The sequence below is a fragment of the Sphingobium psychrophilum genome (assembly GCF_012927105.1).
GTDB lineage: Bacteria > Pseudomonadota > Alphaproteobacteria > Sphingomonadales > Sphingomonadaceae > Sphingobium > Sphingobium psychrophilum.
This window is the reverse complement of the sequence record NZ_JABBFV010000024.1, coordinates 1-57,017: the sequence shown is the minus strand read 5'-3', so window position 1 is coordinate 57,017 and position 57,017 is coordinate 1. Positions and strand designations below refer to the sequence as shown.

Below are 57,017 nucleotides of genomic sequence, written 5' to 3'. Positions count from 1 at the left end.
TGCACGGCCAAGCTTCGGGTCTGCCGAACATCATGCTCAGCGGCACCGTCAGGCCATGGTCGACATCCATCTCGTTGATGATGGTCATGTCGAATTCATCCAGAATCAGGCTTTGCGCCATGTGCCAGGCCAGGTCGGGATGCCCTTCAACATCGGGCACCGGCCGCGGCCCCCAGCCCTCGTCGGCCGACTTATAGCGTTCGCCGCAGCCGATCGCGAAGGTCGGGATGATCTTCATATCGAACGCGCTGGCATGGTCGTTATAGACCAGCACGATCACGTCAGGCTTTTCGGCCTGTTCCCACGCGCGGGTCCAATCATAGCCGGCAAAGATCGGCCCGAAATAATCGTCCCGGTCCTTGTTGAAGTCCGACGCCACACCCAGCAGCGGCACATGGCTCGACGCCACGCCAGCAGTAATCCGCGCCATTTCAGCGATCCTCTTTCTTGGCGGCGGCGGCCGCTTCATTGGCCTTGATCGACCGCACGCCTTCGGGCGATCGCCCGCCGGCCATCATCATCGCGCGATATTCGGGGAACGCCATGTCGGTCATGGTGCTGACCGCCTCGGCAAAGGGAATGCCGTCGGTGGAAAACAGTTTGGACAGAAAATAGACGTTGCCGCCCAGGTCCAGGCACCGATTATAATCGCGCGCCAGCAACGCCTGCTTCTGGTCCTCGGTCAGCGGCCATTCGTCCATATAGGCCCGCTCGTCCGCCTTGAACTTCGCGCGATTTTCGTCCTTCATCAGGCTCATCGCAAACTGGTTGATATGATAGCCCTGCCGCGCGCGCTTGGCGGTGAAGACGCGGGTGCCGGGAATATCTTCCATCTCGGCCAGATATTCGTGGATATCCTGATGCTTGGGATCTTCTGTTATCATAGTCCCCTCTCCTTCAATTTTGCGTCGAGGCGCGGGAAGACGCGACGGGCATTGCCCGCGAAGATCGCAGCGCGCTCCTCGTCGCTCACGTCCAGCGCATCGACATAGCGTTTGGTGTCGTCGAAATAAAATCCGGTGGTCGGGTCGATGCCGCGCACCGCGCCGACCATTTCCGACCCGAACAGGATATTCTTATTCTCGATCACGTCGGCCAGCAGGTCCACGCCCGGCTGATGATAGACGCAGGTGTCGAAGAAGATATTGTTCATCAGATGCGTCGACAGATCAGGCTTCTTGAGCATGTCGGCCAGACCCCGATAGCGCCCCCAATGATAGGGCACCGCGCCGCCGCCATGCGGGATGATGAAGCGCAGCGTCGGGAAATCCTTGAACAGGTCGCCTTCCAGCAGCTGCATGAACGCGATCGTATCCGCCGCGATATAATAGCCGCCGGTCGCGTGCATCGCCGGATTGCAGCTGCCCGACACATGGATCATCGCCGGCACGCCCAGCTCGACCATCTTTTCGTAGAAGGGATACCAATATTTGTCCGTCAGCGGCGGATGGGTAAAATGCCCGCCGCCCGGATCGGGATTGAGGTTGCAGCCGATAAAGCCCAGTTCGGTGACGCAACGCTCCAGCTCCGCGATCGAATTGCTCATGTCCGCCTTGGGCGACTGCGGCAACATGCATACGCCGACGAACGTATCGGGGAACAGGCCAACGACCCGCGCGATCAGGTCGTTGCAGCGGATCGCCCATTCCTTGGCCACCGCCTCGTCGCCGATATGCGGCGCCATGGTGGACGCGCGCGGCGAAAAGATGGTGAAGTCCGCCCCGCGCTCCTTGATCAGGCGCAACTGGTTCGCCTCGATCGTCTCGCGGATTTCCGCGTCGCTGATCTCAGGATAGGGCGGGCACGCCGTACCGTCCTTGAACGCCGCCTTCTGCGCCTCGCGCCAGGCGTCATGCCCCTTGGGCAGGACGGTGTAATGACCGTGGCAATCGATAATCAGGCTCATCGCGTCTCTTTCCTCAACCCTTATTCCGTCACCCCAGCGCAGGCTGGGATCTCAGGCAACAGCACGCTATGCCCGCCCCAAAAACGCCGTCATCCCGAAGAAATAACCCCGATCTTCTCCGCCAACCGCTCCGGCGGCGCCTTCACCCCCAACGCGCCGATCGCGGCCTGCCGCGCCACCGTGCCGCGCGTCATCGCCGCGCCGGTGCCCAGGCCATCCAGCGTCTTGACCACTTCCTCCATCTCGGCCGCGCGGCGCGTTCCGTGCACCAGCATCCGGTCGAGATTATAATCCGCCCGCACGGGCCAGGGTTTCGCCTTCTCGCTCGCATCGAGCGAGGCCAGCACCTCGTCCAGCACATCCGCTTGCGCCGCGGCCAGCACACATTCGGCGGTCAGCGCCTCGATCCCCTTGACCATCACCGACCGGATCATCTTGATCGAGGAGGCCCGGCCGACATCTGCGCCCACGACCCGCGTCTTGGCAAAGCCCAGCGCATGCAACCGCATTTCCGCCTCTTCCGCCTGCGCCCCGCTCAGCAACAGCGGTACGGCCATGCCCGCCGGATCGACCGGTGCCATCACCGCGACATCGACATAATGGCCACCCGCCGCCTCAATCAGCGCGGCGGCGGCCTGCTTGGTCTGCGGCGCAACGCTGTTCATGTCGCAGAACAGCGTCCCCGGCGCGATCAGCGCCGCGGCGTCGCGCGCCACCGCCAGTGCCTGATCGGCCGTCACCAGCGACAGGATCATCGACACGCCCTGCACCGCATCGTCCAGCCGATCGCGACAGACAACGCCCAGATGCGCCATCACGCTCGCCCGCGCCGGATCGCGATCATGCGCCAATGCGCGCGCGCCCCACGCGCCGGCCGCCGCGAACGTGCTGCCGGCCTCGCCAAATCCGATCAGGAGAATATCGGTCGTCATGGCAGGAAATCTGCCTGCCCATATGCACGGCGACAAATCGGAACAGCCGCGCAGTCATAAGCGGACGCTAAATATGACAGTATGACGCGGGCCGCCCATCTCGCCGATTATCCGCAATCCCTATGGACGATGCCCGCGATGACAGACCACAGGGCAGCGCATATTCTCCGGTCCGTCAACGCTGCGACACCGCCTCCAGATCGGCCATGAACTCCGCCTGCACCGTTGTCGGGCGCCAGGATGCCCGCGTGGTCACGCCGATGGATCGGCTGGCCGGCGATACCGGCGTGTCGATCCGGCACAGCCACCCTGCCTCCAGTTCCACCCTGACCTGGTCGGGCGACAACAGGGTCAGGAAATCATTGTCGATCAACAATTGCCGGATCGTCATGACCGATCCCGATTCGATCGGCACCACCGGCAGGCTGATGCCCTGCTCGCTGAACAACGCTTCCCAGCTCTCGCGCAGCGGTGCCCCCGGCGCGGCGATGATCCAGGGATAGCGCGCCAGATCAGCCATGGCAGGCTGCGTCTCCGCCAAAGGATGCCCCGCCCGCGCAATCACTACCGGCCGGTCCTCGAACAGCGCCGCCTGCTCGAAATCCGCCTCCAGCAATGGCAGGCGCAGCGCCCCCACCATCATGTCGATCGCGCCATTGCGCAACGGCTCGATCAGTTCGGCGCGCGACCCTTCCAATATGGTGATCCGCACCCCCGGTCGCCGCCGCAGGAATCGCGACACGGCTGCGGGCAGCACTCGCGCCCGCGACAGCGGCATCGCCCCGATCGCGATGCTGCGCGTCTCATGCCCCTTGAGCGCGGCCAATTCGGCCAGCCCCGCCATCAACTCGACGCGCGCCAGGCGAAAGGCGCGCGCCATCCGCACGCCCGCGTCGGTCAGCATCACCACCTTGCCCCGCCGCCGCACCAGCGGCCGCCGCAGTGAAAGGCTGAGGTCGTTGACCGCGCGATGCAGCGAGGGGATCGAAAGGCCCGTCAGCGCGCTCGCCGCCGGATAGCTGCCCGCATCCGCCAGCGCGATCAGCGCGCGAAACCGCGCCATCGTCACATGCGGGCTGGCGATATGGTCCAGCGCGCCGCGAAATCGCGGCACCAGCAGCGCGCCCGCATCGGTCACCGTCATCCCGTCATGGCGGCGGTCGAACAGCGGCACGCCCAGCATGGTTTCGAATCGCGCCAGCGCCTGGGTTATCGCCGGCTGGGTCAGGCTGACCGCAACCGCGGCCGCGTTCATGGTCCCGCGATCCGCGATTTCCACGGTCGCGCGCAAATGACGAAGGTTGATGTCGGTCCAGTCCACATCGCCATATTTAGTGAAAACTAATGGCTTGGCCAGATTTCCTTTTTGCCCTTTCCCCCGAACGGGTCCAGCCACCATCCTGTCCCGCGCCGCCTGACCATCCGCTTGGTCCGTGCGCCGCAATCGTCAAGGAGAAGGTCAGCATGTCCGGCATCGTCGTCCAGAATATTGAACGGGCGGACCTTAGCGTCGTCGACGGTCTCGCCAAATGCGGCGTCGCGACCGTGCATGAGGCGCAGGGCCGCACCGGCCTGCTCGCCTCGTACATGCGCCCGATCTACACTGGCGCGCGCATCGCCGGCAACGCCGTCACCATCTCCGCCGCGCCCGGCGACAATTGGATGATCCATGTCGCGATCGAACAATTGAAGGAGGGCGACGTCCTCCTCCTTGCCCCCACCAGCCCCTGCACCGACGGCTATTTCGGCGACCTGCTCGCCACCTCGGCGCAGGCGCGCGGCTGCCGCGGCCTCATCATCGACGCGGGCGTGCGCGATGTGCGCGACCTCACCCAAATGCACTTCCCCGTCTGGTCGAAGGCGGTCCATGCCCAGGGCACGGTCAAGAACACCATCGGATCGGTCAACGTCCCCGTCGTCTGCGCCAATGCGCTGGTCCATCCGGGCGACGTGGTGATCGCCGACGATGACGGCGTGTGCATCGTGCCCCGCGCCGAGGCCGCCGCCGTGCTGGAAAAGGCGAGAGGGCGCGAAGCCGCTGAAGAAGCCAAGCGCGTCCGCCTGGCCGCCGGGGAACTCGGCCTCGACATCTACAATATGCGCCCGCGCCTGGAAGAAATGGGCCTGAAATATATCTGACGGAACCGTGTTCCCGCGCAGGCGGGAATCCAGTCCTGCCGTCGCATGATCGATCGACCGTCTGCACTGGACTCCCGCCTTCGCGGGAGCACAACAAGGGCGGAACCGGAGTTTGCTTATGACCATCACCCAATCCCCCGTCCTATGGATGCGCGGCGGCACCTCCAAGGGCGGTTACTTCCTCGCCGAAGACCTGCCCGCCGACACCGCCGCCCGCGATGCCTTCCTGCTGCGCGTCATGGGTTCGCCCGACCCGCGCCAGATTGACGGCATGGGCGGCGCCGACCCGCTCACCAGCAAGGTCGCGGTGGTGAAGAAATCGGCGCGAGACGGCGTCGATGTCGATTATCTCTTCCTCCAGGTCTTCGTCGACAAGGCGGTGGTCAGCGACGCGCAGAATTGCGGCAACATCCTTGCGGGCATCGGCCCCTTCGCCATCGAACGCGGCCTCGTCACCGCGCAGCCGCACGAAACCCGCGTCGCCATCTTCATGGAAAATACCCGCCAGATCGCCATCGCCACCATCGAAACCCGCGATGGCAAAGTCTGCTATGACGGCGACGCCAGGATCGACGGCGTCCCCGGCAGCGCCGCCCCCATCCCGCTGGAATTTCGCGACACCGCCGGCTCCTCCTGCGGCGCTCTCCTCCCCACGGGCAACGCTTTTGACGAGGTGGAGGGCGTCCGCGTCACCCTGATCGACAATGGCATGCCCTGCGTGGTGATGAAGGCGCAGGATGTCGGCATCACCGGCTATGAGGATCGCGATACGCTGGACAATGATACAGCGCTCAAAGCCCGGATCGAAAAGATCCGCCTGGCCGTCGGCGAGCGCATGAACCTGGGCGATGTCACGGACAAATCGGTGCCCAAGATGATGCTGGTCGCTCCGCCCCGCAATGGCGGCGCGGTCACTGTGCGCAGCTTCATCCCGCATCGCGCTCATGCCTCGATCGGCGTATTGGGCGCAGTCAGCGTCGCCACCGCCTGCCTTGTCGAAGGATCGCCCGCCGCCGAGGTCGCCTCGATCCCCGACGGCAATCGCAAGACGCTCTCGGTCGAACATCCGACCGGTGAAACCACATGCGTCATGGAACTGGACGACAGCGGCAATGTCACCAGCGCCGCCATGCTGCGCACCGCGCGCAAGCTGATGGACGGCGTCGTCTTCGCGTAAACTCACTATTGCCGTTCGCCCTGAGCCTGTCGAAGGGTCTTTCTTTAAACAATTGCAGGGCTTCAAATGGCTCAGCCTGAACGGAGTTGGAAACAATGACCCGCATCACCTCATGGCATAGCGCCCCGTCCAAACCGCTCTACACGCTACCCGCTGGCGCGATCGACGCCCATTGCCATGTCTTCGGCCCGATGGCGGACTTCCCTTTCAGCGCGAAGGCGAAATATCTCCCGCAAGACGCCGGCCCGGACAAATTGTTCGCGCTGCGCGATCATCTGGGCTTTGCCCGCAACGTCATCGTGCAGGCCAGCTGCCACGGCACCGACAATAGCGCGACTTTGGACGCCATAGCCAAGGCGAACGGAAAAGCGCGCGGCGTCGCCGTGGTCAATCCGGCCATCTCCGACGCCGATCTCGCCGCCCTGCATGATGGCGGCATCCGCGGCATCCGCTTCAATTTCCTCAAACGCCTGGTGGACGACGCGCCCAGGGACAAGTTCCTCGACGTCGCCAGGCGACTGCCCGCCGGCTGGCATGTCGTCATCTATTTCGAAGCCGACATTCTGGAGGAATTGCGCCCCTTCATGGACGCGATTCCGGTGCCGCTGGTTATCGACCATATGGGCCGCCCCGACGTGACCCAGGGGCCGGACGGTGCCGACATGAAGGCGTTCCGCGCCTTCCTCGACAGCCGTGACGACATCTGGTTCAAGGCCACCTGCCCCGACCGCCTTGATCCGACAGGCGATCCCTGGAACGCCTTCGCCGACGCGGTCGCGCCGCTGGTCGCCGATTATCAGGACCGCGTGTTGTGGGGCACCGACTGGCCGCATCCCAATATGCAGGACGATATTCCAGACGACGGCCATCTGGTTGATATGATCCCCCGCATCGCGCCCACCGCCGAATTGCAGCGCAAATTGCTGATCGACAATCCGATGCGGCTCTATTGGCCGGAGGAAGCATAACCCATTGATATAAAAACAAAAAGGCGGCATCCGACGATGCCGCCTTTTCCATTTTAATTGTCCAACTCGCCGTCTCAGTCGTCAATATTGCGGCGGAACGTCTCCGGCAGGAACAGCAGCCCGATGACCACCGTCGCCGCCGCGATGACCACCGGATACCACAGGCCATAATAGATGTTCCCGGTCGCCGCCACCATGGCGAAGGCGGTGGTGGGCAGGAACCCGCCGAACCAGCCATTGCCGATATGATAGGGCAGCGACATCGACGTATAGCGGATGCGGCTGGGGAAGAGTTCCACCAGCATCGCCGCGATAGGACCATAGACCATCGTCACCAGCATCGCGAGCGCCCACAGGATCGCCACGACCGCGACCTTGTTGATCTTCGCCGTGTCCGCCTTGGCCGGATAGCCTGCTTGCGCCAGCCCCGCCTTCAACTGATCCTGATAGGTGGCGATCGCCGCCGTCTTGTCTGCCCCCGCCAGCGTCGCGGCATTGGGCGCGGTAAAGCTGGCAGCGCCGATCCTGACCACCGCCGGCGTGCCGGCTGCGGCCTCGACATTGTCATAGCTGACGCCGGTCTTGGCCATGAAGGTCTTGGCGACGTCGCAGCTCGACCGGTCGAACTTGTTCTTGCCGACCGGATCGAACTGGAACGAACATTCCTCGCCATGGGCGACGATCGTCACAGGCGCGGAGGCCTGCGCCGCCGCCAGCGCCGGGTTGGCGGCATTGGTCAGCGCCCCGAACAACGGGAAGTAGGTCATCGCCGCAAGGGCGCAGCCGCCCAGGATGATCGGCTTGCGGCCGATCTTGTCGGACAGCCAGCCGAAGAAGACGAAGAAGGGCGTTGCCAGCGCCAGCGCGATGGCGATCAGGATATTGGCCGTCGCGCCATCCACCCGCAGTGTCTTTTCCAGGAAGAACAGCGCATAGAATTGCCCGGCATACCAGACTACCGCCTGCCCCATGACCGCGCCGAGCAGTGCGATGATGACCCAACGCAGATTGCCCCATTTGCCGAACGCCTCAGTCAGCGGTGCCTTGGACGTCGTGCCCTCATCCTTCATCTTCTGGAAGACAGGGCTTTCGTTGAGCTGCAACCGGATCCACATCGATACGCCCAGCAGCAGGATCGAAATCAGGAACGGCAAACGCCAACCCCATGCGGCAAATGCTTCCTCGCCCAGCCCGTACCGAAATCCGATAACGACCAGCAGCGCCGCGAACAGCCCAAAGGTCGCCGTCGTCTGAATCCAGCTGGTATAAAGGCCGCGTTTGCCCTCCGGCGCATGTTCCGCGACATAGGTCGCCGCCCCGCCATATTCGCCACCCAGCGCCAGGCCTTGCGCCAGGCGCAGGACCAGCAGGATGACCGGCGCAGCCACGCCGATGCTGGCATAGTTGGGCAGCACGCCCACCGCGAAGGTCGACAGGCCCATGATGCCCATGGTCACCAGAAACGTATTCTTGCGCCCCACCATGTCGCCGATCCGCCCGAACACGATCGCGCCGAACGGCCGCACCGCAAAACCGGCGGCAAAGGCGGCGAGGGCAAAGATGAACCCCGTCGTCTCGTTCACGCCCGAAAAAAATTGTGCGGAAATATAGGTCGCCAGCAGGCCGTAAAGATAGAAATCATACCATTCGAACACCGTGCCCAGCGACGACGCGGCAATGACGAGTTTCTCGTTCTGCCCCGTCACGCTATGCTTTGGCCGGCCGTCTTCATATGTTGTCGCCATCTGCCCTCTCCCTTAAAACGTGAATTTAGCGGCCATTTCCAGGCGGTCTATCTCGCCTTTTAAGCCACTGGCGACTTCGCGCTGACCATGGCGATACTCGATCCCCAGATCCAGTTGCTTGACCGGCGACCAGAAAATATTGCCCGCAACGCTGTAGGCCGCGACATTGGCCAGATCCGGCAGGGCTATCGCATCGGGATACCAGGCCTTTTGATAGGCCGCCATGACGGTGGATCGTATCGTATCGGTCCAGCCCAGCTTGATGGCCGCAAACCCGGCGAAATTGTCCACGATATAGAGCCGGTCGCCGATCGCGGGATCATAGATCGCGTCAGGCACGAAACCGACCGTAAAATAGCGCCCCATGCCCTGACCATAGGTCGCGCTGAACCGGATGTCGTGGCGCCCCTGCGGCCCGAACGGCACCTTGCCCGCCGCGCTTATGCCCCATCCGTTCGCCGTGTCGCCAAACCCGTCGCCATGGATGGACAGCTTGCGATACAGGCCGGCGATGTGCATTTCGCCCGCCTCGCCCTTATAGGCCAGCTTGGCGACCAGGTCGGGCATCCGGTCGCTGTCATTATCTTCCAGCGCGGCCGACGTCGTGCCGATCGTCTCGGTCTGCGGATTTTCCGCCGCCAGATACAGGCTCCAGTCGGCCGACAGCGGCTGCCGATATTGCACCATCATCTGCCGAACGAAGATCGCGCCATCCATCGGCCCGACGAAATCCGTGGTTTCGGGGAAATGATTGGGGTTCTGGAACGTGGTCCATTCCTGCCCTACCAGCCAGTTGCCATAGCTGATGAAGCCCCGGCGGAAGGTCGGCGTATAGGGATTGGTCGCGCGCTGTGCGCCGAGCGGCGCGGCGGCCAGTGCGAAGTCGAACTCGACCACGCTCTTGACCTCCTGGCCGCCCAGCGGCGTAGAGGTGCTGAACGCCAGTCGCGTCTGCCGCGCATGGCCGATGATGTCGCGGCTGCTGCCGCCGCCAACCGGTATCTGTTGCGGCAGGTAGAACTCCTTGCCCAACGATCCGCCCGGCACCACGCCATCGTCATAGCGGGTGGCGCTGCCCACTACCTTGACGAATCCGCCCAGCTTGAATGTGGTCGCTCCGACCTTGAAGCCCTCGGCGGCTGGCTTGGCCTCCAGCGCGGCAACGCGGCTGTCGGCCTTTTGGACTATCTGGGTTGACGCCTGCTGTTCGCTGCGCGCCTGCGTCAATTCGCTTTTCAACGCCGATACGGCAGCTTCCAGTTGGTTGAGCCGCGCTTCCAACTCCGCTTCGCGCTGTGTCTGCGCTACAGCGCCGGGCGCGGCGCTCATCGCCACGGCCATCGCGCCGATCGCCACGCTGCGCCGCCAGTATCTGCTATTTGGCGTCTGCGCCGTCAGGGTTCGCATCATCATTCCTCTCCCGCCGATCGACCCGTCTGTGCGGGGTTGGTGGCGATCAAACCATGGCTGCATCATGCGGAGGATACAGGGGCGGGGAGAAGGCGGACCATGGTCGGAAGGGCACCCGACTTTGGTCGAGGATGCCGCCCCCGCCTGCATGCGTTACGCTAAGGTCGAAAGAGCTTGGAGAGGTTCTCACCAAATGAGCGAAGCCCTGTATCCCGTCCCCGCCGCCCTGGCCGCCGACGCCCGCATCACCGCCTCGACCGCCGCAGCCATGCATGCGCTGGCCGCCTCCGATCCCGATACATTCTGGCGGCAACAGGCGCAGCGGCTCGACTGGATCACCCCCTTCACGAAGGTTGATGAAAGCAGCTTCAACGAAGCAGATTTCGGCATAAGCTGGTTCGCCGACGGTCAGCTCAATGTCAGTGCCAACTGTATCGACCGTCATCTGGCGACCCGCGGCGATCAGCCCGCGATCATCTGGGAAGGGGATGATCCCGCCGACAGCCGCGTCATCACCTACGCCCAGCTGCATGAGGAAGTCTGCCGCTTCGCCAATGTCCTCAAAAGCCATGGCGTGCAGCGCGGCGACCGGGTCACCCTCTATCTGCCGATGATTCCCGAAGCCGCCTTCGCCATGCTCGCCTGCACCCGCATCGGTGCGGTCCATTCGATCGTCTTCGCCGGCTTCTCCCCCGACAGCCTCGCCAGCCGCATTCGTGACTGCGACTCCCGCATCGTCGTCACCGCCGACGAAGGGCTGCGCGGTGGCAAACGGGTGCCGCTCAAGGCCAATGTCGATGCCGCGCTCGACCATTGCAGTTCGGTAGAAAAGGTCATCGTCGTCCAGCGCACCGGCGCCGACGTCGCTATGGTGGCCGGCCGCGACCTTTTCTACGGCCCGGCCCGTGACGCCGCCGCCACCGACTATGCGCCGCAAGCCATGGGCGCTGAAGACCCGCTCTTCATCCTCTATACCTCCGGCTCCACCGGCACGCCCAAGGGAGTATTGCACAGCACCGGCGGCTATCTGCTCTGGGCGTCGATGACCCATGAGCATGTGTTCGACTATCGCCCTGGCGAGGTCTATTGGTGCACTGCCGACATCGGCTGGGTAACCGGGCACAGCTACGTCGTCTACGGCCCGCTCGCCAATGGCGCGACGACCTTGATGTTCGAAGGCGTCCCCAACTATCCCGACCACAGCCGCTTCTGGCAGGTGTGCGACAAGTGGAACGTATCGATCTTCTACACCGCGCCCACCGCGCTCCGCGCCCTGATGCGCGAAGGCGACGCCTATGTGCAGGCCGCCAGCCGCGCGTCGCTCCGCATCCTGGGCAGCGTGGGCGAACCGATCAATCCCGAAGCCTGGGAATGGTATCACCGCATCGTGGGCGATGGCCGCTGCCCGATCGTCGATACCTGGTGGCAGACGGAAACCGGTGGTATCCTGATCGCGCCCCTGCCCGGCGCGACCGATCTCAAGCCCGGCTCCGCCACCTTGCCGCTATTTGGCGTCCACCCCCTGCTGGTCGATGCCGAAGGACAGGAACTGGACGGCGCGACAGAAGGCAATCTCTGCATCGCCAAAAGCTGGCCGGGTCAGATGCGCACCGTCTATGGCGACCATGCGCGCTTCTTCCAGACCTATTTCACCACCTATCCCGGCCGCTATTTCACCGGGGACGGCGCCCGCCGCGACGCCGACGGCTATTATTGGATCACCGGCCGGGTCGATGACGTCATCAACGTGTCGGGTCACCGCATGGGCACCGCCGAAGTTGAAAGCGCGCTGGTCGCACATGCCAAGGTCGCCGAAGCCGCGGTCGTCGGCATGCCCCACCCGATCAAGGGCCAGGGCATCTATGCCTATGTAACGCTCAACGCGAACGAGGAGCCGTCGGACGACTTGCGCAAGCAGCTGGTCGCCTGGGTCCGCAACGAAATCGGCCCGATCGCCACGCCAGACATCATCCAGTTCGCGCCGGGCCTGCCCAAGACCCGATCGGGCAAGATCATGCGCCGCATCCTGCGTAAGATCGCGGAAGGCGAAACCGGCGCGCTCGGCGACATTTCGACGCTGGCCGATCCGTCCGTGGTCGAAAAGCTGATCGCCGATAGCCAACTCGCCAGCGCGTGATCGAAAGGACTTGCCCGGCCTACGGGCAAGTCCCTATTCCAAGCTGGCGACAGACCGGCCAGATTGCCGCCCGGAGAGGAGCGCGACGCTGACGACACAGGGCACCATTTTGGTGGCGGACGATCATCCGCTCTTTCGTCACGCCCTGGTCATGGCGGTGGAATCTGTCGCGCCCCACGCCCGCATCATCGAAGCGGCCACGCTGGACCGTGCGGTCCAGGCGGCAGGCGCAACCAGCGACTTGCTGCTCATCCTGCTCGACCTGAAAATGCCGGGATCGGCGGGCTTCTCCGGCGTCGCCCTGCTCCATGCCGAACGCCCGTCCGTTCCCATCCTCGTCATCTCTAGCGCAGAGGCGCAGGTCGCCTCGCCCGAAGCCCGCCGTTATGGCGCGGTCGGCTTCATTGGCAAGGACCAGCCTCTGTCGGTCATGGAGGAAGCGATCGCCGCGGCGCTCGACGGCAACAGCCCCGCCCCCCTGTCCGCAGTCGAAACGGACGACATGGCTGACAAGGTGGCCGCGCTCACCCCTACCCAGTTGCGCGTCCTGCTGGGCGTGCTCGACGGACGGCTGAACAAGCAGATCGCTTTTGATCTAGGCGTGGCGGAATCAACCATCAAATCCCATATGACCACGATCCTCGCCAAGCTGGGCGTGCAGAACCGTACCCAGGCCGCGCTGGCCGCCCGCGCACTGGGCCTCGGCGCGGATCGATAGGGCGAAACCCTCCTCCGTTCGGGCTGAACCTGTCGAAGCCGATTTCTTCTTGAGGGCGTAGAAGAACAAACCGCCCACCCTACCGCGTGCCGTATCGCGCGGCAGGGCTTGGCCAGGATCATTCAGCCTTATGCGCGGCCTTCGCGCGCCAAACCGGCGAGCCAGTCGTCCAGCACCGTACCGCCCAGCGGCTTGGCCAGTATCGCAACGCCGCGCTGCCGCGCTCGCTTGTGCATGGCTTCCCCCTGCTCTGCCGTCACCAGCGCCACCGGTAGGCCCGGCCGTCGCGCCCATAGCGCGTCGATCAGGTCGATCCCGTCACGCACCCCGTCCAGCGCAAAATCCACCAGCGCGCCGTCAAACACCTCCGTCGCGGCCAGGGCTTCCCCCTCCCCCGCCGCCGTCACGCAACTATGGCCCATGGCCTCCAACGCAGCGCGCATGGCCGCACGATTGGCGCTGTCGTCGTCCACCACCAGAAGCCGCAGGATGGCCGCACCACGCGCGACCACCATGTCAGCTATCGCCGCGACAGGCGCGTCTGCCGTAACCCGCGGCAGGCCGATCGCAAAGCAACTCCCCCTGCCCTCCTGCGACCACACATCCACCCTCGCCCCGATCAGCGCGGCGGACCGCTCCACGATCGCCAGCCCCAGGCCGATGCCATTCTCGCTTCCCTGCCCCAGCCGCTCGAACTCGCGGAAGATGATGTCCTGCTTGTCGGCCGCAATGCCGATGCCGCTGTCGCGCACCTCGATCCGCATCTGGTCCCCGCGCTGCCGCGCCGCCACGATAATCCCGCCCCGATCGGTATAGCGGATCGCGTTGCTCAGGAAATTCTGGATGATCGACCGCAGCAACGATCGGTCCGTCTCAACCCAGCCATCCCCCGCCCCGACCCGCAGCGACAGTGCCTTTTCGGCCGCCAGTGGCCGCAGGCTTTCGACAAGATCGACCAGCATCGGCCGCGCCGCAAAGCGCGTCGGCTGCGGCGTGACCCCGCCCGCGTCCAGCTTCGATATGTCGAGCAGCGCGCGCAGCAGGTCGTTTGCACCTTCGATCGAACGGTCGAGCCGCGCCAGCATCGCCCGTTCCGGCTCCTCCAGCCGCCGGCGCAACGCGGACGAAAACAGCATCGCGGCGTGGAGCGGTTGCAACAGGTCGTGGCTCGCCGCCGCCAGGAAGCGCGTCTTGTCCGCCATCGCCGTCGCCAGTTGCGTATTGACGTCGGACAGCTGCGCCGTGCGCTGCGCCACCGCCTGTTCCAGATCACGCCGCGCCGTCTCGGTCGCGGCCCGCGCCTCCGCCTCGATCGTGATGTCGGTGAAGCTCATGACATAGCCGCCATCGGGCATCGCCCCACCCACCGTCTTGATCACGCGACCATCGGTCCGGTGCCGCTCGAAACTATGCGGCTTGCGGCTGCGCATATGGCCCAGCCGCCGGGCGACATGGTCTTCCACTTCTCCCGGCCCGCAATCGCCCCGCTCCGCGTTGAATCGGATCAAATCGGCAACGGGTACGCCGACCCGTATCATTCCATTATCGTAACGAAAAAGATCGAGATAACGGCTGTTCCACGCCACCAGCCGCAGGTCGCGGTCGATCACGCTGATCCCGACATCGATATTCTCCAGCGTCGCGGCGAGAAGCCCTTGCGAGAAATGCAGCGACTGCCCCGACGCATCCAGCATCTGCGCCACATCGGCAAAGCCCATGCCCTGCCCGGAGATGGCCGACGCCATGATCGCGCGCGCCGATGACGCCCCCACCACGCTGCCGATCAACCGTTCTGCTACGCGCGCGCTGGTCCGGTCGATCCTGCCGTCCCCCGAATGCGGGCTGCCAAAGGCGTCGGCGGCCGCCTCGCTGCCTACGAAGCGCGTCACTAGGTCGCTGAGCGCCGCGATCGTCCCGATCGGCGCGATCCCCCGCTGCCGCACCAGCGCCGCCACCCCTACGCCCCGCGCCGACACGAGCAGATAGGCCAAGATGTTGCCGCCCAGGCTGATGACCGTGCCTAGCGTCACCGCGTTTACGCCATCCCAGCGGTCAAGCCAGTCGGGCATCAGATCGATCGCCGGCAGGAATAATGTCCCCATCCAGATCGCAAAGCCGGTCATCAGCCCCGCCCCGCCCGCCATCGCGTCGTTATGCGGCCGATAGACAGCGAAAATCAGAGCAGGCGCGCATTGCGCGATCGCGACGAAAGCGATCAGTCCGACCGACGCCAGCCGGGTCGTCGACGGCGTCGCGATGGCGTAGAGGGTGGCGGCGGCGACCAGCCCGACGATCGCGGTGCGCCGTATCCACAGCAGCCGTTCGCCCATATGGGTGCGACCGGTCGAACGACGCAGCAGGATAGGCGCGAACAGGTCGTTGGAGATCATGCTGGAAATCGCGACGACCTCAGTCACGACCATTGCCATCGCGGCGGACAGACCCCCGAAAAAAACCAGCAAGGCCAACCCCTGAAAGCCGAAATGCTGCGGCAGGCTGAGCACGAACAGGTCCGGCGCGGCCCCATCGTCCAGCAACGCGATACCCGCGGCGGCGATCGGCAACACCGCGAGCACCGTGACGAGCAGATAGGCGATGAACCCCCAGCGCGCCCGCAATATGTCGTCGGGTCCGCGCGCTTCCATGACGCTGACGAAGAAGTGCCGCGGCATGCAAATGATGGTCAGCATCGACAACAGCGTCGTGACGACGAAATCCCCATCCAGCCTTCCGGGCGAAAAGCCGCTGCGAAAGACCGCGATCCCCGTCCCTACCTGCCCCAGCGGTATCGTCCACAGCAGCCAGCCGGCCAGCCCCGCGACCAGCAGCAGGGCAACCAGCTTCAACACGGATTCGGTCGCGACCACGAACAGGATCGCCTCATTTTGCCCCGCCACCTGATAGCGCCGCGCGCCGAACAGGATGGCGAACAGCGCCAGCGCCGCCGATGCGCCGATCAGCGGCACCGTGCTTTCGGGCGTCTGCGACACGAGCGCAAAGCTGAAGGCGACCGATCGCAACTGCAGCGCGACATAGGGAATCGTGCCGAACAGCAGAATGATGGTGACCAGCGCCGCGATCGCCCGGCTCTTGCCGAAGCGCGACCCGATGAAGTCGGAGATCGACGTCGCGCCGTCACGATGCACCTCGACATGCAATCGCCGCAGGAAGCCCCCACCCAACGCCATCACCAGCGCCGGTCCCAGATAGATGGGCAGATAATCCCATCCCCCGGTCGCCGCGCTCCCGACCGCGCCGAAATAGGTCCAGCTGGTGCAATAGACGGCCAACGCCAGGCCATAGGCATGGATACGCCAACGCGATCCACTCAGACGGGCGCGATAGCGATGGGCCAGCGCCGCGCCACCAAACAGCAACGCGGCGTACAGCATGGCCAAGAGGATGGCGATGGACATGCACCCGCCATAGGCGCGTCGCGCGCGCACGCCAATCGGTCCGAAAGATGAAGGATTGGCGGCCAGCAAAATTCGATGTAGAACTAGACTATCTAAAAGGAATATATCGTTTAGTATATCATCATATATAATTGATTTAGCTGTATATTTTATAGGTAATGATATTCATGCATATGCCGCTGCTAGGCGAAAATTTGGACGGTGACGCGATGGGCGATACCAGCATTCTGTCACTCTATGCTGACGCTCAAACCACATTGGCGCGGATCGAGGAGCGCCGGCGACTGAGTCCGGTGCGCCGCCCCTGGAAGATACGAAGCTTCATCGCCGAACGCCAGGCCCTGGCATGGGTCGATGCGACATCGGTCGAGGCGAGTGCGTTTACGGTCGACGGCCGCGGCAGCATCGGCGGCGCGGCCTTCGACCTTACCCATTGGCGGCAGGCCGTCGGCGCGCCGGTAACGCTGGATACGTTACGGACTGACATCAACGGCCTTCTCGACTGGCTCGGCGTGCATGATGTCCCTGCCAATGTTGGTCCGTGGTCACCCCCAGGCCTCCCGCTCGCCGACGTGCGACAGCATGTGGCGCGATGGCAGGAGGAAGCGGCCGCCCTGCCCCCCTCCCCGCCCCTGCTTCATGGCGCGCGCCTGGCGCTGGCGTGGCGACGTTGCGCACCGATCGGGCGGGGCGATGCCGTGGCCAGCTTCCTGATCGGCGATCGCCATGGTCCGGGCCGTTGGGATGCCTCTTTCGGCGGCCTCGTCGCTCTGGGCTTTCAGGTCAGCGCTGCCGCGTGGAAGATCGCTGACCCGGCTCAGTTCGACCGGCTATGGCTTCGCGCCATCGTCCTGGGCGCCAGCGACCATCTCGATCAGGAAGCGCGCTTGCGTGGATATGCGGATCGGGCAGCCAACCATATCGCATCGCGCCGTCGCCCCGGCCGTCTGAAGGACGTGCTAATGATGGCGATGTCGCGTCCCTATATCAGCAGCCGACTTGTCGCCGATCAACTGGGGCTGACCTCAGCTGGCGCAATCAAATTACTAGGCATCGCAACCGTTGCTGGATTGCTGTTGGAGCGATCCGGGCAAAGCAGCTATCGGACCTATGCAATCCCGGTGAGCCATGCGACCCATGCCGCCTCCGCGCCGGACCCGCTTGCCGACCCTGACAGCGCCGACTTTTGGTCCAGAGACTGAAAATTCAGCCTCGCCAGAAGGCCGCTGAACGCGATGCGCCGCCACCGACATAGAACAATGTGCCAGGAGCATGGCAGCGCCCAAAGGCGCTCCTGGGGCCTCTATTCCAATTTTCCGGTTTTGTTCTTCGTGGATGATCTAATTTTATCAGCTGAAGTTTGATTGACTCGCTCTCCCTGCGACCCGCGCCGAAGCTACGATGACTTCGATCTTACAAAGGGATTTGGTCACGCTCTCATCCGTTTGGAAAGGTCCATGTCGATGCAGCTTACCAAATTACGCGACCCCCAAGATGCATATCCAAAAGCACGTCTAAGCACGACCTCTACATCTCACCATGCTAGACGCAGGTCATCAGTCCGCGCGCAGCATTGAAATGTGGGCGATAGCGGAGAAGGGGAGGGGTTAGGTTTGAGCGACTTTTAGGCGATCATCGTGTTTTCAGAATCGCAGTGACCCGGAAGATGTCCATCGCAGCTTACCGCCATCACGACCCAGCGTCCGCTTAGTAAGACGGTCAGACGCACGCTTTTCCTGCGATTATCGATCTCAGCCCGCGGGGCAGGACAATTGATCCAAAGCCAAGTTGGGAGATAGCCCGTCCGAAACACGTGATTCTGAAAACACGTTGATGGGCAGATATCAGGACCGAAGCTGATATTTATTGCGGCGATGATGTTCCTTCACGAAGCCATAAAAGCGCTTCGAATAGTTCCGCGGCAGCTCATGCGGATTGCTGCCTAAGAAGGCATCGAAGCGGCGCATCAACTCATCATAATCCCAGCCCGGAAACTCGCTGCGGATTGCGGCATGGACGTCGGCATCCAGTATCTCGCTGGCGCGGCCGGTGATGACTGGCGCGCGACGCGCCTTGCTCTTGTCCGCACCCGGACTGCGCAATCCACCAGCCGCCTGCGCGATCAGCTTCATCGCTTGGCGCGGATCGATCATCGCGTCATCACCAGCCGCTGGCGGGGCAGGGGAAGGGAGAGGGGCCGCGCGACGACCGGCACGGGCCCGCTCGTCCATATGGCGGCGCATGACCATGCGCATCTTGGGCTTCGGGCTATCGGCATTGACGACTTCCAGACTGATGTCTGGCAACTCATTGGTGCGGGCTAGGTCGAGCAACTTGCGCTTGAACACCGGATAGCTGCTTTCGCTGCCGCTCTTCTGGTGCAGCGTTTCGAACCCGATGACGAAGCCGTCCGCACCATTACCACCCGCATGTTTGCGGGACGCGCGATAGAGCCATTTGCCAAGTCCGCTGGTGATCTCGAAATAGAGCGGCGATATGGCGAGCACGTTACGCTTGTCCATTACGCCGTCGAAGAACCATTTGGACAGGGTTATCTCCATGCCCAGCGATCGCTGCGTGCGCTCGTCCACAAGATGGGTATAGCTGTCGATCCAGGAGAAGGTCGTTTCCCGGCTCTTTGCGCTCGCACGGATGTTGGTCTTGATCGTCGTCGCCTGCAACCGGTCTAACGCGCTCACCAACCGCTCATAGGCCCGGCCGCTGGTGCCCCAACAGATGCGCTTGAGCAGGTCGCCGGGTTGGAGCCGAACGACGGGAGACAGATCGTTCAGCCCGCGCTCGCGCAGTTCATTCAGGTGCGACGCCAGATAGATCATGATGTCCGCGTCCCAGATCGTCGCCATGCCATAAGTCGGATTGGCGGAAACATGGACCGTCACCGACTTGTCGGGACTGACATATTCGATCGGTTTCACCCGCTTGCGTTTCGCCAGGCTGAAGAAGGGACGCTGCATCGTCTCTTGATAGTCACGCAGCGAAATGTCGCTGAAATCGGGCAGGGTGAAGAACATTTCGAACTGGACCTTGCGCTCCTTCAGCGCCGTCTTAAGTTCCCCCTCATTCCCCACTGCACCATCCCGTTCCCGCTGTCCCCCCAAGGGGAATTTCGAATAACAAACTGAAATATAAGGGTTATTCCTCTATTTTCAGCTTTTCACTCCTGCATGATCGTCTGTTAGCGCCGTTTAACGCCGCGAATACGTGCCGCATCGATCACAGGACGCAACGCCTCCAATATTGCATCGGTCGACAGGTCGGACGGCGTCAGTGACAGGGTCAATATCTTCTGTTGATCCTTCACCACCTCGCCGATTGCCTTGCCATTGCCGGCCGCGATCGACGCCTTCTGCACGCGCCCCTTCACGGCCACGGCCTTGAGCAATCGCCCCATCACCTCGACGCCTGCGATCGGCTGCTCATCGCCCGACCGGCGGAAACTCTGCTCCGACGCGATCTGCTCGGCCGCCGCCTCCAGCTTCGTCCGGCTTGCAGGATCACGCAGCAAGGGCAAAAGCCGCTCGCCATATTTCGCCTGCAAATCCATCGGCGAATGGAAAGCGCTGACCAGGAAGGGCGGGATCTCGGTTAAGGCGATATAGCGTGACAATTGCGACTTGGAGATTTTCAGCCGCTCGGCCATCCGCAACTGAACGCCGCCGTAGAAGCGATCGACGGCCGCCTTGTAATTGACGCCCCGCTCCAGGTCGGAAATATCTTCCCGCTCGCGATTTTCGATGTCGGCCAGCCGAAACGCCGCCTCATCGTCCAGATCCTCGATGATGGCGATCAGGTCGATGTCGGGATAATGATTGCTGTTGAGCCAGTTGATCGCCCAGTGCCGCCGCGTCCCCGTCACCAGTTCATAGGGCAGGGGGCCATTAGGCGTGCGCCGCACCACCGCGGGAATACGGTTGCCGCCTTCCGCCAGCACCGAATCGATCAGGCTGCGCAGCCGATGCTCGTCCAGCAACGTATAGTCGCGCGCATTGCCCGGCCAGATCGAACATTCGGCGGGCTTCAACCGGATGGTCGGCCGCTTCACGATCCGCGCCGCCTCGCCAAAGGCTTCCAGACGCTTGTTAGTGAAATTGACGCGCCCGGCCGCTGCTGTCGCTTCCGCCTCTGTGGGCGCAAGCGGCGTCGGCTCGTTGGCAACAGCGGCCAGTGCTTCGCTGATCAGTGACCGCCGGCTCATGCCGCGACACTCACGCTGGCGTCCGTACCGGTCAGGCTGGTCGATGACCATTGCTGCCTGATTTGCTGAACGACTTCGCCGAACACGGCGTCCAGATTGTCGCGGCATCGCGTATAGGTCTGGTGCGAGGCTGACGGCTTGGATTCATAAATGGATCGGAATGCCTGCGTCGCGTTCTTGATTTCCTCGGAAGCCAATATGGGTTGCCCCAGTAACAGCCCGGCATAGGTTGCCTGCATGATCCGCCACATGTCATTCTCGCCGGGCTTGCTGGGCGAAAAGGTAGAACATACGACGCGGATGAAGCCGTAATTGACCGGCGTGCCATTTTGTTCGAGGATCTCGATATTGTCCGCGATGGTGTCCATGAAATGGATGGTCGACAGATAATCGAGCTGGCGCGCCGGCACCGGGATTAGCAATCCGGTCGCCGCCGCCATCACATTGAGGCCCAGAAAGCCCATGGCTGGTGGCGGATCGAGCAGGATGACGTCGAAATCCTTAGTCACGCTGGCAATGCCGATGCGCAGGGCTTGCAAACTCTCTCGCACCGCCTGCCCGCCTTCGCGCAGGGTGGACGTCAAATCCCATTCCGCATCCTGAAGCCCCAGGCTGGACGGCACGATCTTGATCGTTGGCCAGGGCGTATCGCGGATCGTTTCGGCAAAATTGCTGAAGGTGCTGCGCGGCGACAGGAACGCGCCCAGCGTCTGGTCATCGTCGATCAGCGTTTCGGGCTGAATGTCGAACATGGTGGTCGTCGATGCCTGCGGATCGCAATCGATCACCAAAACACGATAGCCATGCAGCGCCAGATAATCCGCCAGATGCTTCGTGATCGTGCTCTTGCCGACGCCGCCCTTGAAATTCTGCACCGCCAGCACGACTGCATCCTCGTCCGGTTGCTTGCCGACATGGATGCCCAGCGCTTCACGAATCTGGGTCAGGTCTTCCAGCGTATAGTAGCGGCGGCCATTGGGCAGTTGTTTGGGCTGGGGCAGGCGTCCCTTGGATTCCGCCTTGGCCAGAGCCTCCGGCGTGCGCCCGATCAATTCAGCGGCGACGGTCGGGCCGAATGTGATGTCGAGCGTTTTATGCGCGTCGGGACGGAACACGATCGTCTTGATATGATCGCGCATTTGCTGGCATGCCGTCGTGACGTTGCGCAGCGTGTTGACGGTAAACGACATGGCGCCCCTCATAACCGAATCATGACGATAAACTGGTTGGCGTTTTATGCGCTCAATCCCCACCGGAAGTCAAACCGCAGGATAAGCAGCTCCATGAAAGCGTTCTTCCTCTGCTGCGGTGCATCAAAAGACAACCATGGGGCAGGGCGCGAGGAGAATGGATTGGAGCCAGCTGATAGCCCTTCAACCTCTAACCACAGCAGGTGCTGTGGGGAGACGGGGCTTTAGGGATTTTACTGAGGGATTAGAGGGGTTAACCGCCTGCCACAGGGTCCAAAACCCGCAAAATGAGGCGATTCGGCACTAAACCCCACAATCCGATCACACGTTCATCACTGTCTGATAACACGCCGAAACGATTCCGAAAGCACGATCGATTGGTGGTGATAGCACGTTGCATAGCGCCCATCTCAGCGATCGGCGACCGCCCTTGCGCTCTCCTCCGCACCGATATCCATCATCTCGGGCGCGGCGGGATCATAGCGTCGCCAGCCTGGTAACCCATCGCCATTGGGATCGCCCGTCTGGACGAAATTGACCAGATAGCGACTGCTGATTCGGCCGATCCCGCGATCCGTGTCCGTGGTCGCGGCGCCATATTTCACCGCGACCGTATCGAAGAAATAGGGGATTTCGCTGGCATGACCCGCGCCCTTCGTCGCCGCGGTCCGCAGCGCCTGTGCGACATAGGAGAAGCGATAATGATAGGTCGGTATGCCTGCCTGCGCAAATAGCTGCGCCATCGTGCGGGCGCCCGTCACCATCGGCCCGGTCCGCCCGCCAATATCGTCGCTGGTCGCGCCGATCATCACCGGCACCTTGGCGAAGCGGCCCGCCTGATAGGCAACCAGGCTGTCGACCGCGACCCGGCCGTCGGCGATCGGGCTGCTATGGGTGCGCGGGCCGGCCGCAAACAGCGCCGCCAGGTTCAGCCCGTCCACCACGGCATCGGCAGGCAACGCTCGCAATTTCGTCAGTGCCTTGGGATCGTCGGGCGCTATACCCTTCTTCTGCCCGAACGCCGCGCCAGTCGCCTCTGCCGCCGCCAGCGTGGAGTCGCCCATCGGCATCGGCCCACCCGACTGGATCACCGCCTTGTGGAACAGGCCCTGCGCCATGGGCGACGTCAGTAGCGCATGGACCGACATGCCGCCCGCGCTCTCGCCGATAATGGTGACATTGCCGGGGTCGCCACCAAACGCGGCGATATTGTCCCGCACCCAGCGCAGCGCCGCGATCTGGTCCATATAGCCATAATTGGCTTGCCGTCCGCCGTCCGCATTTGCCTTGGTCAGCGCAGGGTGGGCAAACGTGCCAAAGCGTCCCAGCCGATAGTTGAAGCTGACCACCATGATGCCCTGCCGGGCCAGCGCCGTCCCCGCATAGGTTGGCGGCGACGACCCGCCATTGACGAAACCGCCACCATAAATCCACACCATCACCGGCAGCTTGGCGGTTCGCCCCTGCGGCTTCCACAGATTCATAGAAAGGCAATCTTCCGCCGGCGGCGTACCGAGCGGCGCGGCGTCGCTGGGAAAGGGAAGCTGCATACAGTCATGGCCATAGAGGCTGGCATCGCGCACCCCCTGCCAGCGGATTACCGGCTGCGGCGCGCGCCAGCGAAGGTCGCCCACCGGCGGCGCGGCAAAGGGAATGCCCTTAAAGGCGACTATTCCCTCTTCGCTTACCCCGCGCAGCGCACCGTCCGCGATCGTCACCACCGGTGCCGCGTCGGCCCGCGCACTGGCGACAGGCGCTGTCAGGGCAGCGACCAACAGCAAAACGCGCAAGGGCAAAGCCATGTCCTATTCTCCATTCCTTCAGGGCAGCGGCAGCGCCACGACCCGGTCCTCGCGCGCCGACACCAACGCCGCCTCGATGACTTCCTGCACCGCCACCGCCTCGTCCAGTGAAATCGGCGCCGCGCTTCCGCTGGCCCATGCATCGGCCAGTTGCCGGTAAAATCGCTCCTGGCATCCCGTCGCCGCCGACCGCAGCGTCATCCCGCCCGCACCGTCATGCACTTCGACCGGATCGGGATCGACGCCCCATCCCGCGTCACCCGGCCGCTTGCCCGCGATCAACTGCGACTCCTGCGGATCGAGCCGCCGCTTGATGAGCGATCCCTTGTCCCCATGCACGGCAAAGCGCGGACTGCCACCGCTGCCATCATCGGGCGCATTCAGGCTGGCGTGCAGGACAGCGCGCATCCCGTCATAGCGCAGCACCACATGCGCCCAATCGTCCGCGCCCGATCCGGGGCGCAGCGCAACGATATCGGCGCTCACCGCCAGCGGCCGCCCGAACAGCGCCAGTGCCTGATCGACCAGATGCGGTCCCAGGTCGAACCATACCCCCGATCCTGCCGACCCATCCTCGCGCCAGCGGTCGCGCACTTCCGGCCGGAACCGGTCGAAATGCGACTCGAAATGGGCGACCCGTCCAACCAGGCCTTCCTCTATCGCCGCCCGGATGCTCAGATAATCGCTGTCGAACCGACGATTGTGAAACACCGCCAATTGCCGCCCGCTGCTTCGGGCCAGCGCCGCCAGCGCGCGTGCCTCGTCCAGCGACAGGGCAAAGGGCTTGTCCACCACCACATGCTTGCCCGCCCGCAGCGCATCCGCCGCAATCGCTGCATGTGTCGCACTCGGTGTCGCAACCGCCACCGCTTGTATCCACGGGTCGGCCAGCAGATCGTTGGCGCTTGCCACGCAACGGATCGCCGGATCGAGCGCCGCGACCTCCTCGGCCCGGCTGGTGACGATCGCCGCCAACTCCAGTCCAGGCGCAGCCTGGATCAACGGCGCATGAAACACGCGCCCCGCCATGCCATAGCCGATTAGACCAACCCTGATCCGGTCCGTCACGATGGCAATGCCCCAGCCACCACCGGCGCCAGCTTGCTCACTATCACGCCCACGCCCTTGTCGTTGGGATGAATGCCGTCGGGCAATTGCAGCACCGGATCGCCAATCACCCCATCCAGCATGAACGGATAGAGCGTCGCATCATATTTACGCGCCATGTCGGCAAATATGGGGTTGAACGCCGCGGCATAGTCCGGCCCCATATTGGGCGACGCCAGCATGCCCGTCAGCAGGATCGGGATGCCACGCTTTTTCAGCTCCGCCAGGATCGCGTCCAAATTGGTCCGCGTCTCCGCTGGAGGTAGCCCGCGCAGCATGTCGTTGCCGCCCAGCCCGACTAGCATCAGGTCGGGCTTGCGTGGCAGTCCGTCCAGCGTGAAGGCCAGCCGGGCCAGCCCCGCCGCGGTCGTATCCCCCGACACGCCGGCATTGACGACCCGCGCCTTCACCCCGCGTGCCTTGAGTGCCGCTTCCAAGACCGGCGCCAGCCCCTTGTCCTGGTCCAGATTATAGCCGGCATAAAGACTGTCCCCGAACGCGACGATCAGCCGCTCGTCCGCCGCGGGTGTCGCCGCGACGGCGGCGTTGGCGACCGGCCTGTCATCCCCGACCGGGGCCGGCGCAGCTGTTTTATCCGAACAAGCCACCGCCAGTTGGACAATCAGCGCCAACGCCCCATATTGCATCCACCTGCCCGCCAAGGAGCGCTCCTTCTTCATGCATTTGCCCATCGATCCCGCCACTATCGCGATCCGCGCGCAGGATGTCACCCTTTCGCTTGGAACGCGCGATGCGCCGGTGGCGATCCTCAAGGGTGTCGATCTTACCATATTGCGCGGCGAAAGCCTGGCGATCCTCGGTGCATCGGGATCCGGCAAAAGCTCGCTGATGGCGGTATTGTCGGGTTTGGAACGGGCCACGGGCGGCAGCGTCAGCGTGGGCGGCGTGGATTTCGGCGCACTGGACGAAGATGCGCTGGCCCGCGCGCGGCGCGGCCGCATCGGCATCATCCTGCAAAGCTTCCACCTGCTCCCCACCATGACCGCACATGAAAATGTCGCCGTGCCGCTCGAACTGGCCGGCCATGCCGATGCCTTTGATCGCGCGGCGGACGAATTGCGCGCCGTGGGCCTTGGCCACCGGCTCGATCATTATCCCGCACAATTGTCCGGCGGCGAGCAGCAGCGCGTCGCCATCGCCCGCGCCGTCGCCCCGCGGCCGACCCTGATCTTCGCCGACGAACCGACCGGCAATCTCGACGTCACGACCGGCGCCACCATCATGGACCTGTTGTTCGAACGGCAGCGGGCGGCGGGCGCGACCCTCGTCATCATCACCCATGATCCGGTCCTTGCCGAACGCTGTGGCCGCATCGTGGAAATGCGCGACGGCCTCATCGTTTCGGATCGCCCCGCATGAACGCTATCGGCTGGGGCGCGAGCTGGCGCATCGCCCGGCGCGACCTGCATCTGGGCTTTCGCGGGCTGCGGCTGCTCTTCCTCTGCCTGTTCCTGGGCGTCGCCACGCTGGCCGCAATCGGCAGCCTGACTGCCGCGATCACGCAGGAATTGAGCGACCGGGGCCGCACGTTGCTGGGCGGCGACATCGAAATCGCCATGACGCAGCGTGAAGCGCGCCTTGGTGACAAGGAAGCCTTCCGCCAGCTCGGCACGCTCAGCGAAACCATCCGCCTGCGCGCCATGGCGCAGCGTGACGGCCAAATTCAGCCAAGCGGGACGGGCAGGGGGGACGCCCCGCCTGCCGTGCTGACCGAATTGAAGGGCGTCGATGTCGCCTATCCGCTTTATGGCACGCTTGCGCTGCGGCAGGGCGCTTATCGCCCGCTCGACCCCGACCATATCCTGATCGGCGATGCCCTGGCCGATCGGCTGAACCTGCGTCCCGGCGATCGGCTACGTTACGGCACCGCCAGCTTCACCGTTGCGGCCATCATCGCTGACGAACCCGATCGCCTGGGCGAAGGCTTCACCCTTGGTCCGGTCGCCATCGCGTCGCTCGACGGCCTGCGCCGAACCGGCCTGATCCAGCCGGGCAGCCTCTATTCCAGCAAATATCGCATCCGCCTCGCGCCCCGCTTCGACGCCGCTACCGTGCGCGCCGATCTTGAAAAGGCGCATGAGGCGGACGGCTGGACCTTGAAGGATCGCGACCGCGCCGCCCCCGGCGCCAACCGCTTCATCGATCGGATGGGGCAGTTCCTGTCGCTTATCGGGCTCGCCGCGCTCGTCATCGCCGGCATCGGCGTCAGCAATGGCGTCGCCTCCTATCTCGCCGCCAAGCGCGGCGGCATCGCGACCTTGAAAGTGCTGGGCGCAACCTCGACCGATATCGGCCGCATCTACCGGATGCAGGTCGGCGCGGTGGCTGTGCTCGGCATCGTTACCGGCCTGATCGTCGGCGCGCTTCTCCCGCCGCTCATCGTCGCGCTGGCGGGCGACGTCCTGCCGGTCAGCCCCGGCTTCCGCCTCCATCCTTTACCTCTGTTGACCAGCGCCGCCTATGGCCTGCTGATCGCCTTCCTCTTCACCTTCCCGCCGCTCGGCCGTGCCCGCACACAGCCGGCCGCCGCCATCTTCCGAGGCGCGGTGGAAAGCGGCAACGGCATCGACCGCCGCAGCCTCGCCGCCATGGGCGGGGCAGGGGCTTTGCTCGTCGCCCTCGCGCTGCTGACCGCGCGCGAACCGCTCTTCTCCGCCGCCGTCCTCGGCGCGACCGCCGCCGTCTTGCTTCTACTGCTGGGCCTCGGCTGGACGGTCCGTCGCCTCGCCCTTATCGCCCCGCGCCCGCGTCGTCCGCTGCTGCGTCTCGCGCTCGCCAATCTCCACCGCCCCGGCGCGCAGACCGCCGCGCTCATCGTGGCGCTGGGCCTTGCCCTCACCCTGTTCGTGACGCTGGCGGGCATCCAGACCAGCCTCGACAGCGAAATCCGCAACGTCGTGCCGGACAAGGCGCCCAACCAGTTCGTCCTCGACATTCCGTCGCGCCAAGTCGACCGCTTCCGCACCATCGCCCTCAAACAAGCGCCCGAAGCGCAACTCAACATCGTCCCATCGCTGCGTGGCACGATCGTCGCCTATGGCGCGCAACGGGTCGCCGATTTACAGGAACTGCCCGAAGGCGCCTGGTTCCTGCGCGGCGAACGTGGCGTCACCTACAGCGCCGTCCTCCCGCAGGGCAGCGATCTGACCGCCGGCCAATGGTGGCCGCGCGACTATACCGGCCCGCCGCTCGTCTCGCTCGATGAAGAAGCGGCGAAGGTCATGAACATCGGCATCGGCGACACGCTGACAGTCAGCGTACTTGGCCGCGAAATCACCGCGCGCATCGCCTCCCTGCGCAAGGTCAACTGGGACACGATGGGCTTCAACTATATCCTGGTCTTCTCGCCCAACGCGCTGGCGGCCGCGCCGCACAGCATGACCGCTACCATCACCATGGACGTGCGCCACGACGGCGCCATGACGCGCGCGCTTCTGTCGGCCTTCCCCGGCATATCGGTGATTGCGGTGGGCGACGTTATCGACCAAGTCGGCACGATCATGACGCAAATGTCGCGCGCCATCGTCGCCGCCGCCTCGGTAGCCGTCCTCGCTGGCATCGCCGTGCTGGTCGGCGCGATCGCCGCCTCGCGCCAGGCGCGCAGCTATGACAGCGTGATATTGAAGACGCTGGGCGCAACCCGCTGGCAGATATTGGGCGGCCAGGCGCTCGAATATGGCCTGCTCGCCTCCATGCTGGCGCTCGTTGCGCTGGCGCTCGGCACGACGGCCGCATGGTTCGTCATCGTGCGCATCTTCGAATTTAGCTGGTCGCCTGACTGGCCCATCGTGCTCGCGACGCTGGCCGGTGGCGCGCTGTTGACGCTGGGCATAGGCCTTGCCGGCGCGATTCCGCTCATGTCGGTCCGCCCTGCGCGCGCGCTGCGGCAGTTGTAGCGGCGCGGGACGCGGCAAACGGCAGGGCGCACGGTCCCGCCCGGCGCTCTTGGCGCATAGTGCCGCGCGCACCGGATATCCTGTCGGACTTCATCCCATCCAAGGAAGGCCGGCATGACCAGCACCGCCACCCAAACCCGCACCCGTTCCTTCATCGACCTGCGCGCCTGGGCGGCCGATGCCGTGGCCGCCGCGCCGTCGGCCGATCCCTTCCTCACCGCGCGCGCAGACCTGCCGCTGGCGGAAGGGCCGATCAGCGTCGGCCTCATCGCGCTGCCGCAGGGCGCAGGCGAAGTCACGGCGCTTGCCGCCGAAGAGTTTATAATCTTGGAATCGGGCGCATTGCGCATCGAACAGGGCGACACAGCCTTCATGCTCAGCGAAGGCGATAGCCTGCTACTGCGCGACGGCGCGGCCTTCACCTGGTCGACCGACACCGATACCCGCCTGCTGTTCATGCGCCGCACCGGCGGCCCGGCCGGCGACGGCGCGATCATCCCGGTCGATACCGACGCCCCGCTCGAACCGTCGGGCGCGCCGCTCGCCGAATTGCTGGTCGGCCCGACCCCGCAATGCCGCAACCATGGCGATTATAAATCAACGGACGGCGAGTTCATGGTCGGCACTTGGGATTCGACCCCCTATTATCGCCGCGCCATGGTCTATCGCCATTATGAGCTGATGTATCTGCTCGACGGCAGCGTGACCTTCATTGACGAAGCCGGCGCGAAAGGCACGTTCGACAAGGGCGATATTTTCCTGGTGGAGCAGGGCGCCGCCTGTAGCTGGGACAGCCAGGTCGACGTGAAGAAAGTCTATTGCATCTACCGCCCGGCCTGACCTGATCCGTCATTGCGCGCGCATGATGATCGCTCACCCCATCGGATCGAGCGTTCCCAGCCACGCCACCAGCCCGATAATGCCGACAGCCGCGCTTGTTTCCGCCAGCAGCGACAGCTGCAGATGCGCGACCGCGCGCTGCGGCGTCCCGCTCTCCAGCAGGGGTGTCAGACGCCAACGGTTCCATCCCGCCAGCCCCAGCATCACCCCGAACAGCGCCAGCTTCGCGCCCAGCAGCCACCCATAAAGGCTCCCCGCCAGATCCGGCAATTGCGCCAGCCCCACGATCATCACGCCATTGATCGCCCCGCTGACCAGCAAAGTCGCCACGATCAGCGTCCCCATCAGCGCAAAACGCGACAGCATCTTGGCGACGCGCCGCATCTCCGCCGTCGTCGGCCGCAGCGTCATCATAGCGTGCACCAGCACCGCCAGTGCCCCGATCCACCCCGCCGCCGCCCAGATATGGGCGACATCGGCGACCCGATGCACAGTCCCGGCCATATCCTCGGTCGCGCCCGCATGACCCGTCCAGGCCAGCGTCGCCGCCGCGACGGCGGCGGGGATCAGGGTCAGGCGAGGGCGGTTCAATTCCGCAAACACCAGCGCCAGCAGCAACGCGCCGCCGCGCACCGCCAGCACCGGGCCGATCGGCGTCATGGTCAGCAAAATCTGCGTGCTGGCCCATTCCGGGGTCGCGATCGGCGTGCCGGTCATCGCCGCCACGCTCGCCATCAGCCATAGCGCAGACAGCGCCATGCCCCCCAGCGCCAGCGCCGCCAGAACGCCCCGCCGCCCCGCCATGCCCATCACCCACCAGAACAGCGGCAGGCCCATGAGCAGGGAGAGGTCGATCATCAACGCAAACCGCGCCCCGATCCAAGCCCCCTCGGTCATTACTTGACCTTGAAGCTGTAACCGCCTTCCATCTTGTGCTGGTCCGCGCCCACGATATGCCATTTCAGGTCATAGCTGCCGGGGGGCAGCGCGCGGGGGAAGGTCAGCGTCATGGTCTTGCCCTCGACCGCGGTCTTGAAACCCTTGATCGGCATGGCGGGATGGTCGCTCATGCCGGGCATCCCGGTCATGACCAGTTCCGCGCCGCTCATCGGTGCCAGGAATGTTTCCGAAAAGGTCAGGGTCAACTTGGTCGGCTTGGCTACCGTCGCATTGGCGGCCGGGGTGGACGCCACCAGCTTGCTGTGCGCGCTCGCGACGCCTGGCAGCGCCAGCGCGCAAGCGGCGACGGTCAGGAAATAACGGTTCATGGCAATGTCTCCAACAATGGGCGTTACGGGGCATTACGCATGGACTTGCCGGACCCCTCGACCCATGCGCATAATTTTTTTGCCTCATCCGATGAGGGATGCACGTCCCCCGCGCGTATGCGGGATGAGGATGGAGACTATGATGACCGATCTGGATGAGTTGCTGGCGACGGCGCGGGCGATGCCAACCGATGCGCGGCTGGCGGACATGGACGCCGCCGTGATGGCCGGGCTTGCCCAAAGGCGCGACCAGATCACGGCGCGGCGCAGTCTGGCGCTCGCTGGCCTGCTGGCGGTCGGCATCGGCTGGGCCGGCAGCATCCTGCCCGCCGCACCCGCGCAAGCCGCGCCCATGCCGATCGGCATGTCCGACTATGCGCCATCACGCCTGCTCGGCCAATGACAGTTCGCCGCTATGCGCTGGTGGCGCTGGTCGCTTTCGCCGCCGCGCTGGCGGCGGTGCTGGTCGCGCGCACCTGGCTCGCGCCCGCGCCGCGGGTGGAAAGCGAAGTCCATGCCCTGCTGCATCAGCGGCTGACCCTCGACGCTACGCAAGAACAGCGCATCCACGCACTGGAGGCCGCTTTCGCCACTCGCCGCGAAGCGCTGGAGGCGGAAATGCGCGCCGACAATGAACGACTCGCCGCCGCGATAGAGGGCGAACATGGCTATGGCCCCAAAGTGGCTGAAGCGGTCGACCGCTCGCATCATGTGATGGGCCAACTGCAAAAGGAAACGCTCCAGCATATCTTTGCGATGCGCGGCGTGCTGCGGCCCGATCAGGCGGCCCAGTTCGACGCCGCCATCGTCAAGGCGCTGACCCAGCCCGCCCAGACAACCCGATAAGGTGAGTCATCCCGAACCCGACGACCGGACGCTTGCCGCCAGTGCGCTGGCGGGCCATCAGGCGGCCTATGGCGCGCTGATGGCGCGGCACCGCGACGCCGTCTATCGCCTCGCCCGCGGCCATGTCGGCGATGGCGACGAAGCGCTCGACATCACGCAGGAAACATTCGTCGCCGCCTTCGCCGCGCTCGCCCGCTATGACGGCGCCCGCCCGTTCCGTATCTGGATCGCCCGCATCGCGCTTAACAAATGTCGCGATTGGGCGCGCCGCCGCGCCGTCCGCCGCTTCTTCGCCTTCGCCAAGCCGCTCGACGACGCGCTCGAAATCGCCGCGTCCGACGCCACGCCGGAGGAAGCCGCCCACTCGCACCGTGAAGTCGCCCGCATAAACGCCGCCATCGCAACGCTGCCCGCCAATCTCAAGGACGTCCTTCTCCTCCGCACCATCGAACAGATGAGCCAGGCGGAGGCGGCGCAGGTGCTGGGCGTCACGCAAAAAGCGGTCGAAACCCGCCTCTATCGCGCCCGCGCGAAATTGACCGAAATTTTGAGGGATTAGCAGCCCACCCGCGTATGACAGGGCATGACGACACCCATCGCCCTCGACCGCCGCACCCTCATCAAAAGCGCCGCGGCGCTCAGCCTTGCGGGCGCCTTCCCCGCCTGGGCGCAAAGCGGCACGCCGGGCCTCCGCCCCGCACCGGGCGTCCTGTCGGGCGATCGTATCGCCCTGACCGTGGGGGAAAGCCATTTCGGCACCGGGGGCCGGTCCGCCCATGCGATCACGATCAACGGCACCGTTCCCGCGCCGCTGATCCGCCTGAAGGAAGGGCAGCGCGTCCAACTCGCCGTCACCAACAGCCTGAAGGAAGACACCTCGATCCACTGGCACGGCCTGATCGTCCCCTTCCAGATGGACGGCGTGCCCGGCGTCAGCTTCCCCGGCATCCGTCCCGGCGAAACCTTCACCTACGACTTCCCCATCCGCCAGTCCGGCACCTACTGGTATCACAGCCATTCGGGCATGCAGGAGGCGATGGGTCATTATGGCCCGATCGTCATCGATCCCGCCGGCGTCGATCCGGTGCAGGCCACCCGCGAACATGTGATCGTGCTGGCCGACTGGTCGCCGGTGCATCCGCATGTCCTGCTCAAACGCCTCAAGCAAATGGGCGGATACCATAATTTTCAGCGCCAAACGCTTGCCGGCCTGCTCGCGGGGAAGGACCAGCCGCTCAGGGACCGGATGGACTGGGGCAAGATGCGCATGGACCCGACCGACATTTCCGATGTCACCGGCTCCACCTACAGCTTCCTCATCAACGGTCATGGCACGCCCGAAAACTGGACCGGCCTGTTCACGCCCGGCGAGCGCGTCCGCCTGCGCATCATCAACGCATCGGCCATGACCAATTTCAACGTCCGCCTGCCCGGCCTTCCCATGACCGTGGTCCAGTGCGACGGCCAGCATGTCCAGCCGGTCGAGACGGACGAGTTTCAGATCGGCATCGCCGAAACCTATGACGTCATCGTCCAGCCGACCGAAGCGAAAGCCTATGGTCTGATCGCCGAAGCCATCGACCGCTCCGGCCAGGTCCGCGCCACGCTCGCGCCGCAGATCGGCATGGTCGCGCCGATCCCCGACCTTCGCCAGCGCCCGCTGCTCACCATGAAGGACATGGGCATGGACATGGCGGGCATGGACATGGGGCAGGGGGGCGTCATCGACCTAAGCCAGCCCGCCAATGACAGCATGTCCGGCCATAGTATGAAGATGCTCGACCCCTCGGCTGCCCCCGAAGTTCCCATGGGACCGGGCGTCGCGACCCTCTCCTCCATGCCCGCCGATCGCACCGCAGACCGACCGACGGGGCTGGAGGATGTCGATCATCGCGTCCTCACCTATGCCGATCTGCGGTCGCTCGAACCCAATCAGGACATCCGCACGCCCACCCGCTCGCTCGACATCCACCTGACCGCGAATATGGAACGCTATATGTGGTCCTTCGACGGGGTGAAGCTGTCCGACGGCGCGGACCCCATCGCCTTCCGCCACAACGAGCGGGTCCGCATCACCCTCATCAACGACACGATGATGCCGCACCCCATCCATATCCACGGTCATTTCTTCCAATTGCTGACCGGCGACGATCCCACCCACAATCCGCGCAAGCATACGGTCAACGTCCTGCCCGGCGGCAAGATCAGCTTCGACCTGACCGCCGATGCCCTGGGCGACTGGGCCTTCCACTGTCATATGCTGATGCATATGCACACCGGGATGATGCGCGTCGTCACGGTCCGCCCCGCGGAGGACGCAGCATGAAGCGCCTGCTCGCCGCCGCCGCCCTGCTCGTCGGCATCGCAACGCCCGCAATCGCCCAAGACCATGGCCAGATGGACCATAGCGTTCACCAAATGCCGCAGGCGGAAGCCGCGCCAACAGCCGCCGAACCTGTCGATCCACATGCGGGTCATAGCGTCCCCGCGCCAGCGGAACCGGTCAATCCCCATGCCGGCCACACCATGCCCGCATCGGACGATGGCGTGCCCAAAGGCGTCGCTCCCCCGGTCCCGACCGACCGCGCCGCCGAAGCCTTTTACGATCCCGCCACCATGGCCCGCGCCCGCGCCGCCATGCTGAAGGAAAGCGGCGGCATGACCTTCTCCAAACTCATGCTCGACCGCCTCGAATATCGCGCGCAAAAGGGCGCGGACGGCTATGCCTGGGAAGGCGAAGGCTGGATCGGCGGCGACATCAACCGCCTCGCCATCAAGTCGGAAGGGGAGGGGGACGTCGACGGTCTGCTCGAAAGCGCCGAACTCCAGGCGCTCTACAGCCGCGCGATCGATCCCTGGTGGAACCTCGTCGCGGGCGTCCGCCAGGATTTCCGTCCCCAGCCCCAGCGCACCTACGCCACGATCGGCATCGAAGGCCTCGCCCCCTATTGGTTCGAACTGGAGGCGCAGGCCTTCCTGTCCGACAAGGGCGACGCCCATGTCCGGGTCGAGGGCAGCTACGACCAGCGCATCACCCAGCGCCTCGTCCTGCAACCCGCGGCCGAAGTGAATATCGCCGCGCAGGACGTGCCGGAACTGGGCATCGGCTCCGGCCTCTCCACCATCGAACTCGGCCTGCGCCTGCGTTACGAATTGGCCCGCGAATTTGCGCCCTATGTCGGCGTCCATTGGGAACGCAGCTTTGGCGATACCGCGCGCTACGCCCGCGCCGCGGGGGAAGGGGCGTCGGCCACCAGCCTGGTGATGGGCATCCGCTTCTGGTTCTAATGCGAGTCATTGCGGCATAAGCTGCTGCCCGCCGCCATGAATTTGTCATCATGGCCGCGTCCGTGCGCGCGCTTCGCGCTATAGCGTTGCGCCGCTTGCCTAGGCTCCTGATCGATACCGAAAAGAACGGATCAGGGTAGATGCCGCGTTCCGCCTGTCTGGGCTTCCTCTACTTATGCGCGCTACTCATTGCAGCGCCCGCCGCCGCGCAGGATACGAACGCCTGGACGCTCAGCGGCGGCTTCGACCTGATCGAACTCCGCGGGGGCCGGGGCAGCGACGTCTTCCTGTGGGACGGCACATTTTCGCTGGGCGACGCCACCGACCAGATCATGCTGGTGACCCAGGGCGGCGGCGCGCTCGGCAACCAGATTGACGAGGTGCAGGCCCGCCTCTTCTATGGCCGCACCGTCGGCAATGCGACGCTGCTGGTCGGCGTGCGCAAGGATGTCACGCCGCACCGGCGCGACACCCACGCGATCGTCGGCGTCCAGGGCAATGTCGGCACGCGGCTGGGCTGGGAAACCTATGTGTTTCTCTCTGACGAGGGCAATCTGACCGGGGAGGGCCAGATCGTCTATCAACTGCCGATCACGCCGCGGCTCTATCTGGAACCGCGCGTCGCGGTCGGCTGGTCGGCGCAATCGAGCGTGGCGGAGGCGACGCGATCAGGCTTTACAGAAGGGGAAGGGACGCTGCGCCTGCGCTATCGCCTGACGCCCAAACTCAACCTCTACACCGCGATCGTCCATGAACGACTGCTCGGCCCCACCTGCCGCCTCGCCCGCGCGTCTGGCGACACGCGACAATCGACCATGGCGGTCATCGGCTTCGGCTTTAGCCTTTAGCAAGCCCTTCTTCAAAGCGCTGCGTGTTCCCGCGCAGGCGGGAACACGCAGTAGCTCAGCCACCCAGCCCCAAATGCCGCTCCGCCAGCGCGACATGCAGCCTGATGCCCAGCCCCAGCACATCGTCGTTGAAATCATAATGCGGATTGTGCAGCGGCATCGACCCCTCCGCCTTGGCCTGCCCCAGCCAGATATAGGCACCCTTGCACGCCTGGAGCATGAAGGCGAAATCCTCCGACGTGAAGGCCGGGTCGGGTGCCAGTTGCGCGATACCCACACTCGCCGCCGCGTCCAAAGCCTCCTGCGCCGCTTCCGCGTCGTTGATCGTCGCAGGATAATAGCGCTGATAATCGACCGTCGCGGTCAATGCGTTCGCCAACGCGACACCCGCCACGATCTCGCGAATGGACGCCTCGATACGGTCCTGCACCTTCGGATTGAACGTCCGCACCGTGCCTGAAACCGTCACCAGTTCGGGGATCACATTATGCGTATGCCCGCCATGGATCTGCGTGATGGAGAGCACGGCAGACGCCGTCGGCGCGATCCGGCGCGACACGATGGCGTTCAATTGCTGCACCAATGCTGCTGCAGCAAAAATCGCGTCGGGCGTATCCTGCGGGATCGCGGCATGGCCGCCGCGCCCCTCCAGCCGGATTTCGAACTTGTCCGCCGCGCCCATGATCGGGCCGGGCCGCGTCGCGATCGTGCCGGCGGGCAGGTCGGGCCAATTATGCAGCCCGAACACCCGGTCACACGGAAAACGCTCGAACAATCCCTCATTGACCATCTCGCGCGCGCCGCCCTGGCCTTCCTCGGCGGGCTGGAAGAAGAAATTCACCGTCCCATCGAAATTCCGGCTGCGGCTCAAATGGTGCGCCGCGCCCAGCAGCATCGCTACATGCCCGTCATGGCCGCAACCATGGAAACTGCCGGGCGTCATACTGGCATAGGGCAGGTTGGTCTGTTCCTGTATCGGCAGCGCGTCCATGTCCGCCCGCAGCCCGATGCTGCGCCCCGACGCCCCGTTGCGCAACACGCCGACCACCCCGGTCCGTCCGATCCCCTCATGCACCTCCAGCCCCAGCGCGCGCAGTTGCTCGGCAATGCGGCCAGCCGTGCGATGCTCGCAGAAACCCAGCTCAGGATGCGCATGAATGTCGCGCCGGAACGCGACAAGCGGTTCGATCAGGTCGGATATGTCGGTCATGGCAAAAAATGAGTTCCTATATCCCATTCCGTTCCCCGGCGAAGGCCGGGGTCCAGATCAAACGGCCGAACTGGACCCCGGCCTTCGCCGGGGAACGCTACTCGAAGGCTCCGCTACGATCCTATCTCTGTTCCCCGAACAGATGCTGGATCGGATAATGATGTTTGATGAAGGGCGACTTGATCACGACATAGCTGAAATATTTCTCGATGCCGTAATCGCTTTCCAGCATCCCCTCGATGATCGACTGATAATGGCCCACGCCGCGCGTCACGAACTTCAGCAGGTAATCATATCCGCCGCTGACCAGATGACATTCGACGATTTCGTCCAGCTTGCGGATGCGCGTTTCGAACCGGGAAAAATCGCCCGCCCGGTGCTCGGTCAGCGTCACCTCGGTAAAGACGGTCAGATATTCACCCAGCTTGTGCAGGTTGATATGCGCGCCATAGCCGGTGATATAGCCCGCTTTCTCCAGCCGCTTCACGCGGGTCAGGCACGGGCTGGGGGACAGGCCGACCGCATCGGCCAGCTCGACATTGGTGATCCGGCCCGACTGCTGAAGCTGCGTCAGGATTTTCAGGTCGATCCTGTCCAGTCTGGGTCCGCCCAACATATGCCTTGCTCCCCGTTTCTTATCCCAGCGCCGCGCGAATATCCGCTTCTTCGAGCATGTCGTCCAGCGTCTTGGCGATGCGGGCGAATATCTCGTCCATCTCCCCGTCCGACGCGCAGAGCGCAGGTGCCAGGCCGATGATATTATCGGCAAAGGCGCGGAAAATGACGCCATTGTCATAGGCTTTGGCGAACAACCGGTCGGCCAGTTTCAGGCCGGGATCGAACCGCGCCTTGCTGCCCTTGTCCGCAACCAGCTCGATCGCGCCCAGCAGGCCGCGGCCGCGCGTGTCGCCCACCATCGGATGATCGACCAACCCCGCCAGCCCCGCGTCGAAGCGCGCGGCGACCCTCTGCCCGTTCGCCAATATCCCGCCATCGGTATAGAGGCGCAGCACCTCCAGCCCCACCGCCGCACTGACGGGATGCCCAGAATAAGTCGCGCCATGGCCGATCGCGACATCGGGTGCCGCGCCGTTGGCGATCCCCTGATACACCTTGTCCGACATCAACAGCGCGCCCATCGGCACATAGCCGGCGGTCAGCCCCTTGGCCAACGTCATCAGGTCCGGCGTCACCCCCTCCGCTTCGCAGGCGAACATGGGACCAGTGCGGCCAAAGCCGGTGATGACCTCATCGGTGACGAACAGGATATCGAGCTGCGTGCACGTCTCGCGCATCGCCTTCAGCCAGCCCACCGGCGGCACGATCACGCCGCCCGATCCCTGGATCGGCTCGCAGAAGAAGGCGGCGACAGTGTCCGCGCCCAGCGTCGCCACCTTGTCCTTCAAATCCTGCACCGACCGCGCGATGATCGCGGCATCGTCCCCTTCCAGATCGCTGCGATAGGGATAGGGCGACGCGATATGATGTTGCCAGCGCAGCGGCAGGTCGAACCCGCGGTGGAAATTTGCCAGCGCCGTCAGCCCCGCGCCCGTGCTGCTCGACCCGTGATAGCCGCGCTCCAATGCAATGAACTGCTTCTTTTCCGGCTTGCCGATCGCGTTGTAATAATGGGTTATATAGCGGATCGCGCTATCCACCGCGTCCGACCCGCCCAGCGTGAAATAGACATGGTCGAGGCCTTCGGGGCTAAGGTCCACGAGCCGCTGCGCCAGCCGTACGGCCGGTTCGCTGCCGAAATGGAAATATCCGGTCGCGTAGGGCAACCGGCGCATCTGCTCGGCCGCCACCTCGGCAATGCTGTCGTGGCCATAGCCGACATTGACGCACCACAGGCCGGCAAAGGCGTCGAGCAGTTCCTTGCCTTCCCTATCCTTCAACCACATGCCCTTGCCACTTTCCAGAAGCAGCGCGCCATGCGCCTCATGCCCGCGGAAGGAGGTGACCGGGTGGATCAGATGGTCGCGGTCGATGTCCAGCAGGGATCGGTTGGATTGATGCATCGTCGAGGTGCTCGCCATTGTGGTTCTGGGGTTCAGCCTATCCTTATGCCGCGGGGCGAAAGCCCGATATGGGGTGAATAGGCACTGTCGCCGACTTTAATTGCGAACCGGGGCAGCATATTCTGCCGCTATCCCGCGGGATGTCCGATTTTTTTAAGCAAGGGTGTTCCCGCGAAGGCGGGAACCCAGTCCTGCCGTTTGAACTGGGTTCCCGCCTTCGCGGGAACACGCGGCTTTCGTTCATCTATGCAGGTTCAGGCCAGCGCGTCGGCGATCGCCTTGCCGCATTGTTCGGTATTCGCCTTGCCCTTCAGGTCGCCGGTGCGCAGGCCCGGTTCCGCCAGCACCGTCTCCACCGCGCGCATGATCGCGGCGGCGGCGTCCGCCTCGCCCAGATGCTCCAGCATCATTGCCGCCGACCAGATCTGGCCGACGGGATTGGCGATGCCCTTTCCGGCGATATCGGGGGCCGAGCCGTGAACCGGCTCGAACAGCGACGGGTGCGTCCCATCCGGGTTGATATTGCCCGACGGCGCAACCCCGATCGTGCCGGTGCAGGCCGGGCCAAGGTCGGACAAGATGTCGCCGAACAGGTTGGATGCGACCACCACGTCGAACCGGTCGGGGTTCAGCACGAACTGCGCCGTCAAAATGTCGATATGATATTTGTCATGCGTGACGGCCGGGTAATTCTTCCCCATCTCCACCACCCGCTCGTCCCACCACGGCATGGTGATGGCGATGCCGTTGGACTTGGTCGCCGACGTGACATGCTTGCGCTCTCGCGTCGCCGCCAGTTCGAAGGCGTAGCGCAACACCCGGTCGGTGCCATGCCGCGTCATCACCGTCTCTTGAATCACGATTTCGCGATCGGTGCCGGGGAACATCTTGCCGCCGACCGAACTATATTCCCCTTCCGTATTCTCGCGCACCACCCAGAAATCAATATCGCCCGGCTCGCGCCCGACCAGCGGGCAGGGGACACCGGGCATCAGCCGCACCGGGCGCAAATTGACATATTGGTCATATTCGCGCCGGAACTGGAGCAGCGACCCCCACAGCGACACATGGTCCGGCACCGTATCTGGCCAACCCACCGCGCCGAAGAAGATCGCATCGGGCTTGCCGATCCGGTCCTTCCAGTCGTCCGGCATCATCTGGCCATGTTTGGCGTAGTAATCGCAGCAGGCGAAATCCTGCCATGTCTGCGTAATGCTGAACCCATAAAGGCTCGCCGCGCGCTCCAGCACGCGAATGCCTTCGGGCATGACCTCCTTGCCGATCCCGTCGCCGGGAATGACGGAAATATTGTAATTACGCACCATAAATCTCCCGTTCGGGCTGAGCCTGTCGAAGCCCTCTACTTCTTGCGAGAAAAGCGCTTCGACAGGCTCAGCGCGAACGGATGAAAAGGGGCAGTTACAGTTTCAGCCCCGCAATATGGAACGCCTTGGTTTCCAGATATTCCTCGATCCCCGCATGGGCGCCCTCGCGGCCCAGGCCCGACATCTTGACCCCACCGAACGGCGCGACCTCCATGGCGATCGCTCCGCTGTTCAGCGCGACCATCCCCGCCTCCAGCCGCTCCGCCACGCGAAAGGCGCGGTGCAGATTTTCGGTATAGAAATAGGCGGCCAGGCCAAAGCTGGTGGCGTTCGCCAGTTCGATGCCTTCCTCTTCATGGGTGAAGCGGAACAGCGGCGCGACCGGGCCGAACGTCTCTTCCTGCGCCAATCGCATGTCCCGCGTGGCCCCGGTCAGGATCACCGGCGTCGCAAACCGATCGCCCGTCGCCCCCTCCGGCGCCTGCGCGAACAAAGTCGCGCCATGCGCCAGCGCATCTTCGACATGCGCCTGCACCTTCTGTGCAGCAGCGACGTTGATCAGCGGCCCGATCGTGCTGCCCGGCATGTCGCCCGGCGCGACCTTCAGCGCGGACACCGCCCTGGCCAGCTTCTCGGCGAACTGGTCATAGACGCTGTCCTGCACCAATATGCGATTGGCGCACACGCAGGTCTGGCCCGCGTTGCGGAACTTGCTGACCATCGCGCTCGCTACGGCAATGTCGACATCGGCGTCGTCGAACACGATCAACGGCGCATTGCCGCCCAGTTCGAAGCTCACCCGCTTGATCGTGTCGGCGCATTGCCGCATCAGCAGCGCGCCCACCCGCGTCGATCCGGTGAAGGAAAGCTTCCGCACCACCGGACTGGCGGTCAGCGCCCCGCCGATCGCGCTCGGCATCCCGGTGACGATATTGAACACGCCCGCCGGGAAACCCGCTTCCTGCGCCAGCTTCGCCAGCGCCAGAGCGGTGAAGGGCGTCAGCTCCGAAGGCTTCACCACCACCGGGCAGCCCGCCGCCAAAGCCGGCGCACATTTACGGGTGATCATCGCGGCGGGAAAATTCCATGGCGTGATCGCCGCCGAAACCCCCACCGGCTCCTTCATCACCAATATGCGGCGATTGGCCTCCGGTGCGGGAACGATCCCGCCATCGACGCGGCGCCCCTCTTCCGCGAACCATTTGATGAAGCTGGCGGCATAGCGAATTTCGCCCTCGGCCTCAGCGATCGGCTTGCCCTGCTCGGCAGTCATGATCCGGCCCAGATCGGCGACATTGTCCAGCACCAGCGCGTGCCAGCGCTCCAGCACCGCAGCGCGATCGGCCGCCGTCCGCGCCTTCCACGCGGGGAACGCCGCCTCGGCCGCCGCGATGGCCGCCAGCGTATCGCCCTCGCCACAATCGGGCACGGTGCCGATGATCGCGCCAGTGGCGGGATTATCGACCGGCAGGGTCGCCCCGGACACCGCGCCAACCCAGTCGCCGCCGATGAAGGCCTGTTGGATGAAAAGGGCGGGGTTGTTGAGGGTAAGGGTCATCCGAGCGCCTGCGTGGTAAGAGAAAAGGTCGTGATCGAAGGATCGATCACCGGCTGCGGCCCGCGCACCATGCGCACCACCCGCCCGACGCAGGGCAGGCCAAGCTCATCGAGCCAGCCGCCAAGTCCGCTTTCTTCGGGTATGTCCAGTCGGCAGAACATGCCGCTATTGGACCCCAGCCAGTGCGAAATCAGCGCCTTCGCCCCGCCCGTATCCGGCGCGATCGTCGGGCCGACGACATAGCCCCTTCCGAACCGGCGGAACAACGCAAAACCAACCGGCTCATTACTACGGGTCAGCACCACGCCCTGCGCGCCTGGCACCAGCGCGTCGAGCAAGGCGTCGCGATCCATGCCCGTCGCGCGGCGCGCCAGATCATGCAATGTGCCCATATCCTTCACGCCCAATGGCCGCACCCGCTCGTCGGGGATCAACTGCGCCATCGGTACAGCAAAGGCCGCGCCCTGATGCTGGAATACCGGACCGATGGTTTCGAACCCCAGTTTGCGATAGAGCGGCGCGCCTTCGTCGGTGGCGTTCAGTAGCACGGTACGGTCGCCCAGATCGCCCAGCACCGCCTCCATCAACCGACGGCCCAGCCCCATGCCCTGCGCCCGCGGCGACACGATCACCATCCCCAGCGTCGCGGCATCCGCGCCATAGAGCCAGGCCATCGCCGTCCCTATGACTGCACCATCGCGCTCAACCACATAGCCAAAGCCCAGCCCGAACAGCATCTCCCAATCCTCGATGCGATGCGGCCATTTCTGTTCGCTCGATAGGGTATGGGCGGCGGCCAGATCCTCGAGCGTCATCCGCCGCAGGTCCACCATCGCCTCTATGCCTGTCGCCATGCGTCTTGCTCCTTGGCGGGAAAGGGACGCCCGCCTGCCTCTATTCGGAATCAGTGGTCGGACATTAAGATGCGGCCCTAAGCATTGGCTGCTGCCTTCGCCCTGATTTTGGAAGATTATCGCGCACATTTTCCCGTGCAACTGCAACAAATGCCGCGACGCGCGCCTATTTTATCAGAATGTCCGTATGAAGGAGATTATGCCGTGACCGGTTTCGACCCCGATCAGATCAGCCTTCCCCAGGCGAATAATTTCATCGGCGGGCGCCGCGTCGCCGGGCGCGGACCCGCGATCATCGTGCGGCGGCCATCCGACGGCCGCATCCAGGCCGAACTCGACAGCGTCGATGCCGACCAACTGGTCGAAGCCGTCGCCGATGCACAGCGCGCCTATAAGCGCAGCGGCTGGGCGCAGACCGACCCCCGCGGCCGGATGAAGGTGATGCGCCGCTGGGCCGACCTGATCGAGGCTGACGCCGCGACACTCGCCCCGCTAGAAGCCCTGGGGTCCACCCGGATGCTCAAGGAAATCAACGCCTGGGATTTGAGCTACACCGCCGAAACCATTCGCTTCTTCGCCGAATGGGCGGACAAGGTCGGCGGCGAAGTCGCGTCCACCACGCCCGACAAGCTCGGCCTCACCATCACCGAACCCTATGGCGTCGTCGCCGCGATCGCGCCGTGGAACCTGCCGCTGGTCATGGCCGCCTGGAAGATCGCGCCCGCCATCGCCGCGGGCAACAGCATCGTCCTCAAACCCTCGGAAATGACGCCCTTCAGCATCGTGCGCCTGGCCGAACTGGCGATCAAGGCCGGCCTCCCGGCAGGCATCTTCAACATCGTGCAGGGCGACGGCCGCTCGGTCGGCGATCCGTTGGTGCGTCGCCCGGAAGTGGCAAAGGTCACCTTCACCGGCTCCACCCGTACCGGCGCTGCGATCATGGCGGCCTGCGCGCAAACCGGGCCGAAGCCGGTGACGCTGGAACTGGGCGGCAAAAGCCCGCAGATTCTCTTTGCCGACGCGGACCTCGACAGGGCATCTGCCCTCGTCGCCCGCGCCATCACCTTGAATGCAGGCCAGGTCTGTGTCGCCGGATCGCGCCTGCTGGTGCAGGACACAGTCGCGGACCAGGTGATCGACCGCCTCGTCACCGCCTTCAATATGCACCGGTCGGGCCCGACCTGGGCGGCTGATACCACGCTCGGTCCGATCATCTCCGAAGGCCAACTCGACCGCATGGCCGGCATCGTCGGCCGCGCGACCGCGGCGGGTGCGCAAATCCTGACCGGCGGCGGTCGGGCGACCGCGCCGCAGGAGGGCAGCTATTTCGCACCGACCCTGCTGACCAACGTCGATCAACAGAGCGAAGTCGTACAGGGCGAAATCTTCGGCCCGGTGCTGACCGTCCAGACTTTCGCCGACGAGGAGGAGGCCTATGCGCTGGCGAACGACAGCGACTATGGTCTTGCCGCGGGCGTCCACACCGGCGACATCGGCCGCGCCCTGCGCGCCACCCGCGCACTGGAAGCCGGCACCATCTGGGTCAACCGCTACGGCCGCAGCAACGACTTCATCCTCCCCACCGGCGGCTACAAGCAATCAGGCATCGGCAAGGATCTCGGCCGCGAAGCCTATATGGCGAACCTCAAGACCAAGGTGGCATTGATTGAATTCTGATATTGGGCATGGGCGCTCCATGTGTTACATTGCACATCACATACAACACATGGAGCGCCCATGCCGTGAATGAGGCAACCTTCACCTTTCGCGTCGATCAGGAACTCAAAGGCCGCTTCGCCCGCGCCGCCAAGGCGCGGGATCGCACCGGCGCACAGTTGCTGCGCGATTTCATGCGCGATGTGGTTCAGCGTGAAGAACAGGCAGAAAGCCATGACGCCTGGTTTCGCCGTCAGGTCGAAATCGGGCAGGCATCGGCGCAGGCGGGCCATATGATCGCGGGCAATGATGTCGAGGCGCATTTCGCCGCACGTCGCGCCGCCACCCTGCGGAAGCTAGACGAGACGCAATGACGCTGCACTGGACGGCGGACGCCGTCGAGGATCGTAACGCCATTTACGATTATGTTGAAGCCCGCAGCCCGCGCGCCGCGATGAGCCTCGACACCCTCTTTTCGCAAATGGCTGCCGATCTTGCCCGGCATCCCGCCATGGGCCGACCCGGCCGCGTACCGGGCACGCGCGAATGGGTGGTCCACCGCAACTATATCCTGATCTATGACCAGACCGATACGGACGTCCGCATCCTGCGCCTACTCCACGCCGCGCGCCAATGGCCGCCGCGCCGTTGATCCACGCCGTTATCCCGCCGCAAACCGCTCGATCTGGTACGGCCCCATCGGAATATCCGTCCCGCCCTTGGCGATGATCTCGGCCATCGTCTCGCCCACGCCCGGCCCGATCTGGAATCCCGACCCCGAAAAGCCGAAAGCATAGTATAGCCCGCTGGTCGTCGCGCTTGGTCCCATTACCGGCTGGCTGTCGGGCATATAGCCTTCGATGCCGGACCAGACCCGGATGATATTCAGCTTCCCCAGCGACGGTGCCAGCCGCCGTATCTGCTTTAACTGGCTCAGCGTATTCTGCGGCTCGACATAGGCGCGATACTGGTCGGGGAAGGACGGGCCGCGCGTACTGCCGCCCAGCACGATGTTGCCGCGCGCGACCTGGCGGAAATAGACCGTCTCCTCCTCGATCGGCGTCATCACGCCGACCGCAGGCAGGATCGCATAGGGCACCGGTTCGGTGACGCTCATGTTCGGCCCGCGCGGCACGATCGGCACCGGCTCGCCGAACTGCGACGACAGCGCATTACCCCATGCCCCCGCCGTAATCAGCAGCGTCGGCGCGCGGAACGTCCGCCCGTCCGCCGCCGTGACGATGAAATCCTCGCCGACCTTCTGCGCGTCGACAATCTTCGTATTCTCATGGATCATCGCCCCCAGCCGCTCTGCCGCCCGCGCAAAGGCGGGCGCGGCAAGGCGCGGATTGGCATGGCCATCGGTCGGCGAATAGGAACCGGCCAGCACGTCCGGCCCGAAAAAGGGAAATTTGTCGCGCAGCGCATTGCCGCTCAACAATTCCAGGTCCAGCCCTTCCGCGCGGGCCTGCGCCGCATACTCCTCCATCGACCCGACCAGTTCGGGCCGCTCGCGATAGCAGACCCGGATATGCCCGGACTGGAGATATTCGACATCCGCGCCCAGCAACTCGCGCGACCGCCGCCAGATGGCGATGGCGCGATTGGCCAGCGGCAGCTGGTGAATCCCGCGCCCCTGTCGCCGGACATTGCCGAAATTGGTGCCGCTCGCCTGCCGCCCGATCAAGTCGGCTTCCAGCAAAGTGACCGAAATCCCATGGCCGCGCAGGAACAGCGCGGCGGATGATCCCATCAACCCGCCGCCCACGATGATGACGTCGCTGGCCGCGCTCATTGCCCCGCTCATGTCTCGTCTCCAATCGCGATAGGCAGCGGCTTGACCGGCGCCTGCCCCCGCAGGCGGCCGACCTGCTCGATCGGCACGCCGCTTTCCGCCGCGATCAGCTCGGCCGCGGCCAGCCCGCAATAGCGCCCCTGGCACCGGCCCATGCCGACCCGGCTGAACGCCTTGGCCCGGTTCGCTTCCTGCGCGCCCGTCTCGCGCATCACGCCGCGCAGGTCGCCCGCCGTTACGCCTTCACAGCGGCACAATATGGCGTCGTCTGGTAGGACCGCGGCCTGGGCCGACGGCCAGGGGAAAGCCCTGGCCAGCCCCCGCGCGAACTTTGCATAATTGGCCACGTCCCCGCGCAGCGACGTCATCTCGCCCTTGTCCACCGGCAGCCCCAAATCGGCCAAAGCCGCCAAAGCCGCCAGCCGTCCGCTCGCCTCGGCCGACCGAGCGCCCAATATCTTCGCGCCATCGCCGGCCAGATAGACGCCCGCCACGCTCGACCGCCCGTCGCCGTCGCGCTCAGGCAACCATTGCCGCGTCCCGGCATCGAAGGTGAAGGCGCAGCGCGCCAGATCGGCCAGTTGCGTCTCCGGCCGCAGATGATGGCCTATCGCCACCGCGTCGCAGCGAACCGTCTCTTCCTTGCCCGAACCGGTGCGAAAACGGATGCCGCTTACCCCGCTCTCGGCATCGCCCATGATCTCGACCGGCGTCACGCCCAGATGCACCGCCACGCCCGCGCGCTTCAACGCTCGCGTCAGCGCCACGCCGTTCCACAGCACCGACGGCATCGCCAGCAGGTCGGGCAGCGCCTTGACCCGCGCGCTGAACGGCGACGTATCCAGCACCGCCGCCACATCCGCACCGGCCTCCACATATTGGCTCGCGACTAGATAGAGCAAAGGCCCCGATCCCATCAACACGACTTTGTGCCCGATCGACACCGCCTGGCTCTTGAGCGCCACCTGCGCCCCGCCCAGACTGTATGCGCCCGCAAACTGCCATCCCTTGACCGGCATCAACCGATCGGTCGCGCCCGTGCAGAGCAGCAGCGCGTCGAACGGCATAGCCTTCTGAACTGTCCCGCTCGCTGTCCACACATGGCCGCCCGCGATATTCCATACCAATGTTTCGGGCCGATAATCGATCGCGCCCTTCAGCCCGTCGAACGTCTCGTGCAGCACCTGCGCCCGTCCGGCCTCGGTGCCATAGAGTTTGGCATAGGGACGGGTGAAATTGTCCGGCTGGCGGCGATAAATCTGCCCGCCGTCGCGCCGTGCCTCGTCGATCACGATCGGCCGCAGCCCCGCCGCGACGCAGGCCTGCGCCGCGCGTGTCCCCGACGGGCCTGCGCCGACGATAATTATACGTGGTTCGGCCATGACGCCCCCGGCTGGCTGGTGACGATGCGCTGGCCCGACGCGGCCAGGGTGGAACAGGCGCGCAGGCGGTCGCCACTCTCGGTCCATACCCAGCAATCCTGGCACGCGCCCATCAGGCAGAATCCGGCCCGCTGCTCCGGCCCGAACTCGCTTTGGCGCAGCGTGCCGCCCGCGCTCAGCAGCGCGACCATCAACGTATCGCCCTCCAGCGCCGCGACGGGCGCGCCATCGACATGCAGGGTGATGGGCGGGCGATCAGTTTCGCCCAGTCGAACGAACCGGCTCATAACGGGATCAAACTTTCATCTCCATGATGGCACAATATGCGGCTGGCCCCCGCCGATCCCTTATCCAGCCCATGGCGGGGCGGCGGGGTGATGTTGCACAGGCCGTCCACCCGCGCGGCGCAGCGCGGCAGGAAGCGGCAAAGATCGGGATGGTCGCCGGCCGCACCGATCGGCGGTGGCGCAGCGCCGGCATGGCTTTCCTCCAGCCACCCCGCGCGCATTTCCGGCACCGATCCGATCAGCAGGTCGGTATAGGGGTGGAAAGGGGCGGTGGCGAAGGCCGAACGCGGCCCGGTCTCCACCATCGTCCCCGAATAGAGGACCAGGATATCGTCGCAAATCGCCCGCACCGTCGAAATATCATGGCTGATGAACATCGTCGCGATGCCTAGCTCCCGGCGTAATTCCGCCATCAGCTCCAATATGGCCGCACCCACCACGGTATCGAGCGCCGATGTCACCTCGTCGCACAGGATGATCTGCGGGTCGGCCGCCAGCGCGCGGGCCAGGTTGACGCGCTGCTTCTGCCCGCCCGACAGCCCGCCGATATTGCGGTCGATCAAACTGGCGGGCAGGCGAATGAGGTCCAGCAGTTCCAGCACCCGCAGATGCGCGGCATTGCCCTTCAACCCGGCATAGAAGGCCAACGGCCGCGCCAATATCTGCCCCACGCTGTGTGCGGGATTGAGCGCCGTATCGGCATTCTGGAACACCAGTTGAATACGGCGAAACTGCTCGCGACTGCGCCCGTCCAGCCCCGGCGGCAATGGCTCGCCGTCCAGCAGCACCTGCCCGCTCGCAGGCGGCAACAGCCCGGCGATGACCCGCGCGATGGTCGATTTGCCCGACCCGCTTTCCCCGATCACGCCCAGCGTACCGCCACGCTCGATCGTCAGGTTGATGTCGCGCAGCACCGGCACGCGCGGCAATCCATCCTTGCCGATCTTGCCATAGCCGGCCGTCACATTGCGGATTTCCAGCAGCGGCGCGGCGGCGGGCAGGTCCGCTTTGGCCGGGATCGGCCGGATCGCCGGGCGCGCCGCGGCCATCAGCGTGCGGGTATAATCATCGGCCGGCGCGTGGAGTATTTGCGCCGCCGCCCCGGCCTCGCGGATGCGCCCGTGATTGAGCACGACGATCTGGTCAGCCATCTGCGCCACCACGGCCAGGTCGTGCGACACATAGATGGCGGTCGCCCCGCGCTCAAGCACCACCGCCTTGAACGCGCGCAGCACCTCGATCTGCGTCGTCACGTCCAGCGCTGTGGTCGGCTCGTCCAATATCACCAGTTCGGGGTCGGTGATCAACGCCATCGCCGCCATCAGCCGCTGCAACTGCCCGCCCGACAATTGATGCGGATAACGCGCGCCGATCGTGTCGGGGAAGGGCAGGGCGAGCGCCCGGAACAGGTCCACCGCCTTCCTCTCGGCGGCGGCGCGCGACATCAGGCGATGGATCATCGCCGGCTCGACCACTTGGTCCATGATCGTGCGAGACGGGTTGAAGGCCGACGCGGCGCTCTGCGCGATATAGGCGATACGGTTGCCGCGCAGCTGCGCCAGCGCGCCGCGATCCAGCTTGGTCAGTTCAGCGTCACCCACGCGGATCGACCCGCCCGCAATCGTCGCCCCCGGCCGCGCATGGCCCAGCAGCGTCAGCGCGATCGTCGTCTTGCCCGACCCGCTTTCCCCGATCAGCGCCAGCACCTCGCCGCGCTTCAGCGCGAAATCGATGCCGCTGACGATCGGAAATGTCTCGCCCGCTGGATTGCGCGCGGTCACGACCAGGCCCTGCACCTCTACATGCGGTCTATCGCTCATCGGCCTTTCCCCCGTCCCGGCAGCGCGTCGATCAGCAGGTTCACGCCCACCGTCAAAGTCGCGATCGCCACCGCCGGTGCCAAAATCGCCAACGCCCCTTCGCCTAGCCCCGAAATATTCTCGCGCACCAGCGACCCCAGATCGGCGTCCGGCGGCTGCACGCCCAGCCCCAGGAAAGACAGGCCCGACAGCAGCAGCACGATGAACACGAAGCGTAAGCCAAAATCGGCCAGCAGCGGGTGGATCATATTGGGCAATATTTCGGTGATCGCGATATGGAACCGCCCTTCGCCCCGCGCCCGCGCCACCTGCACATAATCCATCTGCGCCAGATTGACTGCCAGCGCACGGGCGATCCGGTAATTGCCCGGCACATAGGTAATCGCGGCGATCAGCAGCAACAGCGGAAGCGACGATCCAAACGCGGCGACCAGCACCAACGAAAATATCTTGGATGGAATGGAAATCAGCATGTCCATGAAGCGCGACAGCGGCTCATCCACCTTTGCGCCACCTACGGCCGCCGTCAGCGCCAGCGCGGTGCCGGTCGCGCTCGCCAGCAGCGCGGCGGCGGCGGCCAGCCCCACCGTGTAGCGCGCGCCTGACAGCAACCGGCTCAACACATCGCGGCCCAGATAGTCGCTGCCCAGCCAATGCGCCGCAGATTGGCCGTCGAACACGTCATAGGCGACGAAGGCACCGACCGGATAAGGCGCCAGCATCGGCCCGAACAGCGCGACAGCCAACCAGAAGATGACCAGCACCAACCCGACCTTGCCCGACATAGGCAGGGCTTTTGCCCGCTTGAAAGCAGCACCCATCATTGCGCCCGCAGCCTGGGATTGGCCAATATCGCAGTGACATCCGCAATCAGCATCAGGAGGAGATAGGCCGCGCAGAAGATCATGGCGCAGGCCTGCAACAACGGCATGTCGCGGCTGGTGACGGCATTGACCATCAAACTCGCAAGCCCCGGATAGTTGAAGATCGTCTCTACGATCACCGCCCCGCCCAGCAGGTAGGACAGGCTCAATGCCATCGCGTTGACGATCGGCGCGATCGCATTGGGCATGATATGTTTCAGCACCACCTGCACCGGCGCGACGCCCTTCAGCACTGCCATCTCGACATAGGGCCGGTCCATCTGGTCGATCACCGCGGCCCGCGTCATCCGTGCCATCTGCGCGATGACGACGACGCTCAGCGTCAGGATCGGCATCGCGACGCCGGGCAGATACTCGCCCCATGTCATGTCGTCGGACACCAGAGCGATCGACGGCAACCAGCGCAACTTCACCGAAAAGATCAGCACCGCGATCGTCGCGACCAGAAATTCCGGCACCGCCACCATCGACAGGGTGGCGATATTGAGCGCCCGGTCAATCCGCCCGCCGCGGTTCATCGCAGAGCCAATGCCGATCGCCAGCGCCACCGGCACCGCCACCAGCGCGGTCAGCGCGGCCAGCAGCAGGCTGTTGGGCAGGCGCTCGGCAATCACCTCCGCCACCGGCATGTTGGCGACCATCGACTGCCCCGGATTGCCGCTGACCATGCCGCCCAGCCAGTCGGCGTAACGGACATAAGCGGGCCGATCCAAACCCATCTCATGCCGCAAAGCCGCAATCTGTTCCGCCGTCGCACTCTGACCCAGCGCTTCCTGCGCGGCGTCGCCGGGCAGCAGCTGCGCGATGACGAAGATCGTCACCGACACCAGCAGCAGCGTCAGCAGCGACGATGCAAAGCGCTGGGTCGTCAGCGTCAGCGCGGCCTTCATGCCGCTTTGGGAGGATGCGCCCGCCATCAGCCTTCCCACCACACATGTTCGGCGAATTGATAGCCCATCAGGCCGCCCAGCGAGACAGGATACAGCCCCTTCAATCGCCGGTCATAGCCGTCGATCAGGCTTATGAACACCGGGATGCCGACCCCGCAATGGTCATGGACCAACCCCTGCATCTCGCCATAAAGCTGCTTGCGCCGCGCCTGATCGGCTTCGCCCCGCGCCTCCAGCAACAGCCTGTCGAAGCGCGGGTTCTTCCATCCGCTCTCGTTCCACGCCGCGTCGGACTTGTAGAAGAGGCTGAACAGCAGGTCGGCGGTCGGGCGCGGGTTCGTGTTGCCGAAGCCCAGCGGATGCTTCATCCAGTGGGTCGACCAGTATCCATCGCCCGGCACCCGGTTGACCGCCAGCTTCAACCCCGCGCGCGACCCATATTCCTGCAAGATCGACGCCATGTCGACCGATCCGTCGGCGGCGGGCGACGCATAGACCGGCAGGCGCACGCCCGTCAGGCCTGCGCGTTGCAAATGCCATTTCGCCTTGTCCAGATCGAGCGACCGCTGCGGCAGGTCGGCGCGATAATAGGGGTGGAAGGGCGGAATCGGCTGGTCGTTGGCGATCGTCGCATAGCCGCGATACAGCGCCCGCTTGATCAGCGGCCGGTCGATCAGATATTGCATCGCCGCGACGAAATGCGGGTTGCCGGTCGGCAACTGCCGCTGCTGCATGATGAGGTTGGTGTAGAGGCCCGACTGGGTTTCCAGCAGCGCATGGGCGCGCGACGCCATGATCCGCTTGGTCGATCGCGGATTGACCGCGATCACCAGATGGACGTCGCCCGACAGCAGTGCATTGACCCGGCTGACCTCATCGGGAATCCCGATTAGCTCGATCTCGTCCAGATAGGGCTTGCCCGGCTTCCAATAATTGGGGTTGCGCCGCGCCAGCGTCCGCACGCCGGGCCGAAATTGCGCACACAGATAGGGGCCGGTTCCGTTGGCCGTCCGAAAATCGCGCGTCCCGGCCCGCAGGATCAGGAAATGGGACTGCGCCAATATGGTCGGCAAATCCGCATTGGGTCCGGTCAGGCGGATGGTGAGGTCATGCCGCCCGGTCGCCTTGACCTGCGCGAACTGCTCGGCGATCTGCGCCATTTTGGAGCCCGTCGCCGCATCCTTGTGCCGCAGCAGCGACCACACGACATCGGCGGCGGTCAGGTCCGCGCCGTCATGGAATGTTACGCCCTTGCGCAACCGCACATGCCAGGCGATCTGGTCCGTGCTGTCCATCCGCTCGGCCAGTGCCGGCCGCGCGATCAACTGCCGGTCCAGCACGGTCAGCCCGTTATAGAACATATAATGGCGCACATAGTCGGTCGACAGCGCGCCCTTGGCCGGGTCCAGCGTATCGGCCGTAGAACTGGACAGGCTGGCGACGCGAATGCGTCCACCCCGGCGCGGCTTGGCGGCGGCCAGCGCGCCGTCGGGCAGCAGCAGCCCGGCGCCAATGCCAAGCCCCGCGCCGATCAAATCCCGGCGGGAAAAGGGCGACATGGCATCCATCAATGGATCACATCCTGCCATTTATACCACAGGCCAACCAGCGGCAGGAACCACGGCTTGCCGAAATGGCCCGGCACGCTCGGCCAATCCAGCCCGGCCCACGGGTTCGCGCCCGGCTCGCCGCTGATCACGCGGGCCATCTGTTGTCCCATATAAGTCGCCATCTGCACGCCATGGCCGCTATAGCCCATCGAATAATACAGCCCGTCCGTCTCCCCCGCGCGCGGCAGCCGATCGGCGGTCAGGTCCACCATCCCGCCCCACACATGATCGATGCCCACGCCCTTCAACGCCGGGAACATCTCGGCCATGGCGGCCTCCAGGATCAGCCCGCTTTTCGCATCCGACCGCGGATCGCTGATCGCAAAGCGCGCCCGCCCGCCGAAGATCAGGCGGTTGTCGGGGGTCAGGCGGAAATAATTGCCGATATTCTTGCTGGTCACATAATTGCGCCGCCCTGGCAGCAATCGGTCGATCAGCGCATCGTCCAGCGGCTGCGTCGCGATGATGAAACTGCCGACCGACACGATTCGCCGACGGAAGAAACCAAACGGCCCGACGGCAGGCGCGCCGCCGGTGGCGACCAGCAGCTGCTTCGCCGTCACCGTCCCGCGCGAAGACGTCACGCGCCACCCCTGCGGCTCGCGCTGGAAATCGCTGACGTCGGCCTGTTCGTAAATCAGCGCCCCGGCCCGCGCCGCCGCCTCGGCCAATCCCATGCCAAACCGCGCGGGATGCACCTGCGCGCTCGTCGTCTGGATCAGCCCGCCGTGGAAAGCGTCCGACCCCACTTCGTCGCGGATGCGGTCGGGCGGCACCAGTCGGACATTCTGATCCACTTCGGCGGCCAGCAAATCATGCGCCCGAACCAGCTTGTCATAATGGGCCGGCTTGGCCGCCAGCTTCATCCGGCCGCAGCGATTGAAGTCGCAGTCGATGCCCTCCTCACGCGCCAGCCGCTCGACCGTATCGACGGCATCGCAATGGGCGCGATAATAGGCCTTGGCGATGTCCTTCCCGAACCGGGCCGACAGCGCGCCATAATCCTGGGCCGTGCCATTATTGCACTGGCCCCCGTTGCGACCCGAAGCCTCGCCGACGACGCGCCCCTTCTCCAGCAGCACGACACGCGCCCCGCGCTTGGCGAGCGCCAGCGCGGCGGACAGCCCGGTAAAGCCGCCGCCGATGATGGCGACGTCCGCCGAACCATCGACCCCGCCCTCCGCCCCGCCGGTGAAGGCGGGCGCGCTGGCGAGCCAGTAGGAGAGGGGGGAGGGCGCGGCCATTATTCGATCAAAGACCCACGACCGCCGGCAGGCAACCGATATGGGGGATTTCAACATCGCGATAGAAGGGGTTGGACGGCTCATGCCCCCGGCCCACGAACACGCGGCAGCCGAAATGCAGGTCGGTCGCCGTATTCTGGTCATAACGGAAGCTGGACGATACGTGCATCATATCCTCCGGGTTCGCGCCCAGTTGATCGAACATATATTCGAACGCCTGCATCCGCGGCTTATACGCCTGCGCCATCTGCGCGGTATAGACCGCGTGGAAGGGCGCGCCCAGCATCGCGACATTATGATGGATCTGCTCGTTCATCGCGTTGGACAGGATGACCAGCGGGATCTTGTCGCCGATCTGGCTCAGGCCGCCGGCGACATCGTCATGCGGACCCCAGGTCGGCACCGCGGCATAAACGGCATCGGCATCGGCTTCGTTATAGGCGACGCCCCATTTCTCGCACGTCCGGCGCAACGAATTGCGGATAATCTCCTGATAGGGTTCCCACGGTCCCATCACCTGATCGAAGCGGTATGCGCCCCAATCCTTGCAGAAAGCGGGCAGCTTCTCCGCATCGATGCGATTGGCCATGAAGGCGCTCGCCATCTCCGTCATGCGGAAACGGGTCAACGTGCCATAGCAATCGAAGCTGATATATTTGGGCCGGAAATTGGGCATCGGCGAAGCGTCCTTTGCGGGTTCTACAGGTGGCCGCTGGGGCCGTGTGACAACAGCATTACGACATGGCTGCACCGGAACATGAAGCCCATTTTTTAAAGGCGGGCGCAGATTATAGGCTTTTATCAACATGCATTCGGCATAGCCTGCCGTGATCGATCACGCCCATAATTCCGGCAGACTATCCGCCTCTGACGGCTATCCTTTCGGGCTGGCGCGGCATGGCATGTCGCGCGTCAATAGCCCCGGTCGCGCGCGACTTCGCCGTCCATCGGCTGGCCGTCGGCAAAGCGCCGGATATTGGCGATCAGCGCGCGCGCCGCGCCATCCGGGCGGGTCATGCTGGCGACATGGGGCGTCAGCATTATGCGCGGATGCGCCCAGAAAGCGTGCCCGGCCGGCAGCGGCTCCGGCTCGGCCACATCCAGCACCGCGCCCGAAACATGCCCGTCCTCCAGCAACGACAGCAGATCCTGCTCCACCAGATGCCCGCCCCGCCCGACATTGATGATCGCCGCCCCGCGCGGCAATTGCGACAGCGTATCCCGGCACAAAATGCCGCGCGTCTCGTTGGTCAGCGGCAGCAGGCAGATAAGGATGTCGCAGCCCGCCAAAAATCCTGGCAGCCCATTTTCGCCCGCATAACAATCGACCCGGTCGATGGCATGGGCCGACCTGCTCCATCCCGACAGCGGAAAGCCGAACGGCCGCAATGCGCCCAACACCGCCTGGCCCAGATTGCCCAGCCCCATCACGCCGATCCGCCGCTCGCCCGCGGGCACCAGCTTGATCGGTGCCCAGCGGCCTTGGCGCTGCGCGATGCCATAATCGATCAGGTTCCGGTGCAGCGCCAGCACCGCCATGGTCGCATATTCGACCATCCCCGCTACGATCCCCGGCTCGATCATGCGGACCACCCGGATATGGGGCGGTAGCGCGTCCATGTCGAACTGGTCGATCCCCGCACCGATCGAAAAGAGGATGTCCAGATTGGGCAGGCTGGCGATCAACGCGGCCGACGGTGCCCAGGCGGCGAGATAGCGGATCGCCGCGGGATCATGCGGCTGCGACGGATCGACAAAAGCGATGTCGGGTGCTTCTTCGGCGAAAATCGCACGCCATACGCCGCCACGGACGGGATCGGATGTGTAGAGCAAACTCATATCGCGCGACCTTACAGGAAAAAGGCCGCCGACGTCCCCAGGGCTTGGAGGGGGGAACGTCGGCGGCCGATCGGAGCCTCGCGGCCCCGAAGTCAGTCGATCAGAAGTTGAAGCTCGCCCGCACCGTGAACGACCGCGGCGTGCCCGGCTGGACCCACAGCGCCGAATAGGAACTGGCATAATATTTCTTGTCGAACAGGTTGTTCACGTCCGCCGACAGCTTGATCTGCTCGGTGATGTTGAACGACCCCAATATCTTGGCGATGGTGTAGCTCGGCAGATAGAAATTCGCCGCCGTCTGGCCCAGGCGCTTGCTCAAATGGGTCACGCCCGCGCCCAGCATCGCCTCATGATCGCCGATCGCAAAATTCTTGAACAACAGCATATTGGCTTGATGCTTGGGGATGTTGATCAACGGATCGTTCTTGAATACCCCGGCGGAGCCATAGTCGTCGGCCCAGCCTGCGTCGGTATAGGCATAGGTCGCGAAGATTTCGAACCCGGCAGGCAGCTTGGCGTTGACGTCGAACTCCACGCCCTGGCTCTCGGCCGCGCCGACCGCCACCGACAGGCCGGTCAGCAGATCGGCGGTCAGGACGTTGCTCTTCTTCATCTTGTAGAGCGACAATGTGCTGGTGATTTTGCCATCCGTGTTGCCTCATGAAGCGATGTTCCCGAGCGGCATAGCCATTGCCTCACGTAAATGCTCCCTACAGGAGATCACCCTCACGGACTATTCCTTGCGCGACTGGGGGCCGCGCAGCGGAGCCGG

The 57,017-nt window shown here is 64.6% G+C and carries 51 protein-coding genes (1 of these 51 running past the window's edge); 18 read left to right on the top strand and 33 right to left on the bottom strand.

Features of this window, described 5'->3' with window-relative positions; translation table 11 throughout:
* The 5 genes from HHL08_RS21700 to HHL08_RS21680 all read right to left on the bottom strand — a co-directional run.
* Positions 1-430, bottom strand: the 5' end (the start) of a protein-coding gene (locus HHL08_RS21700; protein WP_169575043.1) for a class III extradiol dioxygenase subunit beta. It extends 464 nt beyond the left edge of the window; only the first 430 of its 894 coding nucleotides appear in the window; its start codon is at positions 428-430; its stop codon lies off the left edge, out of view.
* A 1-nt stretch (position 431) separates the two neighbouring features.
* Positions 432-884 carry a protocatechuate 4,5-dioxygenase subunit alpha gene (gene ligA, locus HHL08_RS21695; RefSeq protein ID WP_169575042.1) on the bottom strand — a complete coding sequence of 151 codons (453 nt, stop codon included), beginning with the start codon at positions 882-884 and terminating at the stop codon, positions 432-434.
* Positions 881-1,906: an amidohydrolase family protein gene (locus HHL08_RS21690; RefSeq protein WP_169575041.1), complete on the bottom strand. Its 1,026-nt coding sequence runs from the start codon at positions 1,904-1,906 to the stop codon at positions 881-883. The genes ligA and HHL08_RS21690 overlap by 4 nt, the downstream gene beginning before the upstream one ends.
* Before the next feature lie 89 nt (positions 1,907-1,995).
* Positions 1,996-2,838 carry an NAD(P)-dependent oxidoreductase gene (locus HHL08_RS21685; RefSeq protein ID WP_169575040.1) on the bottom strand — a complete coding sequence of 281 codons (843 nt, stop codon included), beginning with the start codon at positions 2,836-2,838 and terminating at the stop codon, positions 1,996-1,998.
* A 175-nt stretch (positions 2,839-3,013) separates the two neighbouring features.
* Positions 3,014-4,159 (bottom strand): LysR family transcriptional regulator, encoded by a 1,146-nt coding sequence (locus tag HHL08_RS21680; protein WP_328804728.1) that lies wholly within the window; start codon positions 4,157-4,159, stop codon positions 3,014-3,016.
* Positions 4,160-4,302: 143 nt separating this feature from the next.
* Here HHL08_RS21680 and ligK point away from each other — a divergent pair, with 143 nt between their 5' ends.
* From ligK to HHL08_RS21665, 3 genes are all read left to right on the top strand, one after another.
* A complete protein-coding gene (gene ligK / locus HHL08_RS21675; RefSeq protein WP_169575038.1) occupies positions 4,303-4,977 on the top strand; it encodes a 4-carboxy-4-hydroxy-2-oxoadipate aldolase/oxaloacetate decarboxylase in 675 nt (224 codons plus the stop codon).
* Between the two features lie 118 nt (positions 4,978-5,095).
* Complete coding sequence (locus HHL08_RS21670; RefSeq protein ID WP_169575037.1) at positions 5,096-6,154, top strand: 4-oxalomesaconate tautomerase; 1,059 nt, start codon at positions 5,096-5,098, stop codon at positions 6,152-6,154.
* Positions 6,155-6,249: 95 nt separating this feature from the next.
* Positions 6,250-7,122 (top strand): amidohydrolase family protein, encoded by an 873-nt coding sequence (locus tag HHL08_RS21665; RefSeq protein WP_169575036.1) that lies wholly within the window; start codon positions 6,250-6,252, stop codon positions 7,120-7,122.
* 74 nt (positions 7,123-7,196) lie between these two features.
* Here HHL08_RS21665 and HHL08_RS21660 read toward each other — a convergent pair whose 3' ends face one another.
* Entirely contained in the window at positions 7,197-8,867 is a 1,671-nt protein-coding gene (locus tag HHL08_RS21660) for an MFS transporter (RefSeq protein WP_169575035.1), read from the bottom strand.
* 12 nt (positions 8,868-8,879) lie between these two features.
* Entirely contained in the window at positions 8,880-10,280 is a 1,401-nt protein-coding gene (locus HHL08_RS21655; protein WP_235955216.1) for a DcaP family trimeric outer membrane transporter, read from the bottom strand.
* Between the two features lie 190 nt (positions 10,281-10,470).
* On the opposite strand from HHL08_RS21655, the gene acs reads away from it, so the two are divergent.
* Both acs and HHL08_RS21645 read left to right on the top strand, forming a co-directional pair.
* Positions 10,471-12,414, top strand: coding sequence for an acetate--CoA ligase (gene acs, locus HHL08_RS21650; protein ID WP_169575034.1), 1,944 nt, complete (start codon positions 10,471-10,473; stop codon positions 12,412-12,414).
* A 109-nt stretch (positions 12,415-12,523) separates the two neighbouring features.
* A complete protein-coding gene (locus tag HHL08_RS21645) occupies positions 12,524-13,132 on the top strand; it encodes a response regulator transcription factor (RefSeq protein ID WP_268932747.1) in 609 nt (202 codons plus the stop codon).
* 128 nt (positions 13,133-13,260) lie between these two features.
* Here the strand turns inward: HHL08_RS21645 and HHL08_RS21640 are convergent, their stop codons facing one another.
* Positions 13,261-16,548, bottom strand: a complete 3,288-nt coding sequence (locus HHL08_RS21640) for a hybrid sensor histidine kinase/response regulator (protein WP_169575033.1) — start codon at positions 16,546-16,548, stop codon at positions 13,261-13,263.
* Positions 16,549-16,757: 209 nt separating this feature from the next.
* Between HHL08_RS21640 and HHL08_RS21635 the strand changes: the two genes are divergently transcribed.
* The gene (locus HHL08_RS21635; RefSeq protein WP_169575032.1) at positions 16,758-17,750 is read left to right on the top strand and encodes a hypothetical protein; all 993 of its coding nucleotides are present in this window, start codon (positions 16,758-16,760) and stop codon (positions 17,748-17,750) included.
* A gap of 642 nt (positions 17,751-18,392) precedes the next feature.
* On the opposite strand, the gene HHL08_RS21630 is transcribed toward HHL08_RS21635, so the two are convergent.
* The 6 genes from HHL08_RS21630 to HHL08_RS21605 form a co-directional block, all read right to left on the bottom strand.
* Positions 18,393-19,580, bottom strand: a complete 1,188-nt coding sequence (locus tag HHL08_RS21630) for a replication initiator protein A (RefSeq protein ID WP_169575055.1) — start codon at positions 19,578-19,580, stop codon at positions 18,393-18,395.
* Between the two features lie 164 nt (positions 19,581-19,744).
* Entirely contained in the window at positions 19,745-20,764 is a 1,020-nt protein-coding gene (locus HHL08_RS21625) for a ParB/RepB/Spo0J family partition protein (protein ID WP_169575031.1), read from the bottom strand.
* The gene (locus tag HHL08_RS21620; protein ID WP_169575030.1) at positions 20,761-21,954 is read right to left on the bottom strand and encodes an AAA family ATPase; all 1,194 of its coding nucleotides are present in this window, start codon (positions 21,952-21,954) and stop codon (positions 20,761-20,763) included. Before HHL08_RS21620 ends, HHL08_RS21625 begins: the two co-directional genes overlap by 4 nt.
* 410 nt (positions 21,955-22,364) lie before the next feature.
* The gene (locus HHL08_RS21615) at positions 22,365-23,756 is read right to left on the bottom strand and encodes a carboxylesterase/lipase family protein (protein WP_169575029.1); all 1,392 of its coding nucleotides are present in this window, start codon (positions 23,754-23,756) and stop codon (positions 22,365-22,367) included.
* A gap of 18 nt (positions 23,757-23,774) precedes the next feature.
* The gene (locus tag HHL08_RS21610) at positions 23,775-24,824 is read right to left on the bottom strand and encodes an oxidoreductase (protein WP_169575028.1); all 1,050 of its coding nucleotides are present in this window, start codon (positions 24,822-24,824) and stop codon (positions 23,775-23,777) included.
* On the bottom strand, positions 24,821-25,543 hold the full coding sequence (locus HHL08_RS21605; RefSeq protein WP_169575027.1) for an arylesterase: 723 nt from the start codon (positions 25,541-25,543) through the stop codon (positions 24,821-24,823). The genes HHL08_RS21610 and HHL08_RS21605 overlap by 4 nt, the downstream gene beginning before the upstream one ends.
* On the opposite strand from HHL08_RS21605, the gene HHL08_RS21600 reads away from it, so the two are divergent.
* The 3 genes from HHL08_RS21600 (at position 25,542) to HHL08_RS21590 (ending at position 29,620) form a co-directional block, all read left to right on the top strand.
* On the top strand, positions 25,542-26,243 hold the full coding sequence (locus tag HHL08_RS21600) for an ABC transporter ATP-binding protein (protein ID WP_169575026.1): 702 nt from the start codon (positions 25,542-25,544) through the stop codon (positions 26,241-26,243). The two genes, HHL08_RS21605 and HHL08_RS21600, sit on opposite strands and share 2 nt — an antisense overlap.
* Entirely contained in the window at positions 26,240-28,780 is a 2,541-nt protein-coding gene (locus HHL08_RS21595; RefSeq protein ID WP_169575025.1) for an ABC transporter permease, read from the top strand. Before HHL08_RS21600 ends, HHL08_RS21595 begins: the two co-directional genes overlap by 4 nt.
* A gap of 114 nt (positions 28,781-28,894) precedes the next feature.
* Entirely contained in the window at positions 28,895-29,620 is a 726-nt protein-coding gene (locus tag HHL08_RS21590; protein WP_169575024.1) for a cupin domain-containing protein, read from the top strand.
* Positions 29,621-29,653: 33 nt separating this feature from the next.
* Here the strand turns inward: HHL08_RS21590 and copD are convergent, their stop codons facing one another.
* A complete protein-coding gene (gene copD, locus HHL08_RS21585; RefSeq protein ID WP_169575023.1) occupies positions 29,654-30,517 on the bottom strand; it encodes a copper homeostasis membrane protein CopD in 864 nt (287 codons plus the stop codon).
* Positions 30,517-30,888 carry a copper homeostasis periplasmic binding protein CopC gene (copC, locus tag HHL08_RS21580; RefSeq protein WP_169575022.1) on the bottom strand — a complete coding sequence of 124 codons (372 nt, stop codon included), beginning with the start codon at positions 30,886-30,888 and terminating at the stop codon, positions 30,517-30,519. The genes copD and copC overlap by 1 nt, the downstream gene beginning before the upstream one ends.
* A gap of 139 nt (positions 30,889-31,027) precedes the next feature.
* On the opposite strand from copC, the gene HHL08_RS21575 reads away from it, so the two are divergent.
* The 6 genes from HHL08_RS21575 (at position 31,028) to HHL08_RS21550 (ending at position 35,870) form a co-directional block, all read left to right on the top strand.
* Positions 31,028-31,291 carry a hypothetical protein gene (locus HHL08_RS21575; RefSeq protein WP_235955215.1) on the top strand — a complete coding sequence of 88 codons (264 nt, stop codon included), beginning with the start codon at positions 31,028-31,030 and terminating at the stop codon, positions 31,289-31,291.
* Complete coding sequence (locus HHL08_RS21570) at positions 31,288-31,734, top strand: periplasmic heavy metal sensor (RefSeq protein ID WP_169575021.1); 447 nt, start codon at positions 31,288-31,290, stop codon at positions 31,732-31,734. The genes HHL08_RS21575 and HHL08_RS21570 overlap by 4 nt, the downstream gene beginning before the upstream one ends.
* 1 nt (position 31,735) lies before the next feature.
* Positions 31,736-32,293: an RNA polymerase sigma factor gene (locus tag HHL08_RS21565; protein ID WP_169575020.1), complete on the top strand. Its 558-nt coding sequence runs from the start codon at positions 31,736-31,738 to the stop codon at positions 32,291-32,293.
* 24 nt (positions 32,294-32,317) lie between these two features.
* On the top strand, positions 32,318-34,060 hold the full coding sequence (locus HHL08_RS21560) for a copper resistance system multicopper oxidase (protein WP_169575019.1): 1,743 nt from the start codon (positions 32,318-32,320) through the stop codon (positions 34,058-34,060).
* Positions 34,057-35,022: a copper resistance protein B gene (locus HHL08_RS21555; protein WP_169575018.1), complete on the top strand. Its 966-nt coding sequence runs from the start codon at positions 34,057-34,059 to the stop codon at positions 35,020-35,022. Before HHL08_RS21560 ends, HHL08_RS21555 begins: the two co-directional genes overlap by 4 nt.
* Positions 35,023-35,162: 140 nt before the next feature.
* Positions 35,163-35,870, top strand: coding sequence for a copper resistance protein B (locus HHL08_RS21550; protein ID WP_169575017.1), 708 nt, complete (start codon positions 35,163-35,165; stop codon positions 35,868-35,870).
* A gap of 55 nt (positions 35,871-35,925) precedes the next feature.
* Here HHL08_RS21550 and HHL08_RS21545 read toward each other — a convergent pair whose 3' ends face one another.
* From HHL08_RS21545 to HHL08_RS21520, 6 genes are all read right to left on the bottom strand, one after another.
* A complete protein-coding gene (locus HHL08_RS21545) occupies positions 35,926-37,080 on the bottom strand; it encodes a M20 aminoacylase family protein (RefSeq protein ID WP_169575016.1) in 1,155 nt (384 codons plus the stop codon).
* 121 nt (positions 37,081-37,201) lie between these two features.
* Entirely contained in the window at positions 37,202-37,696 is a 495-nt protein-coding gene (locus tag HHL08_RS21540; RefSeq protein WP_066609125.1) for an Lrp/AsnC family transcriptional regulator, read from the bottom strand.
* Positions 37,697-37,715: 19 nt separating this feature from the next.
* Positions 37,716-39,101 (bottom strand): aspartate aminotransferase family protein, encoded by a 1,386-nt coding sequence (locus HHL08_RS21535; RefSeq protein ID WP_169575015.1) that lies wholly within the window; start codon positions 39,099-39,101, stop codon positions 37,716-37,718.
* 254 nt (positions 39,102-39,355) lie between these two features.
* Positions 39,356-40,426: a tartrate dehydrogenase gene (locus HHL08_RS21530; RefSeq protein WP_169575014.1), complete on the bottom strand. Its 1,071-nt coding sequence runs from the start codon at positions 40,424-40,426 to the stop codon at positions 39,356-39,358.
* A gap of 94 nt (positions 40,427-40,520) precedes the next feature.
* Positions 40,521-41,984 (bottom strand): NAD-dependent succinate-semialdehyde dehydrogenase, encoded by a 1,464-nt coding sequence (locus HHL08_RS21525; RefSeq protein ID WP_169575013.1) that lies wholly within the window; start codon positions 41,982-41,984, stop codon positions 40,521-40,523.
* A complete protein-coding gene (locus HHL08_RS21520; RefSeq protein ID WP_169575012.1) occupies positions 41,981-42,838 on the bottom strand; it encodes a GNAT family N-acetyltransferase in 858 nt (285 codons plus the stop codon). The genes HHL08_RS21525 and HHL08_RS21520 overlap by 4 nt, the downstream gene beginning before the upstream one ends.
* Before the next feature lie 204 nt (positions 42,839-43,042).
* On the opposite strand from HHL08_RS21520, the gene HHL08_RS21515 reads away from it, so the two are divergent.
* From HHL08_RS21515 to HHL08_RS21505, 3 genes are all read left to right on the top strand, one after another.
* Entirely contained in the window at positions 43,043-44,515 is a 1,473-nt protein-coding gene (locus tag HHL08_RS21515) for an aldehyde dehydrogenase family protein (protein ID WP_328804723.1), read from the top strand.
* A gap of 65 nt (positions 44,516-44,580) precedes the next feature.
* The gene (locus HHL08_RS21510; protein WP_169575011.1) at positions 44,581-44,868 is read left to right on the top strand and encodes a CopG family ribbon-helix-helix protein; all 288 of its coding nucleotides are present in this window, start codon (positions 44,581-44,583) and stop codon (positions 44,866-44,868) included.
* A complete protein-coding gene (locus tag HHL08_RS21505; RefSeq protein ID WP_169575010.1) occupies positions 44,865-45,146 on the top strand; it encodes a type II toxin-antitoxin system RelE/ParE family toxin in 282 nt (93 codons plus the stop codon). The genes HHL08_RS21510 and HHL08_RS21505 overlap by 4 nt, the downstream gene beginning before the upstream one ends.
* A 9-nt stretch (positions 45,147-45,155) precedes the next feature.
* Here HHL08_RS21505 and HHL08_RS21500 read toward each other — a convergent pair whose 3' ends face one another.
* The 11 genes from HHL08_RS21500 to HHL08_RS21450 form a co-directional block, all read right to left on the bottom strand.
* The gene (locus HHL08_RS21500; RefSeq protein WP_235955214.1) at positions 45,156-46,301 is read right to left on the bottom strand and encodes an NAD(P)/FAD-dependent oxidoreductase; all 1,146 of its coding nucleotides are present in this window, start codon (positions 46,299-46,301) and stop codon (positions 45,156-45,158) included.
* Positions 46,298-47,671, bottom strand: a complete 1,374-nt coding sequence (locus HHL08_RS21495; RefSeq protein WP_169575009.1) for an FAD/NAD(P)-dependent oxidoreductase — start codon at positions 47,669-47,671, stop codon at positions 46,298-46,300. The genes HHL08_RS21500 and HHL08_RS21495 overlap by 4 nt, the downstream gene beginning before the upstream one ends.
* Positions 47,653-47,958: a (2Fe-2S)-binding protein gene (locus tag HHL08_RS21490; RefSeq protein WP_169575008.1), complete on the bottom strand. Its 306-nt coding sequence runs from the start codon at positions 47,956-47,958 to the stop codon at positions 47,653-47,655. Before HHL08_RS21490 ends, HHL08_RS21495 begins: the two co-directional genes overlap by 19 nt.
* Positions 47,955-49,778 carry an ABC transporter ATP-binding protein gene (locus HHL08_RS21485; RefSeq protein WP_169575007.1) on the bottom strand — a complete coding sequence of 608 codons (1,824 nt, stop codon included), beginning with the start codon at positions 49,776-49,778 and terminating at the stop codon, positions 47,955-47,957. Before HHL08_RS21485 ends, HHL08_RS21490 begins: the two co-directional genes overlap by 4 nt.
* Positions 49,775-50,602, bottom strand: coding sequence for an ABC transporter permease (locus HHL08_RS21480; RefSeq protein WP_169575006.1), 828 nt, complete (start codon positions 50,600-50,602; stop codon positions 49,775-49,777). The genes HHL08_RS21485 and HHL08_RS21480 overlap by 4 nt, the downstream gene beginning before the upstream one ends.
* Positions 50,599-51,579, bottom strand: a complete 981-nt coding sequence (locus HHL08_RS21475; protein ID WP_206378033.1) for an ABC transporter permease — start codon at positions 51,577-51,579, stop codon at positions 50,599-50,601. The genes HHL08_RS21480 and HHL08_RS21475 overlap by 4 nt, the downstream gene beginning before the upstream one ends.
* On the bottom strand, positions 51,579-53,120 hold the full coding sequence (locus tag HHL08_RS21470) for an ABC transporter substrate-binding protein (protein ID WP_235955213.1): 1,542 nt from the start codon (positions 53,118-53,120) through the stop codon (positions 51,579-51,581). Before HHL08_RS21470 ends, HHL08_RS21475 begins: the two co-directional genes overlap by 1 nt.
* Entirely contained in the window at positions 53,120-54,406 is a 1,287-nt protein-coding gene (locus HHL08_RS21465; protein ID WP_169575004.1) for an NAD(P)/FAD-dependent oxidoreductase, read from the bottom strand. The genes HHL08_RS21470 and HHL08_RS21465 overlap by 1 nt, the downstream gene beginning before the upstream one ends.
* Positions 54,407-54,413: 7 nt before the next feature.
* Positions 54,414-55,082, bottom strand: coding sequence for a haloacid dehalogenase type II (locus HHL08_RS21460; RefSeq protein WP_169575003.1), 669 nt, complete (start codon positions 55,080-55,082; stop codon positions 54,414-54,416).
* Positions 55,083-55,318: 236 nt separating this feature from the next.
* On the bottom strand, positions 55,319-56,245 hold the full coding sequence (locus HHL08_RS21455; RefSeq protein WP_169575002.1) for a 2-hydroxyacid dehydrogenase: 927 nt from the start codon (positions 56,243-56,245) through the stop codon (positions 55,319-55,321).
* A gap of 100 nt (positions 56,246-56,345) precedes the next feature.
* The gene (locus HHL08_RS21450; RefSeq protein ID WP_328804729.1) at positions 56,346-56,885 is read right to left on the bottom strand and encodes a TonB-dependent receptor domain-containing protein; all 540 of its coding nucleotides are present in this window, start codon (positions 56,883-56,885) and stop codon (positions 56,346-56,348) included.
* Positions 56,886-57,017 lie beyond the last annotated feature (132 nt).

What these genes read in the sequence shown, in the direction of transcription:
- ligA (WP_169575042.1), bottom strand. Translation starts at nt 884, where the DNA reads ATGATAACAGAAGATCCCAAGCATCAGGATATCCACGAATATCTGGCC.
- HHL08_RS21690 (WP_169575041.1), bottom strand. Translation starts at nt 1,906, where the DNA reads ATGAGCCTGATTATCGATTGCCACGGTCATTACACCGTCCTGCCCAAG.
- HHL08_RS21685 (WP_169575040.1), bottom strand. Translation starts at nt 2,838, where the DNA reads ATGACGACCGATATTCTCCTGATCGGATTTGGCGAGGCCGGCAGCACG.
- ligK (WP_169575038.1), top strand. Translation starts at nt 4,303, where the DNA reads ATGTCCGGCATCGTCGTCCAGAATATTGAACGGGCGGACCTTAGCGTC.
- HHL08_RS21670 (WP_169575037.1), top strand. Translation starts at nt 5,096, where the DNA reads ATGACCATCACCCAATCCCCCGTCCTATGGATGCGCGGCGGCACCTCC.
- HHL08_RS21665 (WP_169575036.1), top strand. Translation starts at nt 6,250, where the DNA reads ATGACCCGCATCACCTCATGGCATAGCGCCCCGTCCAAACCGCTCTAC.
- HHL08_RS21660 (WP_169575035.1), bottom strand. Translation starts at nt 8,867, where the DNA reads ATGGCGACAACATATGAAGACGGCCGGCCAAAGCATAGCGTGACGGGG.
- HHL08_RS21655 (WP_235955216.1), bottom strand. Translation starts at nt 10,280, where the DNA reads ATGATGATGCGAACCCTGACGGCGCAGACGCCAAATAGCAGATACTGG.
- acs (WP_169575034.1), top strand. Translation starts at nt 10,471, where the DNA reads ATGAGCGAAGCCCTGTATCCCGTCCCCGCCGCCCTGGCCGCCGACGCC.
- HHL08_RS21640 (WP_169575033.1), bottom strand. Translation starts at nt 16,548, where the DNA reads ATGTCCATCGCCATCCTCTTGGCCATGCTGTACGCCGCGTTGCTGTTT.
- HHL08_RS21635 (WP_169575032.1), top strand. Translation starts at nt 16,758, where the DNA reads ATGGGCGATACCAGCATTCTGTCACTCTATGCTGACGCTCAAACCACA.
- HHL08_RS21630 (WP_169575055.1), bottom strand. Translation starts at nt 19,580, where the DNA reads ATGTTCTTCACCCTGCCCGATTTCAGCGACATTTCGCTGCGTGACTAT.
- HHL08_RS21625 (WP_169575031.1), bottom strand. Translation starts at nt 20,764, where the DNA reads ATGAGCCGGCGGTCACTGATCAGCGAAGCACTGGCCGCTGTTGCCAAC.
- HHL08_RS21620 (WP_169575030.1), bottom strand. Translation starts at nt 21,954, where the DNA reads ATGTCGTTTACCGTCAACACGCTGCGCAACGTCACGACGGCATGCCAG.
- HHL08_RS21615 (WP_169575029.1), bottom strand. Translation starts at nt 23,756, where the DNA reads ATGGCTTTGCCCTTGCGCGTTTTGCTGTTGGTCGCTGCCCTGACAGCG.
- HHL08_RS21600 (WP_169575026.1), top strand. Translation starts at nt 25,542, where the DNA reads ATGCATTTGCCCATCGATCCCGCCACTATCGCGATCCGCGCGCAGGAT.
- HHL08_RS21605 (WP_169575027.1), bottom strand. Translation starts at nt 25,543, where the DNA reads ATGAAGAAGGAGCGCTCCTTGGCGGGCAGGTGGATGCAATATGGGGCG.
- HHL08_RS21595 (WP_169575025.1), top strand. Translation starts at nt 26,240, where the DNA reads ATGAACGCTATCGGCTGGGGCGCGAGCTGGCGCATCGCCCGGCGCGAC.
- HHL08_RS21590 (WP_169575024.1), top strand. Translation starts at nt 28,895, where the DNA reads ATGACCAGCACCGCCACCCAAACCCGCACCCGTTCCTTCATCGACCTG.
- copD (WP_169575023.1), bottom strand. Translation starts at nt 30,517, where the DNA reads ATGACCGAGGGGGCTTGGATCGGGGCGCGGTTTGCGTTGATGATCGAC.
- copC (WP_169575022.1), bottom strand. Translation starts at nt 30,888, where the DNA reads ATGAACCGTTATTTCCTGACCGTCGCCGCTTGCGCGCTGGCGCTGCCA.
- HHL08_RS21575 (WP_235955215.1), top strand. Translation starts at nt 31,028, where the DNA reads ATGATGACCGATCTGGATGAGTTGCTGGCGACGGCGCGGGCGATGCCA.
- HHL08_RS21570 (WP_169575021.1), top strand. Translation starts at nt 31,288, where the DNA reads ATGACAGTTCGCCGCTATGCGCTGGTGGCGCTGGTCGCTTTCGCCGCC.
- HHL08_RS21560 (WP_169575019.1), top strand. Translation starts at nt 32,318, where the DNA reads ATGACGACACCCATCGCCCTCGACCGCCGCACCCTCATCAAAAGCGCC.
- HHL08_RS21555 (WP_169575018.1), top strand. Translation starts at nt 34,057, where the DNA reads ATGAAGCGCCTGCTCGCCGCCGCCGCCCTGCTCGTCGGCATCGCAACG.
- HHL08_RS21550 (WP_169575017.1), top strand. Translation starts at nt 35,163, where the DNA reads ATGCCGCGTTCCGCCTGTCTGGGCTTCCTCTACTTATGCGCGCTACTC.
- HHL08_RS21545 (WP_169575016.1), bottom strand. Translation starts at nt 37,080, where the DNA reads ATGACCGACATATCCGACCTGATCGAACCGCTTGTCGCGTTCCGGCGC.
- HHL08_RS21540 (WP_066609125.1), bottom strand. Translation starts at nt 37,696, where the DNA reads ATGTTGGGCGGACCCAGACTGGACAGGATCGACCTGAAAATCCTGACG.
- HHL08_RS21535 (WP_169575015.1), bottom strand. Translation starts at nt 39,101, where the DNA reads ATGCATCAATCCAACCGATCCCTGCTGGACATCGACCGCGACCATCTG.
- HHL08_RS21530 (WP_169575014.1), bottom strand. Translation starts at nt 40,426, where the DNA reads ATGGTGCGTAATTACAATATTTCCGTCATTCCCGGCGACGGGATCGGC.
- HHL08_RS21525 (WP_169575013.1), bottom strand. Translation starts at nt 41,984, where the DNA reads ATGACCCTTACCCTCAACAACCCCGCCCTTTTCATCCAACAGGCCTTC.
- HHL08_RS21520 (WP_169575012.1), bottom strand. Translation starts at nt 42,838, where the DNA reads ATGGCGACAGGCATAGAGGCGATGGTGGACCTGCGGCGGATGACGCTC.
- HHL08_RS21505 (WP_169575010.1), top strand. Translation starts at nt 44,865, where the DNA reads ATGACGCTGCACTGGACGGCGGACGCCGTCGAGGATCGTAACGCCATT.
- HHL08_RS21500 (WP_235955214.1), bottom strand. Translation starts at nt 46,301, where the DNA reads ATGAGCGGGGCAATGAGCGCGGCCAGCGACGTCATCATCGTGGGCGGC.
- HHL08_RS21495 (WP_169575009.1), bottom strand. Translation starts at nt 47,671, where the DNA reads ATGGCCGAACCACGTATAATTATCGTCGGCGCAGGCCCGTCGGGGACA.
- HHL08_RS21490 (WP_169575008.1), bottom strand. Translation starts at nt 47,958, where the DNA reads ATGAGCCGGTTCGTTCGACTGGGCGAAACTGATCGCCCGCCCATCACC.
- HHL08_RS21485 (WP_169575007.1), bottom strand. Translation starts at nt 49,778, where the DNA reads ATGAGCGATAGACCGCATGTAGAGGTGCAGGGCCTGGTCGTGACCGCG.
- HHL08_RS21480 (WP_169575006.1), bottom strand. Translation starts at nt 50,602, where the DNA reads ATGATGGGTGCTGCTTTCAAGCGGGCAAAAGCCCTGCCTATGTCGGGC.
- HHL08_RS21475 (WP_206378033.1), bottom strand. Translation starts at nt 51,579, where the DNA reads ATGGCGGGCGCATCCTCCCAAAGCGGCATGAAGGCCGCGCTGACGCTG.
- HHL08_RS21470 (WP_235955213.1), bottom strand. Translation starts at nt 53,120, where the DNA reads ATGGATGCCATGTCGCCCTTTTCCCGCCGGGATTTGATCGGCGCGGGG.
- HHL08_RS21465 (WP_169575004.1), bottom strand. Translation starts at nt 54,406, where the DNA reads ATGGCCGCGCCCTCCCCCCTCTCCTACTGGCTCGCCAGCGCGCCCGCC.
- HHL08_RS21460 (WP_169575003.1), bottom strand. Translation starts at nt 55,082, where the DNA reads ATGCCCAATTTCCGGCCCAAATATATCAGCTTCGATTGCTATGGCACG.
- HHL08_RS21455 (WP_169575002.1), bottom strand. Translation starts at nt 56,245, where the DNA reads ATGAGTTTGCTCTACACATCCGATCCCGTCCGTGGCGGCGTATGGCGT.